48 protein-coding genes, 1 other RNA gene and 2 pseudogenes (1 of these 51 only partly in view) are annotated in these 57,671 nt (G+C 41.6%); 27 read left to right on the top strand and 24 right to left on the bottom strand.

Features of this window, described 5'->3' with window-relative positions; genetic code table 11:
• The 4 genes from folX to FCN25_RS05860 form a co-directional block, all read left to right on the top strand.
• On the top strand, positions 1-18 hold the end of the coding sequence (gene folX / locus FCN25_RS05875) for a dihydroneopterin triphosphate 2'-epimerase (protein WP_137222842.1). It extends 345 nt beyond the left edge of the window; the window shows 18 of its 363 coding nt (coding positions 346-363); its start codon lies off the left edge, out of view; the stop codon is at positions 16-18.
• A 21-nt stretch (positions 19-39) separates the two neighbouring features.
• A complete protein-coding gene (folE, locus tag FCN25_RS05870; RefSeq protein WP_137222840.1) occupies positions 40-708 on the top strand; it encodes a GTP cyclohydrolase I FolE in 669 nt (222 codons plus the stop codon).
• A 235-nt stretch (positions 709-943) separates the two neighbouring features.
• A complete protein-coding gene (gene folM / locus FCN25_RS05865; RefSeq protein WP_137222838.1) occupies positions 944-1,672 on the top strand; it encodes a dihydromonapterin reductase in 729 nt (242 codons plus the stop codon).
• 144 nt (positions 1,673-1,816) lie between these two features.
• Positions 1,817-3,109 (top strand): O-acetylhomoserine aminocarboxypropyltransferase/cysteine synthase family protein, encoded by a 1,293-nt coding sequence (locus FCN25_RS05860; RefSeq protein WP_137227341.1) that lies wholly within the window; start codon positions 1,817-1,819, stop codon positions 3,107-3,109.
• Between the two features lie 85 nt (positions 3,110-3,194).
• Here FCN25_RS05860 and FCN25_RS05855 read toward each other — a convergent pair whose 3' ends face one another.
• The 5 genes from FCN25_RS05855 to tnpA form a co-directional block, all read right to left on the bottom strand.
• Positions 3,195-3,890, bottom strand: a complete 696-nt coding sequence (locus tag FCN25_RS05855; protein WP_137222836.1) for a 5-formyltetrahydrofolate cyclo-ligase — start codon at positions 3,888-3,890, stop codon at positions 3,195-3,197.
• Positions 3,891-4,104: 214 nt separating this feature from the next.
• Positions 4,105-5,997: a hypothetical protein gene (locus FCN25_RS05850; RefSeq protein WP_137222835.1), complete on the bottom strand. Its 1,893-nt coding sequence runs from the start codon at positions 5,995-5,997 to the stop codon at positions 4,105-4,107.
• A 44-nt stretch (positions 5,998-6,041) separates the two neighbouring features.
• Positions 6,042-8,531 (bottom strand): PEGA domain-containing protein, encoded by a 2,490-nt coding sequence (locus FCN25_RS05845; RefSeq protein WP_137222833.1) that lies wholly within the window; start codon positions 8,529-8,531, stop codon positions 6,042-6,044.
• 42 nt (positions 8,532-8,573) lie between these two features.
• Complete coding sequence (locus tag FCN25_RS05840) at positions 8,574-10,028, bottom strand: glycerophosphodiester phosphodiesterase family protein (protein WP_137222831.1); 1,455 nt, start codon at positions 10,026-10,028, stop codon at positions 8,574-8,576.
• A 255-nt stretch (positions 10,029-10,283) separates the two neighbouring features.
• Positions 10,284-10,700 (bottom strand): IS200/IS605 family transposase, encoded by a 417-nt coding sequence (gene tnpA, locus FCN25_RS05835; protein ID WP_137221893.1) that lies wholly within the window; start codon positions 10,698-10,700, stop codon positions 10,284-10,286.
• 21 nt (positions 10,701-10,721) lie between these two features.
• On the opposite strand from tnpA, the gene FCN25_RS05830 reads away from it, so the two are divergent.
• A complete protein-coding gene (locus FCN25_RS05830; protein WP_137222829.1) occupies positions 10,722-11,936 on the top strand; it encodes an RNA-guided endonuclease TnpB family protein in 1,215 nt (404 codons plus the stop codon).
• A 304-nt stretch (positions 11,937-12,240) separates the two neighbouring features.
• Here the strand turns inward: FCN25_RS05830 and ssrS are convergent.
• Positions 12,241-12,422, bottom strand: a non-coding RNA gene (ssrS, locus tag FCN25_RS05825) — 6S RNA.
• 52 nt (positions 12,423-12,474) lie between these two features.
• Entirely contained in the window at positions 12,475-12,774 is a 300-nt protein-coding gene (locus FCN25_RS05820) for a cell division protein ZapA (protein WP_101086040.1), read from the bottom strand.
• Between the two features lie 448 nt (positions 12,775-13,222).
• On the opposite strand from FCN25_RS05820, the gene FCN25_RS05815 reads away from it, so the two are divergent.
• The 7 genes from FCN25_RS05815 (at position 13,223) to hemB (ending at position 22,750) form a co-directional block, all read left to right on the top strand.
• Positions 13,223-13,798: a UPF0149 family protein gene (locus FCN25_RS05815; RefSeq protein WP_137222827.1), complete on the top strand. Its 576-nt coding sequence runs from the start codon at positions 13,223-13,225 to the stop codon at positions 13,796-13,798.
• Positions 13,799-13,827: 29 nt separating this feature from the next.
• On the top strand, positions 13,828-15,084 hold the full coding sequence (gene ubiH / locus FCN25_RS05810) for a 2-octaprenyl-6-methoxyphenyl hydroxylase (protein ID WP_137222825.1): 1,257 nt from the start codon (positions 13,828-13,830) through the stop codon (positions 15,082-15,084).
• Positions 15,085-15,107: 23 nt separating this feature from the next.
• Positions 15,108-16,328, top strand: a complete 1,221-nt coding sequence (locus FCN25_RS05805) for an FAD-dependent oxidoreductase (RefSeq protein ID WP_137222823.1) — start codon at positions 15,108-15,110, stop codon at positions 16,326-16,328.
• Between the two features lie 222 nt (positions 16,329-16,550).
• Complete coding sequence (gcvT, locus tag FCN25_RS05800) at positions 16,551-17,645, top strand: glycine cleavage system aminomethyltransferase GcvT (RefSeq protein WP_137222821.1); 1,095 nt, start codon at positions 16,551-16,553, stop codon at positions 17,643-17,645.
• A 69-nt stretch (positions 17,646-17,714) separates the two neighbouring features.
• Positions 17,715-18,104 (top strand): glycine cleavage system protein GcvH, encoded by a 390-nt coding sequence (gene gcvH / locus FCN25_RS05795; RefSeq protein ID WP_137222819.1) that lies wholly within the window; start codon positions 17,715-17,717, stop codon positions 18,102-18,104.
• Between the two features lie 214 nt (positions 18,105-18,318).
• A complete protein-coding gene (gene gcvP, locus FCN25_RS05790) occupies positions 18,319-21,207 on the top strand; it encodes an aminomethyl-transferring glycine dehydrogenase (protein ID WP_137222817.1) in 2,889 nt (962 codons plus the stop codon).
• A gap of 556 nt (positions 21,208-21,763) precedes the next feature.
• Positions 21,764-22,750: a porphobilinogen synthase gene (gene hemB / locus FCN25_RS05785; RefSeq protein ID WP_175405928.1), complete on the top strand. Its 987-nt coding sequence runs from the start codon at positions 21,764-21,766 to the stop codon at positions 22,748-22,750.
• A gap of 402 nt (positions 22,751-23,152) precedes the next feature.
• Here the strand turns inward: hemB and FCN25_RS05780 are convergent, their stop codons facing one another.
• The 8 genes from FCN25_RS05780 to FCN25_RS05745 form a co-directional block, all read right to left on the bottom strand.
• Complete coding sequence (locus tag FCN25_RS05780; RefSeq protein ID WP_137222813.1) at positions 23,153-24,367, bottom strand: 4Fe-4S binding protein; 1,215 nt, start codon at positions 24,365-24,367, stop codon at positions 23,153-23,155.
• Positions 24,368-24,523: 156 nt separating this feature from the next.
• The gene (locus FCN25_RS05775) at positions 24,524-25,204 is read right to left on the bottom strand and encodes a Crp/Fnr family transcriptional regulator (protein ID WP_137222810.1); all 681 of its coding nucleotides are present in this window, start codon (positions 25,202-25,204) and stop codon (positions 24,524-24,526) included.
• A 231-nt stretch (positions 25,205-25,435) separates the two neighbouring features.
• Positions 25,436-26,518 (bottom strand): nickel-dependent hydrogenase large subunit, encoded by a 1,083-nt coding sequence (locus tag FCN25_RS05770; protein WP_137222808.1) that lies wholly within the window; start codon positions 26,516-26,518, stop codon positions 25,436-25,438.
• Entirely contained in the window at positions 26,505-27,044 is a 540-nt protein-coding gene (locus FCN25_RS05765) for an NADH-quinone oxidoreductase subunit C (RefSeq protein WP_137222806.1), read from the bottom strand. The genes FCN25_RS05770 and FCN25_RS05765 overlap by 14 nt, the downstream gene beginning before the upstream one ends.
• Complete coding sequence (locus FCN25_RS05760) at positions 27,041-27,553, bottom strand: 4Fe-4S dicluster domain-containing protein (protein ID WP_137222804.1); 513 nt, start codon at positions 27,551-27,553, stop codon at positions 27,041-27,043. Before FCN25_RS05760 ends, FCN25_RS05765 begins: the two co-directional genes overlap by 4 nt.
• 9 nt (positions 27,554-27,562) lie before the next feature.
• The gene (gene nuoB, locus FCN25_RS05755) at positions 27,563-27,991 is read right to left on the bottom strand and encodes an NADH-quinone oxidoreductase subunit B family protein (protein ID WP_137222802.1); all 429 of its coding nucleotides are present in this window, start codon (positions 27,989-27,991) and stop codon (positions 27,563-27,565) included.
• 12 nt (positions 27,992-28,003) lie between these two features.
• The gene (locus FCN25_RS05750) at positions 28,004-28,969 is read right to left on the bottom strand and encodes a respiratory chain complex I subunit 1 family protein (RefSeq protein WP_137222800.1); all 966 of its coding nucleotides are present in this window, start codon (positions 28,967-28,969) and stop codon (positions 28,004-28,006) included.
• Positions 28,970-28,979: 10 nt separating this feature from the next.
• Complete coding sequence (locus tag FCN25_RS05745) at positions 28,980-32,759, bottom strand: proton-conducting transporter membrane subunit (RefSeq protein ID WP_137222798.1); 3,780 nt, start codon at positions 32,757-32,759, stop codon at positions 28,980-28,982.
• Between the two features lie 348 nt (positions 32,760-33,107).
• Here FCN25_RS05745 and FCN25_RS05740 point away from each other — a divergent pair, with 348 nt between their 5' ends.
• The 10 genes and pseudogenes from FCN25_RS05740 (at position 33,108) to FCN25_RS21005 (ending at position 40,271) form a co-directional block, all read left to right on the top strand.
• On the top strand, positions 33,108-33,827 hold the full coding sequence (locus FCN25_RS05740) for an urease accessory protein (RefSeq protein ID WP_137222796.1): 720 nt from the start codon (positions 33,108-33,110) through the stop codon (positions 33,825-33,827).
• Positions 33,828-34,467: 640 nt separating this feature from the next.
• On the top strand, positions 34,468-34,809 hold the full coding sequence (hypA, locus tag FCN25_RS05735) for a hydrogenase maturation nickel metallochaperone HypA (RefSeq protein WP_137222794.1): 342 nt from the start codon (positions 34,468-34,470) through the stop codon (positions 34,807-34,809).
• A gap of 18 nt (positions 34,810-34,827) precedes the next feature.
• Complete coding sequence (locus FCN25_RS05730; RefSeq protein WP_137222792.1) at positions 34,828-35,406, top strand: 4Fe-4S dicluster domain-containing protein; 579 nt, start codon at positions 34,828-34,830, stop codon at positions 35,404-35,406.
• A complete protein-coding gene (cooS, locus tag FCN25_RS05725) occupies positions 35,406-37,316 on the top strand; it encodes an anaerobic carbon-monoxide dehydrogenase catalytic subunit (protein ID WP_137222790.1) in 1,911 nt (636 codons plus the stop codon). The genes FCN25_RS05730 and cooS overlap by 1 nt, the downstream gene beginning before the upstream one ends.
• 56 nt (positions 37,317-37,372) lie before the next feature.
• Positions 37,373-38,146 (top strand): AAA family ATPase, encoded by a 774-nt coding sequence (locus tag FCN25_RS05720; RefSeq protein WP_137222788.1) that lies wholly within the window; start codon positions 37,373-37,375, stop codon positions 38,144-38,146.
• A gap of 47 nt (positions 38,147-38,193) precedes the next feature.
• Positions 38,194-38,397: a CooT family nickel-binding protein gene (locus FCN25_RS21320; protein ID WP_137222786.1), complete on the top strand. Its 204-nt coding sequence runs from the start codon at positions 38,194-38,196 to the stop codon at positions 38,395-38,397.
• A 28-nt stretch (positions 38,398-38,425) separates the two neighbouring features.
• On the top strand, positions 38,426-38,698 hold the full coding sequence (locus FCN25_RS05710; RefSeq protein WP_137222784.1) for a hypothetical protein: 273 nt from the start codon (positions 38,426-38,428) through the stop codon (positions 38,696-38,698).
• A gap of 32 nt (positions 38,699-38,730) precedes the next feature.
• Entirely contained in the window at positions 38,731-39,507 is a 777-nt protein-coding gene (hypB, locus tag FCN25_RS05705) for a hydrogenase nickel incorporation protein HypB (RefSeq protein WP_137222782.1), read from the top strand.
• A gap of 63 nt (positions 39,508-39,570) precedes the next feature.
• Positions 39,571-39,732 (top strand): annotated as a pseudogene (locus FCN25_RS05700) (IS4 family transposase); the annotation flags it as partial.
• Positions 39,733-40,067: 335 nt separating this feature from the next.
• Positions 40,068-40,271 (top strand): hypothetical protein, encoded by a 204-nt coding sequence (locus FCN25_RS21005; protein ID WP_217495332.1) that lies wholly within the window; start codon positions 40,068-40,070, stop codon positions 40,269-40,271.
• A gap of 207 nt (positions 40,272-40,478) precedes the next feature.
• Here FCN25_RS21005 and FCN25_RS05685 read toward each other — a convergent pair.
• Positions 40,479-41,505, bottom strand: a protein-coding gene (locus tag FCN25_RS05685; protein ID WP_137222778.1) for an IS630-like element ISShfr2 family transposase whose coding sequence is annotated in 2 segments (ribosomal slippage) — positions 40,479-41,048 and positions 41,050-41,505 — 1,026 coding nt in all. Because the reading frame shifts where the segments join, the coding sequence is not laid out codon by codon here.
• Between the two features lie 29 nt (positions 41,506-41,534).
• Positions 41,535-42,077: a porin family protein gene (locus FCN25_RS05680; protein WP_137222776.1), complete on the bottom strand. Its 543-nt coding sequence runs from the start codon at positions 42,075-42,077 to the stop codon at positions 41,535-41,537.
• A gap of 349 nt (positions 42,078-42,426) precedes the next feature.
• Here FCN25_RS05680 and FCN25_RS05675 point away from each other — a divergent pair.
• A pseudogene (locus FCN25_RS05675) lies at positions 42,427-42,786 on the top strand (transposase); the annotation flags it as partial.
• A 44-nt stretch (positions 42,787-42,830) separates the two neighbouring features.
• Here FCN25_RS05675 and FCN25_RS05670 read toward each other — a convergent pair.
• The 4 genes from FCN25_RS05670 to FCN25_RS05655 all read right to left on the bottom strand — a co-directional run bounded on the left by FCN25_RS05670 (position 42,831) and on the right by FCN25_RS05655 (position 49,476).
• On the bottom strand, positions 42,831-44,987 hold the full coding sequence (locus FCN25_RS05670; RefSeq protein WP_137222774.1) for an AAA family ATPase: 2,157 nt from the start codon (positions 44,985-44,987) through the stop codon (positions 42,831-42,833).
• 201 nt (positions 44,988-45,188) lie between these two features.
• Positions 45,189-46,502 carry a DUF4325 domain-containing protein gene (locus FCN25_RS05665; protein WP_137222772.1) on the bottom strand — a complete coding sequence of 438 codons (1,314 nt, stop codon included), beginning with the start codon at positions 46,500-46,502 and terminating at the stop codon, positions 45,189-45,191.
• Positions 46,503-46,544: 42 nt separating this feature from the next.
• Positions 46,545-47,462 carry a nuclease-related domain-containing protein gene (locus FCN25_RS20890; protein ID WP_175405831.1) on the bottom strand — a complete coding sequence of 306 codons (918 nt, stop codon included), beginning with the start codon at positions 47,460-47,462 and terminating at the stop codon, positions 46,545-46,547.
• 433 nt (positions 47,463-47,895) lie between these two features.
• Entirely contained in the window at positions 47,896-49,476 is a 1,581-nt protein-coding gene (locus FCN25_RS05655) for an isocitrate lyase (RefSeq protein ID WP_137222770.1), read from the bottom strand.
• A 109-nt stretch (positions 49,477-49,585) separates the two neighbouring features.
• Between FCN25_RS05655 and FCN25_RS05650 the strand changes: the two genes are divergently transcribed.
• From FCN25_RS05650 to FCN25_RS05640, 3 genes are all read left to right on the top strand, one after another.
• A complete protein-coding gene (locus tag FCN25_RS05650; RefSeq protein ID WP_137222768.1) occupies positions 49,586-50,536 on the top strand; it encodes a LysR family transcriptional regulator in 951 nt (316 codons plus the stop codon).
• A gap of 298 nt (positions 50,537-50,834) precedes the next feature.
• On the top strand, positions 50,835-53,042 hold the full coding sequence (locus FCN25_RS05645; RefSeq protein WP_137222766.1) for a malate synthase G: 2,208 nt from the start codon (positions 50,835-50,837) through the stop codon (positions 53,040-53,042).
• Positions 53,043-53,306: 264 nt separating this feature from the next.
• The gene (locus FCN25_RS05640; protein WP_137222764.1) at positions 53,307-54,032 is read left to right on the top strand and encodes a CBM9 family sugar-binding protein; all 726 of its coding nucleotides are present in this window, start codon (positions 53,307-53,309) and stop codon (positions 54,030-54,032) included.
• Between the two features lie 126 nt (positions 54,033-54,158).
• Here the strand turns inward: FCN25_RS05640 and FCN25_RS05635 are convergent, their stop codons facing one another.
• The 3 genes from FCN25_RS05635 to FCN25_RS05625 are packed head-to-tail and all read right to left on the bottom strand — an operon-like array spanning position 54,159 to position 57,113.
• Positions 54,159-54,695 carry a GDYXXLXY domain-containing protein gene (locus FCN25_RS05635; RefSeq protein WP_137222762.1) on the bottom strand — a complete coding sequence of 179 codons (537 nt, stop codon included), beginning with the start codon at positions 54,693-54,695 and terminating at the stop codon, positions 54,159-54,161.
• Positions 54,695-55,960: a DUF4401 domain-containing protein gene (locus FCN25_RS05630; RefSeq protein ID WP_175405830.1), complete on the bottom strand. Its 1,266-nt coding sequence runs from the start codon at positions 55,958-55,960 to the stop codon at positions 54,695-54,697. The genes FCN25_RS05635 and FCN25_RS05630 overlap by 1 nt, the downstream gene beginning before the upstream one ends.
• Positions 55,953-57,113 carry a DUF2157 domain-containing protein gene (locus FCN25_RS05625; protein ID WP_137222758.1) on the bottom strand — a complete coding sequence of 387 codons (1,161 nt, stop codon included), beginning with the start codon at positions 57,111-57,113 and terminating at the stop codon, positions 55,953-55,955. The genes FCN25_RS05630 and FCN25_RS05625 overlap by 8 nt, the downstream gene beginning before the upstream one ends.
• Positions 57,114-57,420: 307 nt before the next feature.
• Between FCN25_RS05625 and FCN25_RS05620 the strand changes: the two genes are divergently transcribed.
• Positions 57,421-57,669 carry a DUF3297 family protein gene (locus tag FCN25_RS05620; protein ID WP_137222756.1) on the top strand — a complete coding sequence of 83 codons (249 nt, stop codon included), beginning with the start codon at positions 57,421-57,423 and terminating at the stop codon, positions 57,667-57,669.
• Positions 57,670-57,671 lie beyond the last annotated feature (2 nt).

Genomic DNA, 57,671 nt, shown 5'->3' with positions numbered 1-57,671 from the left:
TTAGAGTACCAAGCCTAATCATTATTTAAGGATGTTATTATGACCACCATTAATGACATAACTCGCGCAGAGTTGTCTGCAGAAGCATTGAAAGTACAGCAAGCATTAGTCGCCCACGGACTTGAAACACCACTTATTCCAAATGATATGACCAGTGAACAAAAGTATCAGCGTATTAAAGGCTTAATGACCGAAGTGGTATCCACATTAGGGCTAGATTTAACCGATGACAGCTTAGCTGAAACCCCGCATCGTATTGCTAAAATGTACGTTAATGAGATTTTCTCGGGTCTCGATTATGCTAATTTTCCTAAAATAACCCAAATTGATAATAAAATGGGTGTTGAAGAAATGGTTAAAATTAGCAACATCAGTGTGGTCAGTACCTGTGAGCATCACTTTATTACCATCGACGGCTTCGCCAAAGTGGCTTATATACCCACAGATAATATTATTGGTTTATCTAAAATTAACCGTATCGTGCGATTTTTTGCTCAGCGTCCACAAGTGCAAGAGCGGTTAACTCAGCAGATTTTAGTGGCCCTGCAAACGTTACTGGCGACTAATGATGTAGCCGTGAGCATTAACGCGACCCATTATTGCGTAAAATCTCGTGGCATTATGGACACCTCATCAAGCACACAAACCACTGCGCTTGGCGGCTGCTTTAAGGCCAATCCCGCTAGCCGAGCCGAGTTTCTAGCATAAGGTCTAGCATAACGTTTAGCATAACTTTTAACATGACGTTTAGACATAATCAGCCTGAACTCGAAATGGCTAGTACCACAGCGTTTAAAAATGATTTCACATATTGAAGTCATTTTTTTTATGAACATACTATCGATTGTCATTATTAGGCGGTAGGATGGTTTACGTCGAGATAACCATCTAATTTTATTATGATAAAGGCTCAATGTATCGAGCTAAAAATAAAGAGAGCATTATGGAACGTACAATACTGATCACTGGCGTAGGTAAACGTATAGGCTATGCACTGGCTAAATATTATTTGGCCCAAGGTCATCAGGTCATTGGCACCTATCGCACCCATTATGACAGTATTGAGCAGCTCGGTAAGTTGGGGGCAAGCTTGCACTCATGTGACTTAACCGATCCGACTGCCATTGATGCATTAGTCAATCATATCAACCAACATCACGATAGCCTCGATACCATTATTCATAATGCGTCTGACTGGTTACCCGACAACAGCGGTTTAAGTCCAGCTGAGACTATGGCGAGAATGATGCAAATTCATGTTTCAGCGCCGTATCAAATCAATCTTGCTTTAGCACCATTATTGATTAATGCAGCTAAAACCAATGATGACAGTATTGGTGCCAGCAACATTATTCACATGACCGACTTTGTTGCCGAAAAGGGCAGTAAAAAGCATATCGCCTACGCTGCCAGTAAAGCTGCACTTCATAACATGACACTCTCGTTTGCTAGCTTGTTAGCACCGCATGTCAAAGTGAACTCTATTGCCCCAGCAATGATTTTATTTAATGAAGATGACGGTGAGGCATACAAAGCCAAAGCATTGGCTAAAGCCATATTGCCCAAAGAAGCTGGTAATGCCGAAATCATGTCTTTGGTCGACTACCTACTGGGCAGCCATTATGTAACGGGTCGAAGTTATGCTGTCGATGGTGGCAGACATTTAAAATAATTCATAAAACGACAAGCGGTAATGTGTGCTGCAAAGTTGACGCAATTTTATAATGGACTTCTAGACGGCTAGTTGCTAGTGTAGATATTAATCAATATCCACACTCGCTATTATCGAAAGGAAGTCACTATGTCTGCAGAAAACATGAAGCTGGAATCATTGGCGTTACATTATGGTTACGAGTCTGAAGCAACAACCAAAGCTGCAGCCGTGCCGATTTATCAAACCACCTCATATACCTTCGATGATACCCAGCACGGTGCCGACCTGTTCGACTTAAAAGTGGCTGGCAATATTTATACTCGCATAATGAATCCAACCACCAGCGTACTTGAGCAACGTTTAGCCGCAATTGAAGGCGGTATCGGTGCGCTTGCAGTGGCGTCTGGCATGGCCGCCATTACTTATGCTATCCAAGCATTAACCCAAGTGGGCGACAACATTGTCAGTACCAGCCAGTTGTATGGCGGCACGTATAACTTATTTGCCCATACACTGCCACGTCAAGGCGTTGAAGTCCGTATGGCTGCGTTTGATGACTTTGATGGTCTCGATGCGCTAATTGATGACAACACCAAAGCCCTGTTTTGCGAATCAATTGGTAACCCGGCCGGTAATATTGTCGACTTACAACGTTTAGCCGATATTGCTCACAAACACGGGGTGCCATTAATTGTCGATAACACTGTGGCTACGCCTGTGTTGTGCCGTGCATTTGATCATGGTGCTGACATTGTTATCCATTCGCTCACTAAATACATTGGCGGTCACGGTACAACCATTGGTGGGGTGATTATTGACTCGGGTAAATTTGACTGGGTTGCCAACAAAAAACGCTTTGCGATACTTAATGAGCCAGATCCGTCTTATCACGGCGTGGTGTATACCGACGTCTTTGGGCCTGCTGCCTACATTGGCCGTTGCCGTGTTGTGCCACTGCGTAATACTGGCGCAGCATTATCACCACACAGTTCATTTTTGTTACTTCAAGGCTTAGAAACCCTCAGTTTACGCATGGAACGTCATTGCAGTAATGCGCTCACGCTAGCTGAATATTTACAACAGCATCCTAATATTAGTTGGGTTAATTACGCAGCACTGCCAGACAGCCCTCATCATGCAACTTGCCAAAAAATCACTGGTGGTAAAGCCTCTGGTATTATTAGTTTTGGTATTAAAGCTGATAACGCAGAAGCGGGAAAAGTGGCTGGTGGTAAGTTTATTGATGCACTGCAAATGGTGCTACGTTTGGTGAATATTGGCGACGCTAAATCGCTGGCTTGTCATCCTGCCAGTACAACGCATCGTCAACTTAGCGGGGCAGAATTAGCTAAAGCTGGAGTGTCAGAAGATTTAGTGCGTATTTCTGTGGGTATTGAGCACATAGACGACATCATTGCCGATGTCAGCCAAGCATTAGAGAAAGCAATTGTGTAAGCCCATTTTTAGTCTAATCAGTAACTAAAAAGCCCCATCAATAGCGTGTATTGATGGGGCTTTTTATTACGAAACGGTAGCTATTTTAAATAGCTAATCTTCTCGTTGGGGTAATAATCACTGGTAAAGGAATATCCCAAAAATCAGTTGGAACCTGGCTCACTTGTTGGCAATCATGGGCAAACCCGACGGCTAATGGTTTGTTATCAACCACTTGAGCCAAGGTGCGATCGTAATAACCACTGCCCATTCCCATGCGATTACCATGTTCATCAAATGCCACCATAGGAGTGATAATCATATCGAGCTTGTCGACAGGGATAATGTGTTGCACATTCAGTTGCGGCTCGCTAATACCATATTTGTTATTAACCATCACAGAGTCTCGGTCATAACGCACAAACAGTAAATGCCCTTTACTAAACGGATGAATGCATGGCAAATAGAGGTTAATGTCTAGTTCCCATAATGCTTCAATGAGTTTTTGGGTGGCGAGTTCACCATCTTGGGTAAAATACAATGCAACGTGCTGAGCTGACTGCGCCTGAATTTCGGCGAGCATATGACGGCTGGCGATTAACGCTAATTGATTTTGTTCTTCAGAGCTGAGGCTATTACGTTCTTGTCTGATATGACGACGGATATTATCACGGCTCATGCCTGTACTATCAAATAATGGATCTTCAAGTTCTGTTGGTTTGGCAAAGTAGCTAATGCGTGCCGAAGAGGTTGACGTAACAGGACGGTGATCCTTGTTAGTCATAAAACGCGAGATACTCATGTGTAGGGAGGACTCCATCACTTATAAATGAAATTAAAAACGATAATCAACAAACAACTCAAAGTAGGTTATCGCGTTCTGAAAAGATATGAAAGCACTGGTTGATAGTCGGTTAACGTAGAATTATTTTGCATCAAACTAAACCAACAAATCAAAATGCAGCATAATTTTATTACATTATGCTGCATTGTTTTAATCAAAGGAAACTGGCGTGTTATTTATCCATATTCATTGATTTTAGTAGCACTGGACTATCGTAATCCGCCACCATGGTCTTTGCTTTTAACCAAAATTTTCTACGTGTTAAAAAGTAAGTAAAGCTGATTGATAACAAGCCCCACTCAATTAAATTATGCGCCATAAAATCTAAACCAGATGATAATAACACAGCCACTTCGCTAACGTAATTAGCATGGTTTGCAATAAAACCATAAGTCGGGTTAATGAAGAAAAAACCATATTGAAGGGCACAATAAATACCAATGCCAGCAATCAAGCCAAACAGTTTGCTGTACCACTTTTCTGGCCATTTTACACCAATCACCAGTAAGTAAAGTCCAACCAGTAATGAGCCACTAACAAGCGTGCTCGCTATTGTGGGTGAACGGTTAAGCAGGTCAACTATGTTGTAATAAAGAGTAAAAGCGAAATGTGGTAACAACAGTGTAATGCTGATAGCTAAAATCCATATTTTAGCTTTACTAATACTTTTCCAATACCAGGTTTTAATACTTTGGTAGCTTAACCACAGTAACCCAAGTACAAAAGCGTAATTAACAAAAGCGGGTAGCCCGAAAAGGCCAAATTTCATCGTCAATAACGCCATCATCCATTCAGGTATTTGAGTCACACTCATGCGATTACCTGAATCAACTGCAAATGAAGGGTATAGCAGCGCGATTAACATCCCTAAAGTAAAGAATAAATAAGTGTATTTAATCAAGCTCAAGAACATGTTTGGCGCAATACCTTTAACGCTGTGTTTTTTTAATTGTGTCACTAAGTTTTGGTAATTAGATATTACAGCGTCTTTAATTTCAGTAGACACCCAGTTTTCATCTAATAGTGCAATTTGGCTGTTGGTTACATTGGCTTCAATAATGTTTTTAACAGCAGGCGTTGCTAATGCCATTTTGTCTGCCGATTGACTGCCGCCAGCCATTTTCTGTGCCACACTCCAAACCGCTGGGTCATAAACTCCACCAGCATTATGGGTAGTATCTTTTTTACCTGCAAAGCACATCTTGGTATCGACTTTATCAATCGTAGCGGTAAATTGTAGCGTTGGCAGTTTAGCGGTAAAAGCGAAGATAAAGGTACAGCCATCCAAGGTGCCTTCAACATCAACTTCAGTTATCTCAGTTAAATGATAGACCAAGTTTAAACCGTTATTTTTAACAAACTCAGAGGTCCATTCGTGGTAATCGTTGCTGTTATAAGCCCATTTAGTGCTACGTTTTGCATCACCGTCAATGGTGTAACTGTAATAGAGATAACCACCACCATTACAAGTATTACACGTCACCGAGCCTGAGCCACCGCAAGTATGACACGTTGTTTTACCTCGTCCCCAACAGGACGAACATGATTCTGTAGTATAAACCGTGCGATTATTGTAACTATCGTAACGCGACACACTAACGCGGCCACTGCCACTACAACGATTACAAGAATTACTGCCAGAACCATAACAACTAGAACAGCTTTGTGTGCCAGAACCACTGCAGTTGTAACACAATTTACTGCCTACATAGGTTTCTGGTGCAGATTTTAGGTCTTTATTCCTTATTAAGAAATTGCTAGATATATCAGGACCAAGAATCTTTAAAAAGCGATCGTTAAATAACGTGTTCTGTCCGCTAGCGTACTCTTTAGCTTTTTCATGGGCACAATCCCGAGCATTCGATGCCGTGCCAGATTTAATCCCTGACGGACAATAGCCTCCATGTTCGTGTGTACTCACCCCAACTTCGATAGTCCACCCAAATGTAAACTTAAGTTGAGGAAGCTTTTCTTGTTCATTGCTTAATTTTATTGGTACATCGACACCCGTGAGCTCTTTACCGTTACGGCGAATAAAATCTTGGAATTGTTCTAATTTACTCACGTAATACTTCCTATAAATCAATGCGTGATGAATGGTTTACTTTTTTATGACTGCTTGGTCGAATCGGCTAATGACAAATTGATATTAAAATCAGTTTCATCGGCTTTTAAGTACACCCATTTTCTAATAGGTGTATATCCAGGCGCGGTAATTTTAATGTCATAACTGCCAGCAGGTAACATCATGCCTGCTTTATATTTGGGTTTAATATTCATTACTGACACTTTGGCATTGGCGATATTACTTGTGATGCTAAGGGGTAATAAAGCCGTTTTATTAGACGCGTTTTTAACCACTTTAGTTGAATCATGTACAGGCATTACCGCTAAGTCAAAGCGGTTAATCGGCTCACTGATTGCATTAAATCCTTTCGTAATAAATAAGCTCTGGTCTATGGATGAACCAATAGGTTGCACCATCGGCAGCGTCACTAATAACCATTTAAGGGTAAATGAAATAGTGGCGGAGTCATTCTTCTCCATTTGTTCAAAAAAGTAATGTACTGCAGAGCCTTTAGCTGTGTATTGATTACTGCCCATGGATAGCGGCACGACAAATATAGACGCTAATAATAATGTTGATATCGTCGGTTTTATAAAACGATTAGGCTTTGACTTTGACGCTGAGTCCATCCCCTTTGCCTGTATCAATTCCACGGCTTTCATCGGTAACTTTAATACGGTTAATAGCACCAGAACCAAACTTATCGACATCGAAATTGGCGGAATAATCGTTGATCTTAATGCCGATTTACCTGTTGATTCAAAAGAACCGCCATCGGCAAACTCAACTTGTTGGGCTTCGAGTACATTTAGATACTCGGTGGTTTTCCGTCGAATATTGGGTTCAATGATTTTCTGTTTAAACTCACGGTTATTCCAATCAGCCAGCGTAGGGTTTACGTAAAGCTCTTTCATTTCTCGTTGAATACGTTGTTGAATAACGCCTTGTTGTTGAAAGGTTTGCCAGCTCAAGTTTGGTGGCATATCGCTGTTCTTGGCTTTCATTTTCGATCGCCACTCAGCATCTGCTTGTTGACGCACTTTTTTAGCGACTGCAATGTCAAAGCTATTACGATCGGTCAGAGACCAAGAAGGGGATAAGGTTAAGCCTTTTTGTTTCAGCTTTTTATTCACTTTTATGCTGGTAAGTTCATTGACTCTAAATTCATGGATTGAGTTAATTCCCAATGGATAGCCACCCGATTCTTTAACAAAATCAGGTTCCATTTTTACCATCAACACGTTTTTATAATGATTCACATCGTTGGTATACACCATTCGATGATCTTTAAATCCCGCGTCGCCACCCGTTACGGCATCAGCGGCTTGCATTGCAGTGTAAAGGCCAAATGTCAAAATCCCTGAAATAATGGAATTACCAACATTTTCAGACGTCGAAATTTCCTCACGAACCAACCAATCATTAGGTGGAATATAAGGCATGCTGTATTTGGCTATTTCTTTGTCATAACCGGTTTGCAGTCGCTCGAAACAACGGTCTTTATTACTGCCACTTTTCTTCTCTGCACATTTATTACGGCGTTCAAAATAATCGTATAATTTAGGGGCTATTTTTTGCGCACGTGATTCGACCCTAGCTTCATAAGCCTTGGTGCCTTTTTGGTATTGCTCCCAGCCCTGTTTAACCTGATTTTGGGTATCGAGCCAGTAAGCGTCAGATCGTGTTTGTACGCTAGCTAAAGCCTGATTATATTGATTAGAACCAGCAGCATATTCAGTGTATTTATCGCGAAGCGTTTGGCGGAAATTATCATAGTTGGCGTAGTGTTGATCAAATTGAGACATAGCACGGTCACGAACAAATTTTTCCATGATCAGGCGTTTTTTCTGTTTTAAATCGTCCACTAATTTATCGTCAGCGTATACCAGCCCGCCAAATACGGATAAGAACGTTTTTTCGACCGCGCTGTGTTTTTTATCTGGATCGTAATCAATGCCTTCAAATGCGATTGAATTTTCAATCAACGCGCTACGAAGCACTTGAGACAAGTAAGCTTGTTGACGTTCTTCAGGAGTTGAAGCATCAATAATAAAATGATCCACCAACCACTTCTGACCAAAAAAGACGGTTGGCCAAACTATCACAGCAATTAACGTAAAATAACCCAACGCGCGAGTGGCTTTAGCCACTTGCTTACCTTTTAATAATAAGTCAGCTAAAAGCAGCGTAACGCCAATACCACTAATAGTGCGGCCAAATAATTCCACTGCGCGTAAGTCTTCCGCACTGGAGTTACGACCGCCAGCAACATCGGTTAACGCAGCATTAAACACAGCCTCAGGGAACAAATACACTAGCGAACAAATGAACATCAACAACATCCACCAGAAAGGTTTACCCGTGTTAATAATTTGGGCTTCTACTGCTTGTTGTTTTTTAGCTTTAGCAGCCGTTGATTGTTGATGTTTCTGTGTTTTCTTTAGCTCTTTCTCTGCGGACTCCATTTTTTTGTGTGTTGGGGCAGTGTTAAGCAAGTTTGTTGCAAATGGACTTTTGTTTTTCTCAGTCATAGTAATATTTATTAGCCATCAAATTTTATTAAAATTGTTTATTTAGTCAGCCTGTCGACTTGGTAAACTTAAAATTATGGTGTCACCCGTGTCTGTATCTATTATTTCATCGGTAATAGTGGGGAAACCATGTTCCAACAAAGGCGTAGGTATGTTGTTAGGTACCTTGTTAACCGGAGTGCTATGGATGGCTTTAAGGCCAGAAGCTAATGACAGATAATAACCTTCTGTTTGATAACCTAGCATTTCGTCAAAGCGGTCAAAGTCAGCATCTTGGGGTAAAGAGGTAATATAACGACCCACATTACTCGATGCTTGATAACGTTTTTTAGGTTTGGCTCCATTGAATAAACGCTGGCAAATTTTGTAAGGCGTGGCATCTACAATTGCGCCATCAGGTAGCTGATCTATTGTTAACTTAAGTAATTGTGTTTGATGATAATCACTGCCATTAAGCGAATAGGTATAAACCTTCATTCCGAGTTGGTGAGCACTATACCTCACGCTGGGATGCTGCATAAAACTGCGAATGTCTAAATGTAAACCAGAGTTGCTACCCAGCTTTTTTTGCAATTGGGTTAATGATGATTTTGCGGTGTAGTCTTTATAACGCGAGCGGTAACGTTTAGTTCCGTAGCGACCAGCAAGTTCGAGATTATGTTGATTATCTAAGTAATAGGCATCATTTTTTACGCCTTTACGTAAATCTGCTGCTAACTTTTCAACGCTGGTAGGGTGTCCACCTTGAATAAAGCCTAAATAAACCGATGGGTTAATGCCGCGTAGCTTATAGAGGACATCAAGTTCTGCCGCAGAATAATAAAAGCCACCCAAGCCAATATATTTTCTGAGCATATTATCGAGCTCTACCAGCTTTTGGCCATTGGTATCAGATTTTATTTCTACATTGAGTCGCTGACTTTGATCGCGATATGCGCCAAATACTTTAAAGGCTTCTGCAGCCGTTATTGGGCGTTGATTGAGTAAATTGTTACTGTGTTTATCTCGCAGTTTCAGATTAGAGAACTGCTGAAAACTCATGCGATTTAGTTTGAAACGTTCACCTGTGTAATACACGGTAGCGCGACCGGTTTGACTATCGTGATGATCCACCCAAGTGCCATCTTTCAGAAGCATTACATCAATTTCGACACTGTTAAAGTTATCGTTCAAGGCTGAAGAAATTGCATTCGCGCTACTTTCTGGTTGACGAAAATCTCCACGGTGCGCCGAAATATCTAACTGACATTGTGCGGTCGAGAGCATTTTGATATTGCCATTGTTGGCAAGATATAAATTGCGATCACCTAAGCTCAATTGAACATCAATGATATCTAAACCTTGGTTTGCCGCATCGGCAGGCAAATGAGATAACGCAGCAGGAATGACATAACTAGGTTTAACAGGGTCGGGTGTGGATTTACAACCAGATAAGCTGAAAATGAATACAATTAAAATGGTGCAGTAAACCTTGAGATGAATAGAGCAGCTTGTCATAAGTCATGATTGCAAGTTGTTAATATTGAAGACTTTATACATTAATATACTTTGTAAAACAATCTTATCAATAAAGTAAACAAATGTAACAACCTGAAAGTGTGAAATCGGGACTGTTTTGCATAAAAAACGGTCACAAATTATAACAATTTGAGCAGAAGGACTTATACCAAAGTTTATCAGACGCGCCGTAAAACCCCGTCCTTCAGGTCGGGGATGTAAGGCACTGGCAGCGTAGCTGGCACGGTTTTGACTTTAGTGCGGCGTTTGTTGCTGCTCAATGTATCGGCGAATCACGTCGATAGGTGCGCCACCGCAACTGCCCGCAAAATAGCTGGGAGACCACAGTGCGCCGCCCCACAATTTTTTCGTGATGGACGGATATTTTTTCTTGCGAATCATGCGGCTGGAAACGCCCTTTAGACTATTCACGAGTGCCGATACCGCTATTTTCGGTGGGTAATTAACGAGTAAGTGAACGTGGTCGTCTTCGCCATCGAATTCAATCAATTCAGCCCCAAAATCCGCGCATACAGCTGCAAAGATGGGTTTAAGCTCATCGAGTATTTCCTTGGTGAATACTTCGCGCCGATACTTAGTCACAAAGACCAAGTGAACGTGCATATTGAATACACAATGTCTACCGTGTCGAATATCGTTGTTTGTTTGCATAGGCCAAACTATACTTTGGCTATGGAACGACTACAAGCCTTCAAATTCGAGCTACAGCCCAACGGCGAGCAAGTGCGCAATATGCGTCGCTTTGCAGGTACGTGTCGGTTCGTCTATAACAAGGCGTTGGCGTTGCAGAAAGATAACCACGAAACGGGAAATAAGTTCATAGGCTATGTGCCAATGGCGGCGGATCTGCCGAAGTGGAAGCGCGAAGCGGGCTTCGACTGGATTAAGAATTCCCCCTCGCAAGCGCTGCAACATGCGCTCAAGGATTTAGAAAAAGCCTTCAAGGGGTTTTTTGAAAAGCGCACGGATTTTCCGCGTTTCAAAAAGAAAGGCAGTGGCGATAGTTTTCGCTATCCAGAACCCAAGCAAATCAAATTAGACCAAGCCAATAACCGTATTTTCCTGCCCAAGCTGGGGTGGCTAAAATACCGTAAAAGCAGAGATGTATTGGGCGAAGTGCGTAACGCCACGGTAAGTCAATCAGGTGGCAAGTGGTTTGTGTCGATTCAAACACGGCGCGATGTTGAGATTGTGCCAGTGGCTACAAGCGCCATAGGTATTGATGTGGGCATTGCGCGTTTTGCGGCAATGAATGACGGTAGCTATATTGAGCCGAAAAACAGCTTCAAAACGCAGATGCAGCGGCTGGCTAAATATCAGCGGCGCATGAGCAAGAAAGTGAAGTTCAGTGCCAATTGGAAAAAGGCCAAGGCCAAGGTCACACAAATACACGTCGATATCGGCAATGTTCGTAAGGATTTTCTGCATAAGCACACACATACCCTCAGCAAAAACCACGCGCTGGTATGTGTAGAAGACTTGCAGATTAAGAATATGTCGAAATCATCAAAAGGTACGGCGGAAAAGCATGGCAAGAAAGTAGCGCAAAAATCGGGCTTAAACCGCGCCATTCTCGACCAAGGCTGGGGTGAGTTTAGGCGACAACTGGAATACAAAACCGCTTGGAATGGCGGCGTTTTGCTCGCCGTGCCTGCACAATACACCAGCCAAACTTGCCCTTGCTGTGGCCATGTATCAAAGGATAATCGCAAAACCCAAGCGCAATTTTTGTGTGTAGATTGTAACTACGAAAATAACGCCGATGTTGTCGGCGCTATCAATATATTAGAGCGCGGGCAGCGCTTGTTAGCCTGTGGAGAAACGGCAGCTTTAGGCCGCTCTGTGAAGCAGGAACCCATCGAAGCGACTAAGCTGAAAACTGCTTAGCGCCGTAGGAATCCCCTTCCATTGCGCGTAGCGGCAAAATCCTTTTGGGGATTTTGAGGTGGGGGAGGATGTCAAGTTGTAGATCGATTCAATGCTTGAAAATGATCGATGACCTAATAGTGCACATGGATCTAGTGAACATGGGAGTAATGGATGAAATAATAGTGAATAAGGAATAGCGCTCGAAATAATAATGCGCGGGATAATAGCGCCTAGACATAAAAACGGCTTGAGACAAAACGAAACATGGGTTGGGTGACGACAGGTATTAGCTAAAAGTGGCAGTAACACACACCTAATTAGGATGCTCCCCAAAATACCGCTGCTGGCGCAGCCCTTGAACCGTAGGTTCAAGGCGGGTAAATGTTCATTTCCTAAGGCTTCTCGGTATAATCCGAGCATGCACAATGTCAACGAAAGCATTCACCCTGGGTTTGTAATTATCGGCACAGGGACTTAACCAACGAGCAAATATCCCAGGGAGCAAAACAGGGTAGAATCAAGTTATTCTTAATTCTGAAATCTTAGTTTAGCCTTCCTAGCGACTTCGTTCAACCAACGATGTTTCCAACGTTGACTGTAATAACGAAATGCGCTCATCCATTTGCGCCATGTATTGTTTGTTTTTTTGCTTTTCTTCGTACAATTCATTACCAATGTTAAGCGCTGCCATTATAGCAAGCTCTTCACGGCTTAAGTTATTGGTACGAGACTTTAGCGTTGTTAGTTGGTTTTCTACTTCTCTGGCTACCGTGCGCAAAGCATCTTCGCGTCCTTTTGGACATGCGATAGAGTAGGTGCGTCCTAATAGGGTAATATCAACAGCACTGTTACTCATAATGTTGCCACGGTTCCTTAATTAACCTCAACCCGATTAAGAGGTGGGGTAAACAAGTGAAAATCAGAAAGCTTGGTATATTTTATATCAAACTTATCATTTGTTTTGCTAACAAAACGCCTGCTAGTATTTCTTTTGGAAATTAATAGCTGCGACAATAGCAAGTTGACTGCAAAATCAATTGTAACGCAGATCGTGGAACAAAAGATCGTTTAATAACCGTTTATTAATTCCAGCTGTGGTTAACCATATTCAGCATATGGGCGAACTATATAGCGCTGAATTTAAAAGAGCAAGGCAACAACATCCCTTTTTAACTATTTGCTGTTTGTGTGAACAAATCCGCTACAGTCAATGCATATTTTAGCCACAATAGGCAGTTGCATTTGGAGCATCATAGTAACTCTGCTAGCATTGAAGCAGTAAATTGCGTTAATAGGAATAAACCATGGCAATCCCACCTTCGTTATGTATCGATAAACTAAAAAAAGCCTTAGATTTCGCTGAAGTCGGCCATCATCCCGTAGAAGTACACGGCATGCTTGTTGGACTCATTTGTGGTGGCGTAAAACAAGAAAAACTTACCTGGTTAAAACCGCTAGTAGAGTTAATGAACGACGGCCAGCCGTTAGAGCCAAAATTGCAACAGCTGATCATCGAATTGTATCAAGACACTGTCACACGTTTAGCCGATTTTGAGTTCGGCTTTACCTTGTTATTACCAGAAGAAGAAGTGCCATTGAGTGAACGCGTTGAAGCGTTAGCATTATGGACCCAAAGCTTTTTAACTGGCATTGCTATTATTCAACCAAAACTTGCCAAAGCAACACCCGATGTACGCGAAGTGATTAAAGACCTTGCAGACATTGCCCAAGTAGAATTTGATGTCGGTGATGACGAAGAATCAGAAGTTGCTTATGAAGAACTGCAAGAGTTTGTCAGAATGTCGGCTATTTTATGTTATTCAGAGTTTGGCTTAGACATGCCTTTAAATGACACCGACGAGCATTCAAATATTCACTAACATTTTTGGTATAGGCAGCAACGCAGCGTATGACCACAGCACAAACAAATACAACACCACTTACCGTTGATATTGCCATAGTGGGTGGCGCCATGGTGGGTGCCACGCTAGCCTTAGGCTTAGCTAAGTTATCTGCCTCGCAGTCGCGTCCGTTGCGCATCGCCTTAATTGAAGCCCATGTTGCTAACAACAATCATCCAGGTTTTGACGCCCGCTCCATTGCTATCGCCCAAGGTTCTATATTCGAACTCACCCGTTTAGGTATTTGGCCTAAATTGCAGCATCTTGGCACGGCAATCGAAAACATCCATGTGTCTGATCGCGGACACTTTGGCATGACCGAGCTAAACGCTAAGCCACTTGGGTTAGATGCATTAGGCCAAGTGGTCGAGTTAGCTCAAGTTGGTAAGGTGTTATTTGATGAGCTGACTAAATCATCAGTCAGTTTATTTTGTCCTGCTAAAGTCACCGATATACAAGCCCAACAAGACGGCCACCTAGTAAGCTTAGATGACGGCACGCAATTGCATTGTCAATTATTGGTGGCGGCCGATGGTGCTCATTCAGTAGTACGTCAACAGCTGCAACAAACCACAGAAATAATCGATTTTGACCAAACCGCCATAGTCGCTAATGTCATCACCAATCAAGCACATCAACATTGGGCGTATGAGCGCTTCACCCAAACAGGTCCAATAGCACTGTTACCAATGACATCGGTGCCATCAGCACCCTCTGCGCAATCACGTTTATCACTGGTGTGGGCCGTACCGCCAGCAAAAGCGGATGAACTAAAGCATGCCGGCAAAACTGAGTTTTTAGCGGCACTACAGCAAGCCTTTGGTCATCGTGTTGGTCGCTTTATTGATGTCGGCCAGCGGGCCAGTTATCCATTAACCTTATCGTATATGCCAAGACCCATTTTTCACCGTTGTGTGTTTGTCGGTAACGCCGCACAAACCCTACACCCAATTGCAGGGCAAGGTTTTAACTTAGGTTTACGTGATGTCATTGGCTTGTTAGACGTAATTGAAACGGCATTAACTCAAGCCAATGCCAATGACAAAACTGAAGTCGATGTCGGCAGCAGCGCCATAGTGCACCAATATTTAGCCGCGCGACAAGACGACCGTGACACCACACTGCGTAATATTGAATTTTTAGTCCGTGGTTTCTCCAATCAATATTGGCCGCTGGTGGCAGGGCGCAATATCGGTTTGCGTTTATTGTCTTGGTTTCCCCCACTTAAACGTCCCGTTGCTCACACTGCAATGGGCTGGCGTTAACTCTTTCAAGGTAAGGATCCACCATGTATTCAACTCAAACATATGATGTTGCCATCGTCGGCGGTGGTATGGTCGGGCTAGCAACCGCAATCGGTTTAGCCAATGCCGATCTTAACGTGGTGGTAATCGATGCAGGTGCAACCCAAGCCGTCAGCGGTGAACCTAAATTACGGGTTAGCGCCATTAATAAAGCCAGCCAGCAACTCCTCGAAAACCTCGGTGCGTGGCAATATCTTGACGACAGCCGTATCAGCCCTTATCAAAAAATGGCGGTGTGGGACAAAGACGGCCTAGGCAAAATAGAATTTGATGCCAACAGTATTGGCGAAGCTTATTTAGGCTCGATTATCGAAAACGATGCTATTAGTTTTTCCCTTGCCAAGCGCGCTAGCGAAATCGCTAATTTGACTCATATAGAAGGTCAACGCCTTGAACGGATAGCTTTTGGCGAACGCGAAGCTTGGCTCACCTTAGCCAGTGGCGACAACATTAGCGCCGCCGTAGTAGTGGCTGCCGACGGAGCAAACTCTTGGGTGCGTCAACAGTGCAGTATTCCACTGACTTTCTGGGACTACGGCCATCATGCTATTGTCGCCACAGTACGCACCGAACTCGGCCACGATGCCACCGCCAGACAAGCCTTTTTACCCGGCGGACCATTAGCCATGTTGCCATTATATGATGACAACTTATGTTCAATTGTATGGTCGGTATCGCCAGATCAAGCCCAGCACTTATTAGCCTTAGACGAAGCAGAGTTTTCTAAAGCATTAACCGCCGCGCTTGATGGTCGTTTAGGCATGTGCCAAGTAATAAGCGAGCGCCAGTCATTTCCATTACGTATGCGCTATGCGCGCCATTTTGCTCGCCATCGTTTGGTGCTGGCCGGTGACGCTGCTCATACTATCCATCCGTTAGCTGGCCAAGGGGTTAACCTAGGCTTTTTAGACGCAGCCAGTATCATCGACACCTTTACCGAGCTACATGATCAAGGCAAAGATTTAGGCGAATATAGCCATTTACGCGCCCTTGAACGTTGGCGTAAAGCCGATGCCATGGAGATGATTGCCACCATGGAAGGCTTTAAAAGACTGTTTGCTGGCAGCAATCCACTTAAAAAAGCTATGCGAGACATTGGATTAACCCTAGTTGATAATGTCGCTGGGCTGAAAACAGTGTTCATCAAACAGGCTATGGGTAACAAAATGACATTACCTAAACTTTGTCGTGAGCCAATTTCGTAATAGCTAATATAGAAACTTGTTTAATATCAGTAGATACAGTTAAACCCGCAATTTTATTGTAAAAAATTATGTAAAAAAATTACAACAATGGATTAGCTAAACTAATGCGACCGCACTCGGATTAGAAAATTTTTTTGTATACAATTTAGGTCTGCGGAGTATAATTTTGGTCGCATTTTATCAAAAACCTACATAAGAAAGGCCTCAAAAAAAGGGATAATAATGGCTAGCAAAACTGTACTTTTTAACAAGCATTTAGAATCAAACGCCAAAATGGTTGATTTTCACGGTTGGGAAATGCCGATCAATTACGGCTCTCAAATCGAAGAACATCACGCAGTACGTCAAGACGCGGGCATGTTCGATGTATCGCACATGACAGTCGTTGACGTCACCGGCAGCGATGCTTGTGCCTTTTTACGTAAGTTACTTGCTAACGATGTCGCCAAGCTTACCGTCCCAGGTAAAGCCCTTTACGGCGGAATGCTAGACGAAACCGCTGGCATTATCGACGACCTTATTACCTACTATTTAACCGACACCCATTACCGTGTGGTGGTTAACTCAGCGACTCGCGACAAAGACCTCGCGTGGATCAACAAACAAGCCGCCGCGTTTGATGTTGTGATTACCGAACGTCCAGAACTCGCCATGATTGCAGTACAAGGCCCTAACGCTAAAGCCAAAGCGGCGAGCGTATTCACTAGTGAGCAAAATGCTGCAGTTGAAGGCATGAAGCCATTCTTTGGCGTGCAATCAGCTAACTTATTTATTGCCACCACAGGTTACACCGGTGAAGCAGGCTACGAAATTATCGTCCCAGAAGCCGAAGCCGAAGCGTTATGGCAAGCACTATTAGATGTAGGCGTTAAGCCATGTGGTCTTGGCGCACGTGATACCTTACGCTTAGAAGCGGGTATGAACCTATACGGTCAAGACATGGACGAGTCAATTAATCCATTAGCCGCTAACATGGGCTGGACCATCGCATGGGAACCTAGCGACCGTGACTTTATTGGCCGCGAAGCATTAACCGCCATAAAAGCGGCTGGAACTGACAAACTTGTTGGTTTAGTCATGGAACAAAAAGGTGTTTTACGCCATGATATGGCAGTGTTTTTTACCGACGCCGAGAGCGTTGAACATCAAGGTGTTATCACCAGTGGTTCGTTCTCGCCAACCTTAGGCTATTCAATCGCCATGGCCCGTGTACCCAATGGTATAGGTGCTACCGCTGAAGTTGAAATGCGTAAAAAACGCGTCAACGTAAAAGTTGTTGCCCCAAGCTTTGTGCGCAATGGTAAATCCACTCTTTAATAGAGTCGTTTTAACCCAAAAGAATTTATTGATTAAGTACTTAGAACATTTGATTAAGGAACAGTAACAATGAGCACTATCTTAGCAGACTTGAAATACGCCTCTTCACACGAATGGATCCGTAAAGAAGCAGACGGTAGCTACACAGTTGGTATCACTGAGCATGCTCAAGAGCTATTAGGTGACATGGTATTCGTAGAATTACCAGAAGTTGGCGACACAGTGACTGCTGGCGAAGATTGCGCCGTAGCAGAGTCAGTTAAAGCTGCATCTGACATTTACGCACCTATTTCTGGTGAAGTGATTGCAGTAAACGAAGCATTAGAAGATTCTCCAGAGTTGGTTAACAGCGACGCATTTGGTGATGGTTGGTTCTTCCGCGTAATGCCTTCTGACGAAGCAGAAATAGATATTTTACTTGATGCCGACGGCTATCAAGAAGTTATTGACCAAGAATAATCGTCAATAACCCAAAAAGCTCCTTAGGGAGCTTCTTTGTTTATGCAAAGTAAAAAAAGCTGTGCAGACTCACTCGAACCTATGGCACCCATAAAGCCAAGGGCGAGGGCACGGCAAATAAACCCGTAATGGGTTATTTACGTATTACACGTTTTCACCTAATCCAGTTCTGTGCCCTACCGCCCGAACTGGTCGATTTGGAACAAGGTTTAACATGACCAAGCAAACCCTGACACAACTAGAACAGCACGAACTTTTCCTCACTCGTCACATTGGCCCAAGTGCAGAGCAACAGCAACAAATGTTGAGCTTCATTGGTGCAGAGTCGTTAGACGACTTGACCGCACAAACGGTCCCAGGCAAAATTTTGTTACCGCAAGATCTAACCATCGGTGACTCATGTGGCGAAGCTGAAGGTATCGCCTATATCCGCAACATAGCAGACAAAAACAAAGTCTTTAAAAGCTATATCGGTATGGGTTATTACGGCGTGCAAGTGCCCAATGTCATTTTGCGTAATGTGTTTGAAAACCCGGGTTGGTACACGGCTTACACGCCATACCAACCAGAAATCGCCCAAGGTCGTTTAGAAGCCACATTAAACTTCCAACAAGTGTCAATGGACCTAACCGGGCTTGACCTTGCATCAGCATCATTGCTCGACGAAGCCACCGCAGCAGCGGAAGCCATGGCATTAGCTAAGCGCGTATCTAAAGCCAAAAAAGCTAACATATTCTTTGTTGCCGATGACGTATTCCCACAAACACTCGACGTTGTTAAAACTCGCGCTGAATGTTTTGGTTTTGAAGTGGTCGTAGGCCCTGCAAAGGATGCGGTAAATTACGAATTGTTTGGTGCCTTGTTCCAGTACACCAACCGAATTGGCCAAATTACTGATTACACCGAACTATTTGCCACACTCCGTGACAACAAAGTGGTTGTAACTGTGGCTGCCGACATCATGTCATTACTGTTGCTTAAATCACCTGGCTCTATGGGTGCAGATGTTGTATTTGGTAGCACTCAGCGTTTCGGCGTACCAATGGGATACGGCGGACCACACGCAGCCTTCTTTGTTGCCCGTGACGAGCATAAACGTTCAATGCCAGGCCGTATTATTGGTGTGTCTAAAGACACCCGTGGCAACAGTGCACTGCGCATGGCAATGCAAACGCGTGAACAACATATTCGCCGCGAAAAAGCCAACTCAAACATTTGTACGGCACAAATCTTATTAGCCAACATGGCCTCGTTTTATGCGGTATTCCACGGCCCACAAGGCTTAAAAACCATTGCATCACGCATTAACCGTTTAGCCGACATTTTAGCGGCAGGCTTAACAGCAAAAGGGTTAACCTTAGCCAACAACACCTGGTTCGACACCATCAGTGTTAAAGGTGCCGACGTAGCTGCCATTAATGCCAGCGCTATTGCCGCGCAACTTAACTTACGTATTGATGCAGACGGCGTGTTTGGTATCAGCTTAGATGAAACCACTACCCGTGAAGACATCGCAGACTTATTTGACGTTATCTTAGGCGCAGGTCATGGTTTAGAGGTTGCAGCACTTGATGCCGACATCCTTGCCAATGGCAGCCAGTCAATACCGGAAGCGCTAGTACGTCAAGATGCAGTATTAACTCACCCAACGTTTAATCGCTACCAAAGCGAAACCGAGATGATGCGTTATATCAAGCGTCTCGAAAACAAAGATTTAGCCTTAAACCACTCAATGATCTCGTTAGGTTCATGCACCATGAAGCTCAACGCAGCAGTGGAAATGCTCCCAGTCAGCTGGCCAGAATTTGCTAACATGCACCCATTCTGCCCGCTAGACCAAGCAGAAGGTTACACCCAGTTAATCGATGAGTTGTCTGAGTTTTTAGTTAAAATCACTGGCTACGACGCTGTGTGTATTCAACCAAACTCAGGTGCCCAAGGCGAATACGCTGGCTTGTTAGCCATTAAGAAATATCACGAGTCTCGCGGCGACGCGCACCGTAACATTTGCTTAATTCCACAATCGGCTCACGGCACCAACCCTGCATCGGCACAGCTTGCTGGCATGAAGGTTGTGGTTACCGCGTGTGACAAGCAAGGCAACGTTGATTTAGAAGACCTACGCGCTAAAGCGGCAGAACTTGCCGACAGCTTATCGTGCATCATGGTTACTTATCCGTCGACTCACGGCGTATACGAAGAATCAATTCGTGAAATATGCGAAATCGTCCATCAATATGGTGGTCAAGTCTACTTAGACGGCGCCAATATGAACGCACAAGTTGGGGTAACATCACCAGGCTTTATCGGCGCAGACGTATCGCATCTAAACTTACATAAAACCTTTGCTATCCCGCACGGCGGCGGTGGTCCAGGTATGGGCCCTATCGGTATAAAATCACACCTTGCCCCATTTGTGGCAGGTCATGTAGTGGTTAAGCCTGGTCGCGAAAGCGACCATAACGGTGCAGTATCTGCTGCACCTTACGGTAGCGCCAGCATCTTGCCAATCAGCTGGATGTACATCAAGTTGTTAGGCACTAAAGGGGTTAAGCAATCAACTCAAACTGCATTGCTAAACGCTAACTACATCATGAAAAAGCTGTCAGCATACTATCCTGTGTTGTTCACCGGCCGTAACGACCGTGTGGCACATGAATGTATTATCGACTTGCGTCCATTGAAAGAAATCTCTGGCGTAACCGAAATGGATATCGCTAAGCGTCTTAACGACTATGGTTTCCATTCACCAACTATGAGTTTCCCAGTAGCGGGAACCTTAATGATTGAGCCTACGGAATCTGAGTCTAAGGTTGAGCTAGACAGATTTATTGAAGCGATGGTGTCTATTCGTGGCGAAGTTGACAAGGTAGCAGCAGGCGAGTGGCCAGTGGACAATAACCCACTGCATAATGCACCTCATACCCTAGCGGATATTATGGACCCAGAGTTTGATTCACGTCCGTACAGTCGTGAAGTGGCCGTGTTCCCAACGGCAGCGGTTAAGGCGAATAAGTTTTGGCCAACGGTAAATCGTATTGATGATGTTTATGGGGATCGCAATTTGATGTGTTCGTGTGTACCAATTTCAGACTACGAATAATTGCTGCTTAGTCTCGCTATTACGGCGTTGAACCTCGGCTCCAGTGCTCATTGACACCAGTCAACTCCGCGCTAGAGCCTTCGGTTCGCCTTGTACTAGCTTCGCCAGCGACGCAATTATGTAATAGTTAGCTTCATTTGAAGTTTTAGAATTTAAAAGCGACCGAAAGGTCGCTTTTTTGTCTTACTTTCGGCAGTAACGCTATTTACAGCTGAGAGTTTTCGCATAGCTCGAAATAAGGAGTTTGACACCAGTCAACTACGCGGCGAAAACCTCAAACTTCATTGTCTTATCATCGCCAGCGACGCAATTATGGTGGTAGCAGGCTTCATTCAGTATGTTGAGTAATAGCATTAAAAAGCGACCGAAAGATCGCTTTTTTGTTGATAAAATGAAGCTTACTCTAACCCTGACTCAATTTGCCTACTCCTATCGTCATGGTGATAAAATATTTAGCGATAATTACATAGAACTTTTCATACAGCTTAAGGTCTTATTATGTAAGGTTTAAATTTATTTAAACTGAGTCCCTAACAATATCTGAATAGGTAACTCCATTTTGAATATCACTCCATTACGTCGTATGAGACGATTACGTAGCTCAGAAGCTATGCGCGATCTATTGCGTGAAAACCACCTTTTATTAGACAATTTAATCCATCCCATATTTGTCGAAGAACATATCGACCAACCAGTCCCTATTTCTACTCTACCTGGTATCAGCCGTATTCCCGAAAATGCCCTAGCCGATGAGATTCGTCAGCTTTATGCGCTAGGCATACGGTATGTTATGCCTTTTGGCATATCTCACACTAAAGATGCTCAAGGAAGCGACACTTGGAATGATAATGGTCTACTTGCTCGTATGGTCAAGACAATAAAATCTGCCGTACCAGAAATGATGGTTATTCCAGATATTTGCTTCTGTGAATATACCGACCATGGTCATTGTGGAGTCATGAAAAACGACAAAGTTTGTAACGACATGACAGTTGAAAATCTAGTTAAGCAATCGGTGACAGCTGCTAAAGCTGGTGCAGATATGTTAGCACCGTCGGCAATGATGGATGGCCAAGTAAAAGCCATTCGTCTAGGACTGGATGCAGCTGGTTTTGAGGACGTGGCTATCTTGGCACATTCGGCAAAATTCGCTTCTTCTTTTTATGGTCCATTTAGAACGGCTGTAGACTGTGAACTTAGCGGGGATAGGAAAGGTTACCAACTAGATTACGCCAATGGTCGTCAAGCTTTACTTGAAGCATCGCTTGATGAGGCCGAAGGCGCAGATATTATTATGGTTAAACCTGGAACACCTTATTTAGACGTGATCTGTCGTTTAAGACAAGAAACTCATTTACCCCTAGCTGCATATCAAGTGGGTGGGGAATATGCCGGGATTAAGTTTGCGGCTCTTGCTGGCGCACTCGATGAAAAAGCCGTAGTAACTGAAACTTTTATTGGGTTAAAACGTGCTGGGGCTGACCTAATTGTTAGCTACTATACGAAACAATATGCTACGTGGTTAATCGAGGAAAAAAATTAGTTTTATCGAAATTCCCCCGCAGTTCTTTCATTTATTTTGCCAGCCAACTCCGCGCTAGAGCCTTCGGTTCGCCTGTGCAGAGCTGCTTATGTAAGAGTAGCTTCGCCAGCGACGCAATAATGGTAGTAGTAGGCTTCGTTCGATAATCTGAATAAAAGCATTAAAAAAGCGAACCGAGTGATTCGCTTTTTTATTGATTCCGTCTTATCTGCAATATGTCTGAGTAGGTCAATCATTTATGCCCAATTCTTTGCTAGCTCTCATTGTAGCTACTGGACGGGAACAGAATCGTGAGGGGATATTCCTCTTGACAACCACAGTTGGGTAAGTGCTATGGGGTCAGTATGAGGAATTGTCGTGGCCAATTATATTTGGACACGACATAGACATTAAAGATTAAATCTAATGACCTATACGATCCAGTTTTTGTATCAGTTCCATCTTTATATCTTGAGGTGTTTGGCTGTGCCAGTAACCGTTTACATAAGCAAATAACGGCACCATAAACATAAGAGTAAACAATAAAATCATTAAGCCTCTGGCAGAAAGTTTAATGCCATTACGAGTACTAAATTGTAGCGCCTCTTTTTTAGGGCAAGCTGACATACAACGCATACAGGCTTGGCATTCGTCTGAGTGAATATTTTTTTGAGTATGAACTGATATATTTGCTGGGCAAGCACGGGTACATTTATCGCAACTCATACCTTTAGTTTCAATTAAACAATGGTGTGTATCACGGCGAATTTTAAACGGACTAAAAAAGCTCACTATGCCTAACATCGCGCCATAAGGGCAAATGTAACGACAAAACCCTTGACGACGCCATGCGGCTAACGCAAAGATGATGCTGAAGCCAATCAAAGCAATCATTGATGGCATCATAAAAAATACTGCCATTTTTAAGTCAGCTACCTTGTGGTAGTTGCCTGTCAAGTAATTGGGAAGACTTGCCGTTGGCATTGAAATGACCAAATAAACGAGTGCGGCTAATAATAAGTATTTAAGCATTCTCAGTGGCCAGTCTAACCATGCTGGAGGCAGAAGTTCAGCAGGGATAAAGCGTTTCCTGAGTTTATAGAAGTATTCACCAGCTAAGCCTAACGGACAAGCCCAGCCACAAAAAGCTCGTTTGCAAATTAACCCTGTTAATAACACAACACACAGCATCACCACAGCAGCAGGATGATTTTGGTCCCATAAGCCTAAAGTTAAAATGGCTTTAAGTTCAATACCGCCAGCAATGGGTAAAAAGGCATCACCAACATCTGGTCGCATTAACCAAGGGGTTTCTCCTGCATACAACATAGCTGCATTAATGGCATATTGCACGCCAACCAATAACATGGAAAGGGCAAAGAAGTGTTGGCAAATCTCGCGTATTTTATTGGGTCTGCCTTCTGCATTAGCAAAGGCTGGTTGGTATTGACCGAGTGTGGTAACAACTAATACTGAGCCCAACAAAATAAGTAATAACGGCCAGAAAAAACTAGCAACAGTCGCACCGAGCAATAATGTCCCGCTGACCAATGCGCCCCATTTTTTGCCACCCCAGTATAGTAAGCTGGTGCTATATACTAAGGCTAGCATTAAGGTGATTGATTCAATTGTACTCATAGAGGATACCTATATTGTTTTATTTGCTGTCAATAATGGATAAAAGTTCTGCCTAAAGGCTAATTCAACCATAACACTCTGTGATGGTTGCCATTTTTATGTCTTGTTGACATATGTCGGCAGTAAAGTCGATGATTATAAAAAATACGTTTCAGTTTACTCGGTAACGTTAGCGCTACTATCTAACAAGTTTTTCATGTCATCTAATCTACTGATAATAAAGTTTTTTCTTCCATCTCTACATAAGTATCCATTACGAATGAGGTTATTCATCAATGAAGAGGTTGTTTGGCGTGTAGTCCCAATCAGTAGTGAAATATCTTCCATGCTTAAATCGCATTCAAATCGGAGTCCTTCGGCTGTATGTTCACCTGATGTTTGTCCCCATGACAGCACAAACTCGATTAATCGATACCTAGCATCATGGAATATTAAACCCTCGATGAGATCCAAAGTACTACCTAATGCTTCGCCTAAAATCCCTGTCATCACGATTGATAACTCTGGAAATTTTGTGATCTTATCGCGAAATATGTCAGCCCCTACAAGCATTAATGTCGAATCCTTGCATGTTTCCAAAAAAGCTCGAGTATGTGTGCTGAATATATCACCAGGCTCCAGAAAACAGAGCGTGAACTCCCGGCCTTCATAAGACAGATATACGCGTATCCGCCCCGAATGCACAATAAATACCTCATTGCTTCCCATACTCGGTATGCTAAATAGCTGTCCTTTCGGAAGGTTTTTACATCTGAACTCATCTAGAAACCCTTCGTATTTAGGCTCTTTAAGTTTCTCAATCGTATTCATTCGTGACATTCTCATCTTTGATTGCATGTCGTGACCTCCATATTATTTGCGAAAGAAAATGCTGTTAAAGCCCTAATCAGATAGTTTATTTTATTCATCAATAAATTATCTAATTGTTGATATTCAAATTGTAGTATTCAGCACAACAAGTACCTTATAGTTAGTATCAACACCTATATGCTCAGTTTTAATTGTGTCTAATTTGATACATTTTACATTTATTGATTAGACCAGTAAGTTAGGTGTTAACAGGAAATCCTATCTTTCAGTACAGGAAATACATGGATCAATGCTGTTAACAATCAAAGATACGTCAGACACTTTTTCCTCCTTCATCATCACATGTAATGCATCCCAATTAGGATAACTTGGTACTCGCCATTTCATGCGCTCAGGTTTATCACTGCCATCGGTCTTCAGATAATAAAGAAGTTCACCTCTAGGCGCCTCGCTTTTGGCAATCGCTTCCCCGGCGGGGATTACTGGTAATCCGGTTGTGTTAATTGGTCCCTTTGGTAATGACCTTAAACACTGTTCAATCAATGATAGGGCAACCACAACTTCATCAAATCGAACCATTGCACGAGACCACACATCACCATCTGGACGACTCTGAACCTCAAAATCTAATTTATCATATGCGGCATAAGGGGCATCTTTTCTGACATCTAAAATGATCCCAGATGCTCTGGCGACAGGACCCACTAGACCGAAATCCAATGCTTCGTCTTTGGATATCACCCCTATACCTTTGGTGCGCATTAGAATGAATTTATTGGTATTGTAGATCACCCTAATTTCTTCTATTGGCTTCTTAATTCGTTCAATTTGTTTTAGTAAGTAGGTTATCTCATCTTCGTCTAGGTCATATTTTACTCCGCCTATACAAATAGCCCCCAAGTCCATCCGATTACCATAAACCGTCTCTTTGACATCCTGTATTATTTCTCGAGTCTCAAGCACATGCATAAACAGTGAGTCATAACCGATAATATGTGCCATGATGCCGATATTAAACAGATTCGACGCCACTCGCTTTATTTCATCAGCAATAACTCTTAGATAGTGGCCCCGTTCGGGGACTTTTATGCCCGCAATTTCCTCTAAAGCCATGCAGTAAGTTGTCGGATGGCTATTTGAACACAGCGAGCATAATCTCTCAGTCAGAGTGATGTTCTGATAGAAGTTTCTTTTCATTGCGAGGTATTCGAGGCCACGATGTACGTGCCCAGCAGTAATCTCAAGTCCTTTAATGGTTTCGCCTTCAACTTCTACCTTGAAATACATGGGCTCTTCCAATGCAACATGTATTGGACCTACAGGTAATTTATAACTTGTCATTTGGCTGCTCTCCCTTATCCATTATATTTTCCCACAATGTTTTGGTACTGGCGGCATTAACCATGGCTGAATAAGGAATAAAGCGTTGGAGGACTGCCGGATCGATAGACTCATCGATGAACAAGCGCCTGGGATTTGGATGCCCTTCAACTTCGATGTCATACAATTCCATAAATTCACGCTCATTCCAGTCAGCATTGCGGAAAATAGGTGTTAAGGATGAGATAGTTTTGTTGTCACCGATCAGCTTTATTGTTGTAGTCAACGTAGCACCATGTATATCAAAGTGATAGGCAATTTCATTGTCCTCAGATGGTAAATTCGCCTTCAGCTGATAGGCTGTAATTGTACTTAGGCGGCCACCAAGATCTTTGACAATTTGAGCGACTAACTGTATATCTTTTGCGTTGTTCAACTTACACCATAAAGTGTGAACTTCTTTATCGTTAATGCTGACTGTCAGGCTATGATCATCTTGAAGCGAGGTCTCTAACATAGTTTGGAAACGGCTGATGTCATCATTCATACAGACACTCCTTTTATCAATAGTTTTGCCGACAGTTCACGACGACAATCAGGGCACATTCGTGCCAATTTCTCAATCATTTCATTTGAGCCCTTATAAGCAACAGCATTGAGTTGTGGACTGGTCGGAATTATTTTCTTATTACACTGTATGCAGCGAATCAAGGCTACGGTTCCGATATCTGTCATGGCGTATTTATCTTCTTGCTTATGTGAAAGGTGCCAATCCGTAGTAAGCTTTATCGCTTTAGGCACACAATAGTGCTCACACAGTCCACAAAAAGCACAGGTGTTGTGCCAAATTGTAAATTTTAAGCCATCAGGCGTTTCTTGAAATCTAATGGCTCCTCCTGCACACACATGTTCACACATACGACAACCCGTGCATGCCGTTTCATCGAAACGGATGCGGGCTCGAAGTTTCTTTGGTGTGAAAGTGTCACCAAAGGGGAACGGATCTGTTGATGGACCTTTAAGTAAATTCTGTAACAATACTTTTAGCATTTTCATCTCCGGCTCCTACAAACGTTGCTTCCAGATCTCAATGGCCATGGCAATACCTTCAAGAATGGCTTGGGGGCGAGGAGGACAACCGGGAATATTAACATCGACATCAATGTATTTATCTATTGGTCCTTCAATAGCATAGCTGTCACGAAATACTCCACCAGAAATAGGACATATACCTACTGCTACTGTAACTTTAGGTTCAGGGATTTCCTGATATACCTGCAGTACTTTATCTTTAATTTTGGCTGTCAATGGCCCAGTGATCAGAACAATATCTGCATGTTTAGGGCTACCACAATACTGGCAGCCGAGACGTTCCACGTCATAACGAGGAATAAGTGCAGTTGTTGCTAATTCAACATCACAACCATTACAGGAACCGGCATTGATCCGATAAAGCCATGGAGAACGTGCGGATACTTTCGATAAAAAACTCATTTGCAATCATCCCTATCCTTTAAATACGACCAATAATAATCCCACAATGCCAAGCAACTCAGGCCATTTGAAATAAAACAGAAAAGCTTGATCTATGCGCATACGCCCAACAGAGGCTCGCAATACACTTTTAATCAATAAAAACAAAACTAAACATTTCAATATAAATCCAATCAGTGCCATCATCCCTGTCGCATTTCCGGGCATAAACATCACGATCCCCAGAGCCAATACCACCATGGTTTTCATTGTTGACATGATTTTAAACAATGCTAAAGCGGGGCCTGAGAACTCACATAAGGGACCTTCAAGTATTTCAGATTCAGCTTCAGGAATATCAAATGGTGGGATCCCAAGATTAGCTGGAATAATACTCAGAAAGGCCAATACCACGGGCCACATCCATGGATCAAACAGAAATGAACCATTGGTCTGCTGGTAATGCACTATATCCATCAAGGAGAATGTGATCAGATCACCCTGAGCCAGACCTGTCTTCATCGCCACTGATATCAACACCAATAGCAACGGACCTTCATAGGCAAGCATCAATGACATTTCCCTAGAAAACCCGATTGCTCCGAAAGTTGATCCCGATGCCGAACCGGCCAGCATAATGACAATAGCTGGTATCGCGAGTAAGTAGAGCAACACGATTAGGTCACCAAACTGACCACTAGGTTCATACACCCCAACAATAGGCACAATTGCTATCGCTAGGCACATGCTGCATGCACCAATCATAGGCAGAGCCAAAAATAGAGTCCGTGGTGCGCCAATCGGTACCATTGATTGTTTGGACATCAGTTTCAAAATGTCGAAAAAGGGTTGTAACAACGGTGGCCCAACTCGTCGTTGCAGTCTCGCCACAACTATACGGTCAGCTCCCTTTAGCAATAGACCAAATACCAGAACGGCAGTGGCTACAGGAAACAGCACCAGAGGTTCCAAGACAGATTCAAATATAACTTCTAACATTATCGTCTCCTTATGCCGGTTTCTTGCTAAACAGCAAGGTTCGGATCAGTTTTTTCGGGGCTTCATAAAGGTTAGAAGCATCGACATGGGCATCTGCTGAATGAATATCTGTCACACCACAACTGTGCAAATGGATATCGACTATTTGTTGGTTACTCAAACGATAGAAGAGCCAGCCAAATATACTGAGTAGGATTAACATCAATGTTAGAGTTATTGGGTGCCAACTTCCTAGACCAGGCAAGCCCCCAAACCAAGTAACATTAATACTGCCAAGACCCATGGAAGACATTATTTCAGAGATAGGTACGAGTAAAATGCCAGGAAAGACACCTACCAATAGACTTATTCCGGCTAGGATGAACATAGGGAACAACATACTGAAAGGAGCTTCCTTCACCTTATGCGCAACATCAGATGCTTGTCCTAGAAAGGCAACATGAGTGAATTTTAAAACGGCGGCTAAGGTAAACAAGCTCGACATCAATGCACTAAGCCCTAGTAAATAGTGCCCTGATTGAAATGCGGCCTGATAAATTAGCCACTTGGAAGCAAATCCATTGAGTGGTGGCACACCAGATAATGACAACCCAGCAAACAAAAACAGTCCAAAGGTAAAGGGCATCTTTTTGCCTAGACCACCGAGCTTATCTAGGCTCTCAACATGAAGTTGGACCAAAATACAGCCTGCCGCCAAAAAAAGAATGTTCTTCAAAAACATATGATTGACTAAATGCATCAGGCCACCGGCAATGCCGAGGGGAGATGATAAGGCCAATCCAAGCAAGACATAGCCTAATTGACTGACCGTACTATAAATCAGTAATCGTTTTATCCCTGTTTGGAGCATCGCCATCGCACCGGCATACAACAAAGTGATCGATGCAATGACTGCAACGCCATACATTAAATTTGATAACTCACCACTTGTTCCTAATTTGCCAAATACAGCCGCACCACCCATCAAAGCGAAAAACTTGAGTACACCATAGGGCCCGCTTTTCAACAAAACAGCTGATATATAGCCACTGACTGGTGTAGGCGCTGTTGGCGGGTGCATTTGAAAATCAATACGGAAAGGTAGTTGAGCTGCTTTCATTAGCAAACCAGCCAAGATCAGCACTAATGCTGTACCTAGCCAAGGCAAAGGCATTAGTTGAGCCGCTTCAGCGATCTGACTAAAATCAAATGAGCCACTTCGGACCGACAGCATCACAACGCCGAGGAACATGCAGCTGGCCCCGATAAAATTAAAAATAAAGTACTTAAAACCTTCGTTCAGAGAGTCTTCTGTTTCTTCATGGATAATGACAAAGTACAACGTCCAGCTGCTCATAATTTCCCAGAAAGCAAAGAAATTGAATAAATCAGAACTTGCAGTTACCCCTAACAGGCCACCAATCATAAAGATAAAGAAAAAGAAAAATCGATTCTGAGCGTGTCCATGTTGCATATAGCCGATGGAATACAATAGGTTCAAGATACCGACACCAGAAATAAGCAGCGCGAACCAAAATGAAAGCAAATCGTAACGCTCGGCTTCAAACAGCACTGCACCTAACGCCAATGCCATTACAATCATCGAAGTGATCCCTGCACGGGTTGAACCAGCTTTGCCTACAAAGTAAACCAATATTGACCCGCCGCAAGCTATGAGAGCACTGAGAGACCAATTCAGGGTTAAATCGGGTATGGCGATTTGTTCAATGCTTCCTCGGCTTGCAAAAAGGTCTACTACCGGTTGCACTAATAACATCCCTATCTGTGGAAATAATCCACCTAATACGACCAATGAAGCCAGTATGGCGGTCGCAAGACGCATAGACGCTGGCGCTTCCGTAATATCGGGGCCATTATATGGCTCAAAAAATAGTACTCTGATTATTCGAATATAGTAAATTGCGCCAATAATGCTCCCGAGCAAAATCATAATTGGCAGAAGTAAGTTTCCTGTTTGCACGGCTGCATAGACCATCAAAAACTTGCTAAAAAAACCACTAAATGGAGGTAGCCCCATAATTGCCAGGATACCTATTGAGAAGCAACAACAGGTAAATGGCATCTTACGACCAACACCTTTTAAATCGACAAGCATTTTACTTTTCATTCGGAAAATTACGGAACCAGCCGCTAGGAATAGTAAACTCTTAAAGATGGCATGATTGATCACGTGCATCATTGCACCAGCAGTACTTAGATGACTTCCAATCCCAAGAATTGCGACAATTTCCCCAACCTGAGCTAATGTTGAATAAGCCAATATTCGTTTAAGGTTCTGTTCTTTCAGGGCCTTTAGTTCACCATAAATAAAGGTAACTCCACCCAACAAAGAAATGATTAAACCAATTGAAAGGCCTCCCATGGCAGGAGTTAAACTTGCTAATGCTCCTGTGCCAAAGACAACAAATAGTACCTTAGCTAGTCCATAAACTCCGGCTTTGGTTAATATGGCTGACATAGGCGCAGAAATTGAAGATGGTGCGACAGGGTGTGCATCAGGTAACCAACTATGCATTGGGAATAACCCTGCTTTTACCCCTAAACCGATAATAAAACAGGCTAAAACCGTTAGTGCGACAGGCGGTGTAAGTTGATTAATCCCCTCACTAATTACATTCATCTCGAAGCTACCGAGTTTTGCATGTAAAACTAAAATCCCAAAATGCATGATATATGCACCGGAGGCACACATAAGGAAGTATTTTTTCCCTGCTTTTAATGCTTCATTGGTTTGTTCATGAATCACTAATAAGTATGAACTCCAGGTCATCAATTCCCAAAATAGATAGAAATTACCAAAGTCTGTTGCTGTGGTAACACCTAGCAACGACCCAGTCATCAAAAACAAGAAGAAATAGTAGCGATTAGATTGTTCATTACCACGCATGTATGAGAACGAGTAAACCACCACAATAAAGCAAATAAAAGCGAATATTAATCCGAACAAGTACGATAAGCTATCTAGGCCTTCGACATTGAAAGCAAGTATCAATGTGGCACTAGAAATACCTAAAGCAAGGACATTACGCAAAGTTGTGGAATAACGACCTACAGCAAATAGTAAGAATGCTCCCAAATAGGGCGTGAGTACTAATGGATGCCATGGAGATTCAAATTCAGGTAATACAACGTTACTCATATCAGACAAGAACGATTCAACAAAATGTAGAAATGGCTCAGGAAATAAGCTCATAAAAATAGTTAGAGCTGTTAGGCAAGCCATTGCAAAGATCACTAATCTGTTTTTGGGTATCGTTAAGTCAATGCTTGGTTTATTACCTGAATTTACTGGTTTTTCAAAACATACTCTTTGTATAACAATAATGTAATACACTGAAGCAATCATACTGGCTAGCGTTCCAACTAAAGCCAGCAACCACTGCCCCTGATCTACAGCGCTATATAAAATCAAAAACTTACTGAATGAACCTTTGAATGGAGAGAGTCCCATTACAGAGAATAGTCCGAAACCAAAAATCGTTGCCACGACAGGCATTCGATGACCACTGCCGGCTAACTGGTTTAAGTTTGATGAACCCGTTCTTTTAATAAGATACCAAGCAGATACAAATACTAACATTCGCATTCCAGCCTGGAAGCAAAGGTGTAGCATTGCACCGATTTCAGCCGTTTCATCTCCCAAACCGAAACCCAACATCACATAACCAAGTTCCGCAACGGTTGAAAATAACAGCATCTTTTTGAGACATTGGACATTTCTTAATGTCCAGATCTCGCCAAGCAGCAAAAGCAATGCCCCTACCCAAGCTAGAATCGAATTATCAAGCATGTTATTCCCCGTTGTATTTGTTCGAGAGTGAATATAATTCGGGACAAATTTAATTCAGATAGGGGGGAGGATCTGTCGCCTTGCTGACAGTAGAGTGTCATTAAATTTCGTAGCATGGCTTTATATTAACAACTTGTGCGATAAAACCAGCAAATCAACATTATTTTATTGTCAAAATAGAACGTTGTTTTTAATTCAAGGTATTGAAATTAAAAAGAAATGATATATTTGTTTCATTTTTTTTAAAAGAGAACATGTTTATACACGCAGTTTCAAAGAAATAAATATGAATTCGCATTTTTATGACATAACGCACTGTTATTAAATTTATTAAATTGGAGATTACATATGACGTCGATTCTTTTACTCGGATTTTTATTAGGAATGCAACATGCGCTAGAAGCCGATCACTTAGCTGCTGTATCTTCAATTTCAGTAGGTGAAAACTCTATTCGCAGTATTGTTACTCATGGCACAATTTGGGGCGTGGGGCATACATTGACCCTCATGTTGTTTGCCGGAGGAGCGGTATTACTTGGAGTTAACTTTAGCGAGTCGATGACAGGTGTATTAGAATTTGGGGTAGGCATAATGTTAGTCTATCTAGGTATTTCTGTACTCACAAAGATCGTTAAAAATAAAGTACACATCCATATCCACAATCATGCTAATGACCAGGCGCCACATCTTCATGCTCACTCTCATGCCTTTGATTCGGTATCACATGACCGTAATATGCATGAACATTCCCATCCGAAAAGAATACCGATCCGCACCTTATTTATTGGTATGACTCATGGCTTAGCTGGATCTTCTGCTTTAGTCATATTAGTGGCTTCAACAACTCCTTCTCCATTAATTGGTTTGTGTTATGTGTCTTTATTTGGATTCGGTTCTATTTTAGGTATGGCTTCATTATCAGTTGTCATTGCAGTGCCATTTTTAAAGACGGCCAAGCAATTAAATACCAAGTTTAGCAACAGCCTAAGAGGTTTAATCGGCTTAGGAACCGTAATATTAGGAAGTCAGATTGTTTATCATAATGGTTTGGTGCTTTTAGCTTCATGATCAAATAACTATCTATGAATGATAAGCATCTGTGTACTAAAGATGCTTATATTACAAATTATTGACTTACTCTATGTTTGACGTTAGCAATCACTACCCATTAATAAAGAATAGAACGTGAACGACATACCGATGTCACGACGTCTTGATTAATGGGGTTCTTAACACATTAGATAACACAGTACTGCACTAGCCTGTAATGATCATAAGTCATATCTAATCCGTTCTGATTTCGGCAGTAATGACTTTATCAATCCGATCATGGAAGAGGCCAAAAATCTGCATTCATTTTGTTTTGTTTACTTAAGCCTAGATTCGCGGGATATCGCGAATCTAGGTAGTTCACTCACGTGATTGGGGTGGGTAAAACCAGACGTGAGTGTAGTTTTTGTCTAAATATCAAGGAACTAGTACCGAAAGCATAAGCTATTAGAAGAGTTGTTTTTAAAAATTAATGCATATTATTCGTTATTAAACTCCTACCTTTTTACCTCTCTATATTTACCTAGAACGATACTTAAGTCTCAATTATGCATATTTTATTCTTTGAGTGTCATCTGGCCGACAGAATTTATGTTGGTCCTACTGCAAAATTTTTAAAAGCTAAAAAGTTATTAATTACTTAACTATGGGCACTTAAATGCATGAAGCAACAATTACCAATGCACTGGTGAAGACTTTACTTGCTGAGGCAGCACGTCATGGCGTGTCTAATGTGAAGCGTGTAACCGTTAAAATCGGCATGCTAAAGGCGGTGGAGCCACAGGCATTAAGCTTTTGTTTTAACATGTTTACCGAAGGCACAATTGCCGAAAATGCTGAATTGGTGATTGAACACCTTCCACCTATTGCTCGTTGTAGAAGATGCCAAGTGCAATTTAAAGTACCAAAATTTAAATTTCGTTGCCCTGACTGTGATGATACCAATCTTAATATTATACAGGGTGAAGAACTATTTATTGAAAGTTTTGAAGTAGAGTAAAACTAAAAGGCCGTCGTTATGAAAGAGCTGGAGAATGTAATTATTTATGCAGACGCTCAAAAGTGTATCGGGTGTCATAGCTGTGAGCTTGCGTGCGCAGTAGCACATGGGGGCGAAGGGGGCATTATAGGTGCAGTAATAAAAAAACAACCCTTGCATCCGAGAATTAAAGTCGTGGAGGCCGATGGTGTGATCATGCCAATGCAATGCAGGCAATGTGAAAATGCGCCTTGTGCAATGGTATGCCCTACAGGAGCTTGTCGCCAAGAAAATGGGCAGGTGATGATTGTTGAAAGCAACTGCGTTGGTTGTAAGTTATGTGTCATGGTTTGTCCATTTGGAGCCATAACAGTAAGAAGAGATAGTTTTAAAGATGATGGATCTTCTACCAACCAGGGCGTCGCACTTAAATGTGATCTTTGTACATCTTGGTGTGCTGCCAATGACAAAAAGGACACCGCATGCGTTGAAGCTTGCCCAACTAAGGCTATCAGCCTGATCAAGATGCATGAATACCGAACAGCACTGCTACAGGCTAGAGCTAAAGAGCTCGCTCAATCGCATAAACATATGAATATGACACTGAGGAAACTGTGATGAACAATAGAATTAAAACAAGTGATCCAGCAGTAATAGCACTATGCTCTGTGGCTGAAAGTGAAGGTATTGCTACTGTATTTGATCGCTATCAGGCACAACAGCCTCAGTGTGGTTTTGGCTCTTTGGGTTTGTGCTGCCGAATATGTTGGAAAGGTCCTTGTCGAGTTGATCCCTTTGGTGATGGTCCACAAGCTGGTATCTGTGGTGCCGATAAACATACGATTGTAGCGCGTAATGTGACTCGTATGATGGCCGCTGGTGCCGCAGCCCACTCAGAACATGGGCGTCATGTTGCCTTAGCTCTTCAGAAAATTGGTAAGGGACTTTTGCCTGCTTATCAGATACGTGATGAAGCCAAACTGTATCGTATTGCCGCATTACTCAATATTGAAACACAAGACAAAGAAATGCTTGAAGTAGCATACGATGTAGCGACAAAGACACTAGAAGACTATCAGAATCAAGACCATCATAAAGGGTGTCATTGGATAAGTGCGACTCTGCCTAAGAAACGGGTTGAACTTCTGAGTCATCTTGGGGTGCTACCGCATAATATCGATGCCACAGTATCGCAGATTATGGCAAGAACACACATAGGTTGTGATGCCGAACCCAAGAATGTGTTCCTCGGCGGTATTCGCGGCGCCTTAGCAGACTTTAATGGTATGTCTCTGGCAACAGAGTTGTCAGATGTGATGTTTGGCACTCCAAGTCCGGTTGTTACCGAAGCCAATATCGGTGTTATAGATAAAAATGCTGTCAATATTGCTGTCAATGGTCACAACCCCATGCTCAGTGAAGTTATCTGCGATATGGCTAGAGAAATGAATGACTTAGCTAAAGGGGTTGGTGCTGCAAAAGGGATTAATATTGTTGGTATTTGTTGTACCGGTAATGAAGTAATGATGCGCCATGGTGTGCCTTTAGCGACCAACTATCTTTCTCAAGAAATGGCGATATTGACAGGCGCGTTAGATGCGATGGTGGTTGATGTGCAGTGCATCATGCCGTCTTTACCTCAGATCGGAAGTTGTTTTCATACCGAAGTCATTACGACCATGGATGAAAACAAGATGCAGGGTGCACGTCATATTAGCTTTCAAGAAGAAAATGCAGTGGAAACTGCACGGGAAATCATTCAGTGCGCAATAAATGCCTATACACGCCGGGATCCAAAGAGGGTCAACATTCCCAATATTAAACAAACTGCTGTAGTGGGCTTCAGTAGCGAAGCCGTAATGGGCGCTCTTTCTAAAATCGATGCAGATGATCCACTAAAACCTTTGGTTGATAACATCGTTAACGGAAATATTCAGGGGGTGGCTTTATTTGCTGGATGTAACAGTACCCAAACAGTGCAAGATGAAAGTTATCAGATCATTGCTAAAACGCTTGCAGCAAATAACGTTTTGATGCTTGCAACGGGTTGTGGTGCTGGAGCATTTGCTAAACATGGACTGATGAATCAACAAGCGACGGAACTGTATGCTGGTGACTCACTTAAAAGCGTGTTAACTGAAATTGGTCTGGCAGCTGGACTCGGGGGCCCATTACCACTCGTGCTACATATGGGATCTTGTGTTGATAATAGCCGAGCGGTAAGTCTGGCGACGGCATTGGCTAACAGATTGGGTGTTGATTTGAGTGATTTACCTTTAGTGGCATCAGCACCTGAGGCTATGTCCGAAAAAGCAATTGCGATTGCTTCATGGGGCGTTGCCATCGGCTTACCTACTCATCTTGGAACTATGCCTCAGGTAACAGGTTCTGATGTGATTACCGATCTAATGCAAGAAGGCGCTAAAGATCTTTTTAATGGCTACTTCATTGTCGAGACCGATCCTAAAATTGCTGGTAATAAACTAGTGGATGTCATTAAACAAAAACGCCAAAAACTAGGTATTTAACTAAAACATCCCCGGCGAGTCTTCATACGACCGCCGGGGGTGATTAAGAGGTCAATATGAAAATAGCGATTACTGGTAAAGGGGGCGTTGGAAAAACGACTATTGCAGGATTATTAGCTCGGTCATTTGCTTTGCAAGGACGAAGAGTATTGGCGATTGATGCCGATCCCGATGCAAATCTTGCATCTGCAATAGGTATTCCGACTCAAAAGTTAGCGGGTTTACAGCCTTTTTCTAAAATGAAAAACCTTGCCAAACAGCGAACTGGAGCGGATCAGAATAATGGTGGTCTATTTGTGCTCAACCCCAGAGTAGATGATTTACCTGATAGACACTGCGTAGAACATGCTGGCGTCCGCCTCTTGATGATGGGAACGGTAGAGCATGGTGGGTCTGGCTGTGTTTGTCCTGAACATACATTACTGCGGAGTTTGATGAAACATCTCTTATTGGATAGAGACGATGTATTGATCATGGATATGGAAGCCGGAATAGAACATTTAGGTAGAGCGACCGCAGAGTCCGTTGATGTACTCATTATAGTCGTTGAGCCTGGAAGCCGCAGCCTACAAACTTCGATTCAGATAGAACAACTGGCAGGTGAAATTGGTATAACCAGAATAGCATTCATCGCCAGTAAAGTAGCAGGAAATTCTGATTTAACTTACCTACAAGAGTCACTTCAGAATAAAACCTTGTTGGGACATCTTTCTGTAAGTGAGGAAATTAGAGAAGCGGATAAAAAGGGAACTTGTGCCTTTGATATGCAAGGCGAATTCAAAACTCAAATTTCGAATATTGTGACTGCACTCGGTGCTTTTTCTCGATAATTCCTTAATGAATAAACCCACAATGCATAAATATCTGGAGATAGACCATGTGTAATATCAAAGTGAAATTAATTTCCAATGATACTGAAGAGTTAATCAAAGACGTCACTCAGATTGAATTTTGCACTTCAGACATCTTAGTAAGCACTTTTTTTGAACAGGATAAGGTTTTGTCAGGCTACAAACCTGTATTAATAGATTTTCTTGAAGGGCTCGTGGTTCTCGAACAGCAAACGAGTCTAGATAATTAGTCATAATATGATGAAGGTTGGAATCAATATGCAAAAAGATGAATGTGACAACGTTGAAATTGATCAAACAATTTTAGAGCGATTAAAAGTGCTATTACCCCATTGGAATCATCATAACGATGAGCATATTAGCCAACTTAATCAATGGCGTGAAAAGATGATTGAAGAAGAGCTTAATGAACTAGCAGAGACAATTGAAAGTGCAGTCTTTCATATGAAATGCAGTGGAGAATTTTTATCAACAGCTATAGATAGTCTTAATTCAGAACCAGAAAATACCATCCAAACTCACCATTCTTGAATACAATATTGCTAAGAGTAACGGAGTTAATTATGTGTAATACGTGTGACTGCAATATAACTGACGGCAATCGTCACCTCCTACAAGAAGGAGCTGAGTATGCTAACTGTAGTGATGGAAGCAGATCAATTGAAGTAATAAAAAATTTATTGCATGAGAATGATCACCAAGCTGAGCATAATAGAGGTTTTTTTAATGAGCGTGATATCTTAGTTATCAACCTGATGTCGTCCCCTGGCAGTGGTAAGACACGTCTGTTGGAGTCGAGTATTGGCGCATTAAAAGAACGCGGTGTTGGGGTTGCAGTTATAGAAGGTGATCTGGAAACAGAGAATGATGCTGATCGGATCCGTAAACATGGTGTTCCCGTTATTCAAATCACTACCGGAATGGCTTGCCACTTAGATGCCCACATGATCGATAAGGCTATCACAGAGCTTGATTTAGAAAAGGTCGACATTCTGTTTATTGAAAACGTAGGTAATCTGGTTTGTCCTGCAAGTTTCGATCTTGGTCAGCATTTAAACGTGGTTCTTTTATCCGTAACAGAAGGAGATGATAAACCCTCCAAATATCCAGTAATGTTCCGAGAAGCCGATACTGTATTACTGACCAAAGTCGATCTGTTACCTCATTTTGATGACTTTTCAATAGAGAAGGCAAAACGATTTGTGCATGAATTATCGGATAGGACCAATATATTAACCTTGTCAGCAAAAAATAGAATTGGAATGGATGAGTGGTTAACTTGGCTACAAACGTCCTTATTCCAATGCCGTAACGGTGAATTAGTTTCTCAAGTTATTTAAGCCAAAAAATATTCATTCAATGTACTGCTAGAGAATTTGTTCTTAGGCAGAAGGTCACTCTGGCAATATCAAGCTAACTCAATAAAGCACCGCAACGTGCTCTCAAACCAATTTATTGGCTTGAGAGCCTACAAAGATAAGAATTTGAAGCTGTTGAAATAGCATTGGATGTCAGCAATTAAAATGCTTCAAAATTTAGTAAGGGAACCACAAACATCCTATTAAATTCGTGGGGGATCCCTCAGACTCTGCCCCACTTATTTAATTTACCTCTGTCTATGATGTCATTCATACGAAAAACAGATAGACTAGCGCGCTTCAAATTAAATTAAATGAAAGGATTTCAATTAATGCATAAGCTAATACTTTTAATCGGTCTGGTACTGCTGACATCATGTGCTTCGAACACAAGTATCGTTGCCAATCAATCTACATCCCACAACAATCCCATCTGCCTGATATCAGGAGTGCCCTCATCAGATATAAAATACACCGTGATTACTCAGTTAAAGTATGCAAAAAATGGATATGGAAATATTAATAGTGTCCTGCCAATAATAGTGAAACAAGCACAATCCTTAGGTGCTGATGCAATCATTGACTACAACGGTGGCCATCGTTTCGGTTTTTGGCCATGGCAATTTATCAGACCTGTTGTACGTGGCACGGCTGTGACATGGGATTCACCAAATGATATTGACTGTAAAGCATTAGGTGGCACATTCGATACTCAATTGAAAAGCTCTCTTACCACTGACGTATAAAGGGAAGTTGGGGGCAGAGTCTGACCCCATTTGGCCCCAGTTATTTTAAAATAAGGGTGTAACACAATTTGCATTACACCCTTCTGGATTTTATTTTTAAGTAGTTAATTTAAGCACTCTACTTATCACTAGAAACGATATTCAACACCGATACTAGCCTGCTTAAAGTCTGTTTCTGTGTCGGAACCGTTATACCATTTACATTAATTAATTGGTCAGTTTTGTCCACCGTCTAGAACATAGTTGAATCACCCTTTCCGGCTCTGCAATAAATCGGTTCCATGCAATGGAACACTGCTCAACAATATCGTCATATCCACTAAAGCAACGATTGGCGAGTTCATTCTGACGAAGCCATTGCCACACTTGTTCTATAGGGTTGAGTTCTGGCGAATAGGGCGGAAGCTTAAGGATACTAAGGTTATCAAAGTCCTCAGTCAGATCTTGTTGATGCCAACCTGCGCCATCCATGATGACCAAAGCATGGCGACCCGATTCGGTAGCCTCTGAAATTAATTTTAAATGCTCCCACATATATTCACTGTTGGCATGAGGGGCAATAATAGCCTCTGTCGCGCCTGTTGCCGGACACACCGCGCCATATAAATACGCTGATTCGAACTGTTGTTGCCTTACCGCTCGTGGTCGGGTTCCTTTCGTCGCCCAAATGCGGGTCGTGGTATTTTGCTGACCAAATCTGGCTTCATCTTGAAACCAAACATCAATGCGATCTAACGCCACATGACCAGGGGTGTTAAGGATCGTTGACAGCTGGAAGTTTTTTAAAAGCGTCCTGAATATCTTGAGATTGTTTTGGGTGACGAGAACGGGTCGTTATCCATGACAATCCTAATTGATGCAGTAATCTGTAGATATTTGCCTGTTTAAAGGTCACGCCAAATTCAGACTGAATAAAAAGACTGACATCTCTTGCCATCAATCTTCCGCCACTCTCAGACAAGCTTTGACGTTGTACAAATTCTTTCAGATTTACCTGTTGTTTCGCCGATAACTGAGCGGGTCTACCTGGATTATGTTTATCATCTAGACCGCTAATGCCATGAGTTAAATAATGAGTAACCCAAGCATTTACACTGGTTCTACTGACCTTCAACATGTTGGCTATAGCAGTACGAGAATGACCTTCGGTAAAATGAAGTAAGGCGAGATAACGCATACGTTTACGTGCGCTTTTCTCAGATTTAACTAATGCTGCTAGATTAAGATTATTCATCGATACTGAAATAAGGAAATGACGACCAATTAGATCACATATTTAATGTAAATGGTATTAGATACATTATCTAAATTAATTTCTGCATCATACCAAGTGTACTCGGCATTAATTAAAAAACGATCTGTTACCTTAAACGCTGCACCTGCACCGGTAAATACACCTTCATCATCTTTATTGCCAGAAAAGCCAACCACGTCATAATCTGTGGAATACCACAACTGACCACCTTTAGCATACAACTCGATTCGATCAGCAATTGGCAATGTCACTTTTAGGCCTGCGGTATAACCATCTGTTTCAGCGCTAGATAAGTTGTTGCCGTAACGCCCAAAATCAATATAGCTACCTTCCAGAGCTAAGTAGTTGTTGAAGCGATAACCGACTAGGCCCTGGAGAACATCATTGTCGTCGTCAAAGTCATCTTCGCCATCGACTTTTAGGTAACCATAATTAGCGCCGACATAAACGCCATTTTCTGCTACGTCTTTCTTGAAGTCATCAGCGTGAGAAAAAGTACTAAAAGAGGCTAACGAAATAAGTCCAGCTAAAGTAATAATCGTATTTTTCATAAGGTACTCCTAGTTAATTACGTAAATACATTTAACTACATTTAACTAGTTACAAAACGGATGCCAACTTTATAAAAGTAACAGAGAGCTATTTATCTGATTTTGATATTTATAATTTAATATCAATTGGTTACGTATGCTTTTTTGTGAGTAACGGTGGGAGAAGAGTATATATATCCAATGGCACTGCTTGTTTTTTACCCGCTTAATGAGGTCGTGATAACGTAAAACGGTATTTATTTCTGATTAAATTGTAATATTTTCATATTGAATAACATAATGTTATCAATATGTTGCGTATTGCTTTGTTGTTGATAAGTGGGGTCAGAGTCTGACCCCACTTATTCCAGCTAAAAGAATCGTTAAAATTTATGCGACGAGGATGCAGATAGAAGAAAGCTTTAGAGATGTTAAAACAGGGCTAAAAATGAATGATAGCGACACAAGGGATCAACATAAATTAGGTGTACTCCTGCTCATAGCTTGTTTATCACAATTTATACTTTACCTGCTTGGTTTGGCTGTCAAAGCAGCTGATAAGCACAGGCAATATCAAGCTAACTCAATAAAGCACCGCAACGTGCTCTCAAACCAATTTATTGGCTTGAGAGCCTACAAAGATAAGAATTTGAAGCTGTTGAAATGGTATTGGATGTCAGCAATTAAGATACTTCAAAATTTAGTAAGGGAACCACAAGCATCCTATTAAATTCGTGGGGATCCCTCAGCCATTTATTACAACTAGCCCCATCATTAAATTTTAGACATCTTTTTGTAATGTTCAGGATAACCAGCAGTTTCAAAGAGTAACTTAAACGCTTCTTTGAAATCATTGTAGTTAAATTCTTTAAAATCAATGATGTTTTGTCCGAGTGAATGAGATTCTCTACCAATATACCTTACGAAAGCTTGGTACTTATTGGCTTGCAGAGCGGGGATTTGAACAACATTACTTAAATCTTGTTTTTGTACAAAATTGAAAAAGTACTCAAGTATATTTCTCATACAATTTGCAATCAATGCTGCTGGTTGTTTATCATCGTTAATTACAGACCAGTAAGACTGGTAATCATTCTGAATTTCTTCATATTTCATAGCTTGAATAGAAGATCCATTGTCATTTTTGGACAAACGGAATAAATTTTGAGTGTCTTTACGTCTATCTTTATTCGTATCAGTAAGCTCATAGAAGAAATACAAGCTATGTGTTAGAACAAAAACCTGCTCAACTTGATTTGACTTGAAAAAGTCATTCACGATTATTCGGCCAATATTGTATACAAAAATATGTGAAAGGCTCGAAACAGGATCATCGATAACAGCAATCTTTTTTTGCGTAACTTCTGTAGCTGATAATTTTCCTTTAAATAACTCTCTAAAATATAGAAAACTAATGATCATTTTCTCACCTTCGCTCAATGTCGTGAAAACATCATTTGAAGTACCAGACCTGACTATTCGGTATAATTGGTTATCATGCTTTGCAATTGAAAAGTCAGTAATGCCAATATCTTCCAACCCTTGTTTAATATTTTCAATTGCTTCATCAATATTAACCGTAGATTTTTGCTCTTGTAAAATTTCGGATTTTTTACTACTAGCTTCGCTAGATTTTTGCTCCATAAAAATTACCGCCACATCAATTATTTTATTTGCCTTATTCCTAGCAGTTTCAAAAGCAGTTAGAGTTTGATCGTATTCATATCTTAAAATCTCCCAAAACTCTTTTTTAATACGTTTTTTTTCAGTGTCAACATTATCAATTCTGACATTATGCTCAGTAATTGACTTATTTATTTCAACTACGATGTCATTAAAGTCTTTAATATCCTGTATTGGGATTTTTAGCTCTACTTTTATATTTGGTCTAGCAATCTTATTTAAAATTAAAATTTCGTTTTCTTCAACTGCTTTTACGATTGCAGAGTGGAGTTCGGTCAGTTTTGCTAAATTGTCTACTGCATATTGTGCTTCTTTATAGCTCTCTAAATTTGGTAAGTTTTCTATTAATAGTTGATATTCAATGTTAATGCTTTTTAATTCTTCAACTTTTTCTTGATAAGACTCGTCAAAGTAATCTGTAATTTGTTTTGCTAATTCATCAGTGATTGTCTTTGCTTGACAGAATGGGCATTCTTCACCATCAATTTTATCAAGGTACTCTAAACCAGTACTAACCCAGTCTGAATTTTTTAATGTTTCAATAAGTCCAGATACAGGACTATCTTGATTACCTACAATAATCTCGTTGAGTAGCTTTCTACTTGCTTCACTTAAAGGATCAATCGATATGGTGCTTAATGTACTCAATTTTGTTGCAGTATCACCATCAATAGCGTTTAGTTCTTCTTTTAGTGTATCTACTGTTTTAGTAGGTTTAGCTGGTGATAAAACTACTGATCTCAAATGGGTATATAGCTTTGTCTTATTCCCTTTCAAATTTTCTAAACAATACTCAAGTACTCTATCTCCCCCTGCGAAAATTGACTTTATCTCCCAAACTTTATCGATAGCGACAGTTTTAGCATCTGAAATTATCTTTTCTTGCTCGGTAATTATTGTGTTTTGTGCGTCTTGGTCTTTTGTAATAGATTCAAGCTCTTCAGTTTTTTTAGCGATACTAACTTCAGCTTGCTTATTCTCTTTAGATAAACCAAAAATTCCATTTAGACAATCTGGTTGATAAAAGTTATCGTTAATGAAATTTTGATTATAAACAAGAACCATTTCGCCATTTCGAACATTAGAACACTGTAAGTATTTAGGGTTTTGTGAATCATGTAAGTAATTTGAAAATGTACTTTTCCCTGACCCATTTAGCCCATAAACCAAATTTACCTTTTTGTTAGTCTTCAGAGTCGCTTTAGCTTTATAGCTTGCAACTTTATCTAGCTCGATACTTGTAATCACTTGTTTACCCTCAAATATAATAATTCTAATAAGTGGGACCTCTCAAATTCTGCCCCAATTTATTCTAAATTACTTATTCTTTTTACAATTAAGTCTACTTTTTAGATCCACCTAACTTCCTCTAAAGATTTTTAACTTTCTTGGGAATAATTTTTAAGAAACATATAAATCTTTCTTTCTGATTATTGGATAAGTTAAGTTTTATTCTGTATTTTCATCCATGATAAAATCTACCGTCTCCCTTATTCCTGGGGTCGCGTTTGTTATTTTAAATACTTTGTATGATCGCATCCCAGTTGTTTTTATAGGGGATGCTAATAGTGCGCTTAAAAAACTATGTGGCGAGCTTTCGATATTTATAAAATCAAGTAGTATTACTTTTCCTTTTTCAAGAGCAGGAAAAATACGTTCATTTCTGAATTTAATTGCTGCTTCTTTATCTTCTGCAAAAAATCCAAAATAATTTGAGATATTTATATATAAACGTTCACTCTCTTCACGACCGTCAGCTTTTCTTTGTTCAGATAGAGCTTCTTCTCGGAACCCACTAAGCATTTGCTCCAAATTTTGTACTGAAGTTGATGGGTCTAGTTTGATTGTCACTAGTACAAATGTTCCAGGCCAGTAAGCTTCCATTTTTTTATTAGTAATATCTCTTGGAGATATGTGGACTAAACCATTGCCAGATATTATGTGCATATCAGCATTAAGTCGACGTATAATATTAGTTGATAGGAATAAACCTATACCAGCATTGTTTTTATTTTTATACGGGTCGTTTTGACCAAAAGTTCCAGAAACTTGAGGTTTCATAGCTTTGAGTATGGCTTCTTCGTGAGAAACTTGCCCTGGATATGCTTGCTCTAAATGTTGTTTAATACCAATCCCAGAATCAGCAATAATAAAAGAAACTTCATTCTTATTTTTGAAATAAGAAAATTGGCAAAGTGATGGGATTTTGTGTGTTTTAGTTCCAAATTGGTAGTGTGATTGACCATGTTCTAACGTGTTATATAAAAGTTCACTTAGTACATATCGTAGAGTCTTTGTAAATTCAACATTGAAGTCATCAGTATAGGATTGGGCTGTTTCTATAACCTTTTTGAAATCATTTGTATTTCTCATTGCAAACAATGGTTTATATTGATTGCCGTTAAAATTATTACCTTCATGCATTAGGACTGTAAAAGTACCGCGAGCTCCAAGCCTTCGATACATCTCACTTGCACCGTTAGTTGAATCAGATTCAATAAACGTTACCGTGCATCGTTGAGATTTTAATTTCCATGCATATAAAACTAATAGAGAAATAGCTTGATAATTCGCATTATGGCATTTTGTTAAATCTATTTTTACACTTACATTTGTATGTGACCAGTCAAAAAAATTAACAAAACCATCAAAATCAAATGAACCATGCCATTTAAAATTGAAGCCGTCTGGCACTATGACTATTACAGTATTGTCATTTTGCAATTTGGTCTTTAATGAAGTTAACGTGTTGTTGTGAAACATATTCATCTCTTAGTATGTGGGTCAAAGCAATCTGTTTTATCATCATTTCCCCACCTCACTCTTACTCAAACATCTCTGCGCGACTTGATACACAATCGCATCGACTTGTTGTTGGGTGAGTGCTTGGGTTACTTCTTTATTCGATCTAAGCGCTGGTATGGTTTTAACCAGCTGTTTGTGATTTAAGATGGGGAATGGTGGCTTTGTTTGGCTAGTAACAAACCAGCCTGGGAATACTAATACTGGGCTGGAAAACACTGGCTGGCCTGTGGCTTTAGTTAACCATTGGCTAACCCATGTTGCCTGTCGGGTGGCTTGTTCTATTGGCTTAGTTTCAGTCCACGATGGAAAGCATAAGCGTCCGTCTTTATAAAAAAGTTGGAAGCCTTTGCCGCCGTTTTGATTGGTTTGAGTATGGTCTTTATGTCGCTTATGGCGGCCTTTGGTTTCGATGGCGAATACGCCGTTTTTACCTATGGCTAAATGGTTGATGTTAAAGCCGTCGGCTTGTATGTCGTGAAACACTTGATAGCCCAAAGCTTGTAGGCCGATTAGCTCATTCGCAGTGGCGATTTCTGCTGTGTGGCCTAAACGTAATTTGGTAAGTTTGGAAAAGTTTTTCCACGTTTTGTAACCACAATAAGATAATCCGAGCATTGAGGTTATAGCGAACATCCAAGGAAATTTGCCGACGGTAATGTGTGCTTGAATGCTGTTAACGGCAAATGGCAGACACACAACTAATACGCCCATTAGCATACTGGCAATCAAATTGATTTGAAGGTCTTGTATTTCTTGTTGTAAACCAAAAGCGGGGATACGTTGGAGTTGGTCGCGATCGACGGGTAGCTTTACCGTGCTGTCGCGATGTTTGAGTAAAACAAACATCACCCCAATGGTGACAAACATGCTCGAAAGAAGAATGCCTACTGATAATAAACTGGAGGATAAACTTGTCATTGGCGTCCTTGATCGTGGTGTGGCCTTAGTCATAGGCCGCAATTCTAAATCCATGAATCTGCTGGATTAATATACTCCGAGTTTGGCAATAATGTAAGTGGAAATTTTCATCAATCGTTAAGCGTCGCAATTGAGCGAAATGGGCTGTTGCTGTAGTCAAAAATATCATTGCATAATAATGGCTTGTATCAGTGTGTATCTTAATGAGTTAGCGTCACAGTGACCATTTGACCTGAAAATAACACATAAAAAGGCCTGCTTATTTTAAGCAGGCCTTTCGGTATTCGCTTTCGCTGTTAGCCATGTTCACTTCAAAAACATCACTTAAGCTAGTCACTATTTGGGTAGGTCATTTTCTACACAAGCAGTTTACAAGATCAGTTTATAAAACTGTTTATAAAAGCAGTGATAAAATCAGACTATAAAAGTGGTCTTAGAACTGGTTCATCGTGTTGTCTTTACCAGACGCTTTAAGCGCTTGGTCACCAGAGAAGTACTCTTTATGTGCATCACCCATATCTGAACCAGCCATGTTTTGATGTTTAACACAGGCGATACCTTGACGGATTTCCTTACGCTGAACATTGGCAACATAACCCAACATACCTTGGTCACCGAAGTATTCTTTAGCCAAGTTATCGGTAGATAATGCTGCAGTATGGTAAGTCGGTAGTGTAATAAGGTGATGGAAAATACCTGCTTCACGTGCCGAGTCAGCTTGGAAAGTACGAATCTTTTCATCAGCTTGGATAGCAAGCTCTGTGCCATCGTAATCAACACTCATTAATTGAGGGCGGTCGTAAGCTGAAACGTCTTGTCCTGCTTTTTCCATCGCATCAAATATTTGCTGACGGAAGTTAAGCGTCCAGTTAAACGATGGCGAGTTGTTATACACAAGCTTGGCATTAGGAACAACTTTACGGATTTCGTTAACCATGCCACCGATTTGAGATACATGCGGCTTTTCAGTTTCAATCCACAATAAATCAGCGCCATTTTGCAATGAGGTAATACAGTCAAGTACACAACGTTCTTCACCCGTACCAGCACGGAACTTAAATAAACCATTTGGTAGACGAGCCGGTTTTACCAGTTTGCCACCTTGCTTGAATACCACATCACCATTTTCAAGTTTTGCAGCATCAACGGTTTCAACTTCAAGGAAGCTATTGTATAAATCGCCTAGATCGCCAGCTTCTTTAGTGACAGCAATTTTTTGAGTTAAGCCTGCACCTAATGAATCGGTACGCGCAACAATTACGCCGTCATCGATACCTAGCTCTAAAAATGCATAACGAACCGCATTAATTTTTGCTAAAAATTCAACATGTGGCACGGTGACTTTACCGTCTTGGTGGCCACACTGTTTTACATCTGACACTTGGTTTTCTAATTGAATACAACAAGCACCGGCTTCAATCATTTGTTTTGCCATTAAGTAAGTGGCTTCTTCGTTACCAAAACCGGCATCAATGTCGGCAATAATCGGTACAACGTGGGTTTCGAAGTTTTCAATTTTTTGTTGAATCGCGGCTTTATCTGACTCTTTGGCATTATCTAATTCGCGGAAAAGACCACCTAGTTCACGGGCATCAGCTTGACGTAGGAAGGTGTATAGCTCTCTAATCAACGCAGCAACAGAGGTTTTTTCATGCATAGATTGGTCAGGTAATGGACCAAACTCACTACGCAGTGCAGCTACCATCCAACCTGAAAGATATAAGTAACGACGCTTGGTGGTTAAAAGATGTTTTTTAATCGCGATCATTTTTTGTTGGCCGATAAAACCATGCCAGCAACCTAAAGACTGAGTGTACTGCGATGAGTCCTTGTCGTAGTTGTCCATGTCTTCACGCATGATCTTGGCAGTGTACTTTGCGATGTCTAACCCAGTTTTAAAGCGATTTTGTAGACGCATACGAGCGACTGACTCTGGGTTGATGGCATTCCATGCACTACCTTCTGAATTAATTAAGGTGGCAGCTTCATCGATAATATTTTTGTAGTGACTCATGTGTTTATTCCTTAACAAATAGATTAGCGGCAATTGATTACGTTGAAAATAATAGCTAGATTTGGTTAAATAAGCCTAATTTATACTTACTATCTTCGGTATTCACCATATGAATGTATCTCGTATCGACTTGAACCTCCTTGTTTATTTAGATGTTTTATTGCGTGAAAGAAATGTTACTAAAGCGGCAGACCAGCTTGGGATCAGTCAGCCTGCAATGAGTAACGGCCTAAAACGCTTACGAAACTTGTTTGATGATCCCTTACTTATTCGCACTAGTCAGGGTATGACACCGACCGAACGTGCAAATGAATTACAACCCATTATCAGTGAGCTGATTATTGGGCTGGAAAAAGCCGTACAACCGCGTGCCCATTATGATCCACTAGAAAGTGATAAAGTCTTCCGTGTTATGGCAAGTGATTATGCTGAAGCGACGTTAATTCCGCCGCTCATTGCTAAGCTTCGTACTCAAGCACCCAACATTATTTTAGATATCATGACCCCAAGTGATGTCAGTTTCCCTGATGTAGAACAAGGAAGAGTCGATATGGTGATCAACCGTTTTGACAGTATTCCGCAATCATTTCATCAAAAAATATTGTGGAGTGATGATTTTAGCTGCTTGATTAGTAAGGGTAATCCTGTTTTAAAGAAGTTTTCTTTAGACAGTTATTTAAAAGCTAAGCATGTGTGGGTGAGTAAAACAGGGATGGGTGTTGGGGTAGGGATGGACCCAGATGATGTTCAGCGTTTGGGCTGGGTAGATGAAGCATTAACGCGAATTGGTGTGAAACGCCAGATCACCGTTTTTACACGCCATTATCAAGCCGCCTGTTTGTTGGCTGAGCAACAAGATTTGATCGCAACCATACCAAGTAAGATGGCTCGTCATCACATCAATAATGAACGGGTGAGCATTGTTCCGCCGCCTTTTATTATTCAACCCATTGCATTGACTATGGCTTGGAGCCCTTTGCTTCAACATAATCCCGCGCATCAATGGATGCGACAACTTATCACTAAAACCGCAGAAGAGATAAATAGAGGTGATGTTTAATCTTACTGTCATTGTGATTTTTAGTTACGTATATGTTGTAAATTAACCAAAAAACACCATTTCGCCATATCTTTGGTGAATAGTGATGATAGTAAGTATAAATTGGATAAATAAGGTGGCTTTGATATAGAGTGAAGTATTACTGCGTATGAACAGTAAGCTGTTAACAGTGGAATGAGTTTGCGCTAGTTATTTGGGACTAATGAGTTATGACTAATGATTTGGGGCTAATGATTTAGGACTATGATTTAAGGCTAAGTTTACGGTCAACGTACAGAAATTAAGGTAGGGATATAAAATGACAGCACGTATTCAAGTAGGTGGATTACACATAGCGCAAGAATTGTGGCAATTGGTCGACAGTGAGATTTGCCCAGGTACAGGCATTGATTCAGCAACCTTTTGGGCAAAATTTGAGGACATTATTAGCGAATTTTCTCCCGTTAATGTGAAGCTGTTAGAAAAAAGACAACAACTACAACAGCAAATTGATCAATGGCATATTGACCATCCCACCAAAGATTTTGACCCTGCAAAATATAAAGCTTTTCTATTTGAAATAGGTTACTTGGTTCCTGAGGGGGAGGCTTTTCAAATTAGCACTGAAAATGTCGACCATGAAATTGCCGCGCAAGCGGGACCACAACTTGTAGTGCCGGTTAAAAATGCTCGCTTTGCGCTTAACGCAGCCAATGCTCGTTGGGGCAGCTTGTATGATGCGCTATATGGCACTGACGCGATATCTGAAGAAGGTGGCGCGGAGCTCACTAAACAATACAACCCGGTACGCGGCAATAAAGTTATCGCTTTTGCCAAACAACACTTAGATACAGCTGCGCCCTTAGCACAAGGCAGCCATGCCGATGTGACCCGTTATTACCTCGACGCGGGTGTGTTACGGGTGCAATTAACTGACGGCTCTACCACAACCTTAGCCCAAACCGATAAATGTGTGGGTTACCAAGGTAGTGCCGATGCACCAAGTGCTATTTTGTTAGTTAATAATGGTCTGCATATCGAAATTCAAATAGATCCAACCAGTGTTATTGGTGGCAGCGATCGCGCTGGCGTTAAAGACTTGCTGGTTGAAGCCGCTGTTACCACCATTATGGACTGTGAGGATTCTGTCGCTGCAGTTGATGCTGAAGATAAGGTTGAAGTTTATCGCAATTGGTTAGGTTTGATGCAAGGTAACTTAGTTGCCTCGCTGACTAAAAATGGTAAAGAGATTGTTAGAGAGCTCAACGATGATCGCGTCTATACCGCTGCTAATGCCAACCAGAGTGCCAACCAGAATGCAGATGTAAAAACAGTCACTTTACCTGGTAGAAGTTTGCTATTTGTGCGTAATGTGGGTCACTTGATGACCATTGATGCTGTGCTGGATAAAAATGGCAACGAAGTACCTGAAGGGATACTTGATGGCATGATAACTGTGCTTGCTGCGATGCACGACCTTAAAGGTAACAATAATGGTCGTAGTAATAGCCGCAAAGGTTCGGTGAATATTGTAAAACCTAAAATGCATGGCCCTGAAGAAGTGCAATTTACCTGTGACCTGTTTACTAAGATAGAAGATGCGCTCAAGCTTCCGCGTAATACGATTAAGGTAGGCATTATGGATGAAGAGCGCAGAACGACACTGAATTTAAAAGAGTGCATTAGGGCTGCGAAAGATCGCGTCGTGTTTATTAATACTGGCTTTCTTGATCGTACGGGTGATGAGTTGCATACCTCAATGCTAGCGGGTGCATTTGTGCCTAAATCGGTGATGAAACAGCAAAAGTGGATTAGTGCTTACGAAGATTGGAATGTCGATATTGGGCTTGAATGTGGCTTACAAGGTCGCGCTCAAATCGGTAAAGGCATGTGGCCAATGCCAGATGAAATGGCAGCGATGCTTGAGCAAAAAGCGGCTCATCCTAAAGCGGGCGCAAATACAGCGTGGGTGCCGTCGCCAAATGGTGCCGTGCTGCATTCTACTCATTATCACCAAATTAATGTGGCAGACGTTCAGCAACATATTAAGCAACGCCCACGTGCTAGCATTGACAGTTTGTTAACCATTCCTTTACTTGCTGAAGGGGTAACACTCACCAATGAGCAAATTGCTTTTGAACTAGAAAATAATGCTCAGGGTATTTTAGGCTATGTTGTGCGCTGGATTGATCAAGGTGTGGGTTGTTCAAAAGTGCCTGATATTAATAATGTCGGCTTGATGGAAGACAGAGCAACCTTGCGAATTTCATCGCAATATTTAGCTAATTGGCTTGAGCATGGCATATGCAGTGAAGCACAAGTGATGGGCGCGTTGAAAAAAATGGCTGCGGTGGTCGATACTCAAAATGCAGGGGATCCGCTGTACACTAATATGGCGCCTAACTTTGACGGCATTGCCTTTAAAGCGGCATGCGATCTGATTTTTAAAGGCAAATCTCAGCCTTCTGGTTACACAGAGCCTTTGCTACATGCTTATCGAATTCAAGCTAAAGCTAAAGCAGGTTAATCTTTACCGTTAATACTTGCTCTGAGTTTATGTAGTCACTCAATAAATAAGCCCTGATCTTGCAAAGATTAGGGCTTTTTTTGTGGTCACTTTATCAGTGGTATCAGAGTAGTACCCGCTAGCCGGCGGGGTTTTGACCAGATTGTTGGGCCGATTTATTTCAGACATCGCTTGATGCAGAGCTTTTAAGCGTGGGTCTGATTTATGATTGTTTTCAATGCCAGATTAAGCGAGTCTATATAAAACCGACTAGAAATGAGCCTTATGAAATATTCTTTATTCGCTTTGGGATTACTGTTTAGTAGCCAGACACTATTTGCTATGGATGTTGAATATACCGCAACGCCTATTAAGATTGATGGTGTTGCTGACGCAGCATGGCAGCAGGCTAAGTGGCAGACGATGCCGTATTTAATGGATGGAGTATTGCCTGATTCTGCGAGTGATTTCAGCGGTAAATATAAATTACTGTGGGATGAGCATTATCTTTACCTGCAAGCTGAAATTACCGACGATGTGTTGCTTGATACCCATGCCGACCCAACGGTGAATTATTGGGATGATGACACCTTAGAGATTTTTATTGATAGCGATGCCTCAGGCGGCGATCATCAGTTTAACCACAGTGCATTTGCCTACCATATTGGCCTAGACAATCAGGCGGCTGATTATGGTCCAGACAAACAAGCTCACTTGTATACGTCGCATTTAAAGAGCCGTTGGCAGCGCAGTAGTGAGGCGCCTTACAACGTGATTTGGGAGGTGGCGATTAAGCTGTATCCTAATGATTTTAAAGAAGGTCAGGAAGATAAGCCATTACTGCTCGCGCCCAATAAAGTGATCGGTTTTATGCTTGCCTATTGCGATAATGATGGCAGCCCAGTAAGGGAGCATTTTATGGGTTCCCATGAGATACAACCTGTTAACGGTGACAAAAACAGAGGCTTTATTGATGCTAGTGTCTTTGGCCGTATGACTCTTAAACGTTAGCCAACATCTAACACCATGATCCATTTGTAAAGTGACTTGAGTTAAAGAGTATAGCTGACAATTTAAAGTTTACTCTGCCCCCATTTACTCCAATTTTACCGGTTATTTGATCTAACTCGTCACTGCCTATATGCGCTTAAAGTCTTTATCTATCATATTACTGAGTAGTAATTGTCCTGCTTGATTAACTCTAAACTCGCCATATTTTGATTGTTCAAAATCTTCGGCTCGACCTTCTTGAAAGAAAAAAGCATTACTGGCCAGTTTAATACTGCCGTCACGCACGCGATATTGAATCAATCGCTGGGTCGGGGTTAAAGCGTCACCATTGTAAAGGCCAACAAACTGGGCGACGCGATGTTTATCAAGTGTCACAATAAACAAACCATCATGGTTATTTTGCGTGCTTGAGTGCTGATTAACTGACTGGCTAACCACTCTCGCAATGTCATAATTTAGCGCCATGTAATCGCCTTGCATTAAGGAGCGTGGATCTACAGGGGCCAGTTCAAACAGTATGACTTCGCCATTGGCTAATAGTTGTTCTTGTTTAAATATCTTGTAGTTAATGAGTGCGAGTATTACTAATGCCGCAATAATTGCCCATAGTGACCGCTTACTTAGCTGGCGAGAATTAAGCAAGGTGTTGTTATTCGATGTCATTATGGTTGCTCCTTGTTTTGTATTCTTGTTGCTGGAGTCGTTTCAATTACAGCGCTAACGTTTTCTGTATCCGCTGTTGGATCCATCAATCCAACTTCATCATTATTTTCAACCCCATTTTTAGAACCATTTTCAGCACCACTAGCAACAGTATTTTCGACGCTATTTTTGGTGCAATCTTTGGCTTTAGTGTTCATGGCCAATCTGAGCAGTAACAGCACTGTGCCACTGGCCATTAACCACAATGATTTATCAAACAAGTCGATGTGGAGTGAGTAGTAATACAGGCTGATAAAGGCGAGTAGGGCACACACCGAAAGGATGACTAATTTGCGTTCGTTATAGAAATAGCCCAGCAATAAAATAAGTAGCGCGGCGCTTAATCCGCTCATGACGACTGAAAGTAAGCTGATTAATATTGCAGTAAGGATCACCATTCGCTTGCTGCGAGTATGCGAAGCCTTAGCTTGGTTGGTTTGGTTGTTGGGCGCTAGCTGGTTAAAGATTTGATTAATGAGCCACAGCGCTGATAACAAGCTGATAGCGATAGCGATATAGTCATTAATGCTGGCGTTAAATGTCATCAGAAAACTAGACTGATCTATTATGTCATCCAATTCAAACAGCATGACATTAACCAGTAGCAAACCGATGGCAACTGCGTAACCTAACATTCTGATACGTTGATAATGTTGTGGCCATCGGTAAATTTGTGACCAGATAACGACTGAACTTAGCACTAACAATGGCAATATAAGTAGCGATAAGTGGTTGATGGCTAAAATAGCTAATAGGCTGGGTACCATACCGAATGCAGCAACAAATTGGTTTGCTTTGTGGGGAATGACTATCCAGTGAATGGCAAAGGTTACGGCATAAACCACTGCGATTAGGGTCTCGTTGCTATTTTCTAGGCTTTCGAAGGTGCCAAAAAGTATCATTATTTGTCCGCATAGACTAAATGCGAACACCATCTGCAGGATAAACTCTTGGCGATTTTCGCCAAGTCGATAATATGCCAAGCAGCCTAGGCTTAGCACAAGACCAAAACTGATAAATGATGATTCGGTAATATCGCTTACCGAAGATGCACTCAGCAATACAAACGCCAATAAAAAAAGCGCTGCAATCCAGCCTCCAATAATTTGTGCGGCAATGATATACCAAGGACTGCTTAGCATGGCCTGTGGTGCAATATCCGTGGTTACCAGCCCTTTATTAAACAGCGATTGCCATAATGTGTTACTCGAACTGAGGTTACTCATGAGCAACTCCCTCTTTTTTAACATCACTATTGCTCGCGTTATTATCCGTAAGCATCGTCATTTCATCGAACTGTTGGTGCCATTTTTTCAGCCAATATAAACAGCCACTGGTTAGGCCCACAACCACTATGCCCATGATAAAAAACGCTGCAATGGTATCGCTAGTTTCGAATAACTCACTTGATAGTAGCGATATTATAGCGGCACTCATGCTGGTTAATACCAATGTAAGTGGATATAAGGCGGGTGAACGATAACGGTACCAAACAAATAAGCTGACCATAGTGACGAGGTACACTAGCGCATAATAGGCAACATATTCGTTGGAGTCGTAGTGGTAATTAAAGTCAAAAATGACCCAAATGATTAGCCAGGTGAATCCGCTTACGCTAGCAAATAAACTGCTTGCTTCAACCATGGGGCAATTAAAATGCAATTGTCCGCGCCATTTACAGCGTTTAGCTAAGGCAAATGTTAGGTGAATGACTAAGTTTACTAAGCCGAAAATGGCGATTTGTTGAATGTCTTCAAGTAGAAAACTAAATACAGAAGCAAAGGATTGAAGATATAACCCTAGGCTGACGTTGAGTAATACCACCACCAATAACCACAACAGATCAAAACCTGCGATGTAAGCAAAGGGTAGAATTAACACCGCCCAAATGGCAAACAGTTGCCAAGGATCGGCGCCTGTTTGATAGGTTTGTCCCACCAACGCCAGTAATGCCCCGAGCATAATACTGGCTCCAAGTAACATTGCATTGGCTAGACTCCAGCCATAAGTCTGTTGAATATGTTGGTTGTGTTGATCATGCGGGTCATGCAGCTCATGTTGGTCATCGGGCTGTAAAGATGATTTTTTGCGCGCGCGGTTAGCAAGAAAAAATCCGCCAATAAACAGGGAAAATAGGGTTTCGACTATGGCAAATTTATTGAGGTGCGACAACGCATCCCAGTTAAATGCCATGAAAAATATCACCCCAGCGCCAAGTAATAATACCCCGAGATAGAGTAATATATTGGCGATTAATTGCTGCCACTTATTCTCTGTTGGGTGAGGGTAAGCCACTAACATTGCGGCTTTGACATTAACAGGCTCTATTTTGCCGTCTATAAACCACTGCCATATGGTTGAACGCTTTTGAGTCATCATCCCTTGTCTGCTATCCCTTTTATTGAACTCTTGGCCGTTGATACACTGTCGCTCGCTAAGCTAAATGTAAACTAACGCTGCCTATATGCAATGAAAAATCATATGCACTTAAAAACCCATAGAAAAGATCATATGGGATTTTAAACACAGGCACTTAGCTTAACACTGATGCTTAGTATTTATGATTGTGCTTCTTTCCTGATAAACGGTATCTTTTAGGGGCGACTCACATTTATCACAACCGCTATTGAGCATCTGGCTGGTATTGCCTACAATAGCGCATGTTTTACTCACTACAGACCAGACAATGAACGACACTACAGTTAAACCTGCTTTACCTGATCGCCTTAGCGTTAATCCACGTAGCCCACATCATGTGGAAGCCATTTTCGAACACGAAATTGGCATTTTGTTTAATGGTAAAGAGCGTAATGATGTCGAAGAATATTGCATCAGCGAAGGCTGGGTAAAAGTCGCATCGCACAAAGCATTAGATCGTCGCGGTCAACCGCTTACGATGACAGTAAAAGGTAAGATTGAAGCGTTCTATAAGTAGGA

Origin of the sequence: Shewanella sp. MEBiC00475 (genome assembly GCF_005234075.1) — a bacterium.
GTDB classification, from domain to species: domain Bacteria; phylum Pseudomonadota; class Gammaproteobacteria; order Enterobacterales; family Shewanellaceae; genus Shewanella; species Shewanella polaris.
Note: the sequence above shows the minus strand (reverse complement) of the source record. Positions and strands in the feature narration are given on the sequence as shown.

What these genes read in the sequence shown, in the direction of transcription:
- FCN25_RS05855 (WP_137222836.1), bottom strand. Translation starts at nt 3,890, where the DNA reads ATGAGTATCTCGCGTTTTATGACTAACAAGGATCACCGTCCTGTTACG.
- FCN25_RS05815 (WP_137222827.1), top strand. Translation starts at nt 13,223, where the DNA reads ATGGCAATCCCACCTTCGTTATGTATCGATAAACTAAAAAAAGCCTTA.
- FCN25_RS05750 (WP_137222800.1), bottom strand. Translation starts at nt 28,969, where the DNA reads ATGTTAGAAGTTATATTTGAATCTGTCTTGGAACCTCTGGTGCTGTTT.
- tnpA (WP_137221893.1), bottom strand. Translation starts at nt 10,700, where the DNA reads ATGCAAACAAACAACGATATTCGACACGGTAGACATTGTGTATTCAAT.
- hypB (WP_137222782.1), top strand. Translation starts at nt 38,731, where the DNA reads ATGTGTAATACGTGTGACTGCAATATAACTGACGGCAATCGTCACCTC.
- FCN25_RS05635 (WP_137222762.1), bottom strand. Translation starts at nt 54,695, where the DNA reads ATGACATCGAATAACAACACCTTGCTTAATTCTCGCCAGCTAAGTAAG.
- FCN25_RS05740 (WP_137222796.1), top strand. Translation starts at nt 33,108, where the DNA reads ATGACGTCGATTCTTTTACTCGGATTTTTATTAGGAATGCAACATGCG.
- nuoB (WP_137222802.1), bottom strand. Translation starts at nt 27,991, where the DNA reads ATGAGTTTTTTATCGAAAGTATCCGCACGTTCTCCATGGCTTTATCGG.
- FCN25_RS05620 (WP_137222756.1), top strand. Translation starts at nt 57,421, where the DNA reads ATGAACGACACTACAGTTAAACCTGCTTTACCTGATCGCCTTAGCGTT.
- FCN25_RS05650 (WP_137222768.1), top strand. Translation starts at nt 49,586, where the DNA reads ATGAATGTATCTCGTATCGACTTGAACCTCCTTGTTTATTTAGATGTT.
- FCN25_RS05745 (WP_137222798.1), bottom strand. Translation starts at nt 32,759, where the DNA reads ATGCTTGATAATTCGATTCTAGCTTGGGTAGGGGCATTGCTTTTGCTG.
- FCN25_RS21320 (WP_137222786.1), top strand. Translation starts at nt 38,194, where the DNA reads ATGTGTAATATCAAAGTGAAATTAATTTCCAATGATACTGAAGAGTTA.
- FCN25_RS05780 (WP_137222813.1), bottom strand. Translation starts at nt 24,367, where the DNA reads ATGAGTACAATTGAATCAATCACCTTAATGCTAGCCTTAGTATATAGC.
- FCN25_RS05640 (WP_137222764.1), top strand. Translation starts at nt 53,307, where the DNA reads ATGAAATATTCTTTATTCGCTTTGGGATTACTGTTTAGTAGCCAGACA.
- cooS (WP_137222790.1), top strand. Translation starts at nt 35,406, where the DNA reads ATGAACAATAGAATTAAAACAAGTGATCCAGCAGTAATAGCACTATGC.
- FCN25_RS05760 (WP_137222804.1), bottom strand. Translation starts at nt 27,553, where the DNA reads ATGAAAATGCTAAAAGTATTGTTACAGAATTTACTTAAAGGTCCATCA.
- FCN25_RS05625 (WP_137222758.1), bottom strand. Translation starts at nt 57,113, where the DNA reads ATGATGACTCAAAAGCGTTCAACCATATGGCAGTGGTTTATAGACGGC.
- FCN25_RS05860 (WP_137227341.1), top strand. Translation starts at nt 1,817, where the DNA reads ATGAAGCTGGAATCATTGGCGTTACATTATGGTTACGAGTCTGAAGCA.
- FCN25_RS05665 (WP_137222772.1), bottom strand. Translation starts at nt 46,502, where the DNA reads ATGTTTCACAACAACACGTTAACTTCATTAAAGACCAAATTGCAAAAT.
- hypA (WP_137222794.1), top strand. Translation starts at nt 34,468, where the DNA reads ATGCATGAAGCAACAATTACCAATGCACTGGTGAAGACTTTACTTGCT.
- gcvP (WP_137222817.1), top strand. Translation starts at nt 18,319, where the DNA reads ATGACCAAGCAAACCCTGACACAACTAGAACAGCACGAACTTTTCCTC.
- FCN25_RS05720 (WP_137222788.1), top strand. Translation starts at nt 37,373, where the DNA reads ATGAAAATAGCGATTACTGGTAAAGGGGGCGTTGGAAAAACGACTATT.
- FCN25_RS20890 (WP_175405831.1), bottom strand. Translation starts at nt 47,462, where the DNA reads ATGACAAGTTTATCCTCCAGTTTATTATCAGTAGGCATTCTTCTTTCG.
- FCN25_RS05845 (WP_137222833.1), bottom strand. Translation starts at nt 8,531, where the DNA reads ATGACTGAGAAAAACAAAAGTCCATTTGCAACAAACTTGCTTAACACT.
- FCN25_RS05730 (WP_137222792.1), top strand. Translation starts at nt 34,828, where the DNA reads ATGAAAGAGCTGGAGAATGTAATTATTTATGCAGACGCTCAAAAGTGT.
- gcvH (WP_137222819.1), top strand. Translation starts at nt 17,715, where the DNA reads ATGAGCACTATCTTAGCAGACTTGAAATACGCCTCTTCACACGAATGG.
- FCN25_RS05765 (WP_137222806.1), bottom strand. Translation starts at nt 27,044, where the DNA reads ATGAATGATGACATCAGCCGTTTCCAAACTATGTTAGAGACCTCGCTT.
- FCN25_RS05830 (WP_137222829.1), top strand. Translation starts at nt 10,722, where the DNA reads ATGGAACGACTACAAGCCTTCAAATTCGAGCTACAGCCCAACGGCGAG.
- FCN25_RS05840 (WP_137222831.1), bottom strand. Translation starts at nt 10,028, where the DNA reads ATGACAAGCTGCTCTATTCATCTCAAGGTTTACTGCACCATTTTAATT.
- FCN25_RS05680 (WP_137222776.1), bottom strand. Translation starts at nt 42,077, where the DNA reads ATGAAAAATACGATTATTACTTTAGCTGGACTTATTTCGTTAGCCTCT.
- FCN25_RS05655 (WP_137222770.1), bottom strand. Translation starts at nt 49,476, where the DNA reads ATGAGTCACTACAAAAATATTATCGATGAAGCTGCCACCTTAATTAAT.
- FCN25_RS05775 (WP_137222810.1), bottom strand. Translation starts at nt 25,204, where the DNA reads ATGCAATCAAAGATGAGAATGTCACGAATGAATACGATTGAGAAACTT.
- FCN25_RS05630 (WP_175405830.1), bottom strand. Translation starts at nt 55,960, where the DNA reads ATGAGTAACCTCAGTTCGAGTAACACATTATGGCAATCGCTGTTTAAT.
- gcvT (WP_137222821.1), top strand. Translation starts at nt 16,551, where the DNA reads ATGGCTAGCAAAACTGTACTTTTTAACAAGCATTTAGAATCAAACGCC.
- FCN25_RS05710 (WP_137222784.1), top strand. Translation starts at nt 38,426, where the DNA reads ATGCAAAAAGATGAATGTGACAACGTTGAAATTGATCAAACAATTTTA.
- FCN25_RS05820 (WP_101086040.1), bottom strand. Translation starts at nt 12,774, where the DNA reads ATGAGTAACAGTGCTGTTGATATTACCCTATTAGGACGCACCTACTCT.
- folE (WP_137222840.1), top strand. Translation starts at nt 40, where the DNA reads ATGACCACCATTAATGACATAACTCGCGCAGAGTTGTCTGCAGAAGCA.
- folM (WP_137222838.1), top strand. Translation starts at nt 944, where the DNA reads ATGGAACGTACAATACTGATCACTGGCGTAGGTAAACGTATAGGCTAT.
- ubiH (WP_137222825.1), top strand. Translation starts at nt 13,828, where the DNA reads ATGACCACAGCACAAACAAATACAACACCACTTACCGTTGATATTGCC.
- FCN25_RS05770 (WP_137222808.1), bottom strand. Translation starts at nt 26,518, where the DNA reads ATGACAAGTTATAAATTACCTGTAGGTCCAATACATGTTGCATTGGAA.
- FCN25_RS05645 (WP_137222766.1), top strand. Translation starts at nt 50,835, where the DNA reads ATGACAGCACGTATTCAAGTAGGTGGATTACACATAGCGCAAGAATTG.
- FCN25_RS05805 (WP_137222823.1), top strand. Translation starts at nt 15,108, where the DNA reads ATGTATTCAACTCAAACATATGATGTTGCCATCGTCGGCGGTGGTATG.